This is a genomic window from Candidatus Binatus sp., assembly GCF_030646925.1.
GTDB lineage: Bacteria > Desulfobacterota > Binatia > Binatales > Binataceae > Binatus.
This window is the reverse complement of sequence record NZ_JAUSKL010000076.1, coordinates 1-57,540: the sequence shown is the minus strand read 5'-3', so window position 1 is coordinate 57,540 and position 57,540 is coordinate 1. Positions and strand designations below refer to the sequence as shown.

At 60.3% G+C, this 57,540-nt stretch carries 52 protein-coding genes (1 of these 52 only partly in view); 33 read left to right on the top strand and 19 right to left on the bottom strand.

The annotated features are described in order from the left end of the window. The 5 genes in view from Q7S58_RS13535 to hydA are tightly spaced (at most 42 nt apart) and all read left to right on the top strand, a layout consistent with a single transcriptional unit that may run on beyond the window. Positions 1-1,000: the 3' portion of an iron ABC transporter permease gene (locus Q7S58_RS13535; RefSeq protein WP_304826479.1), read on the top strand. Its footprint begins 68 nt before the window's first position; 1,000 of the gene's 1,068 nt are visible here — the last part of the coding sequence; the start codon falls outside the window, past its left edge; its stop codon occupies positions 998-1,000. Next, a complete protein-coding gene (locus Q7S58_RS13530) occupies positions 997-1,827 on the top strand; it encodes a heme ABC transporter ATP-binding protein (protein ID WP_304826476.1) in 831 nt (276 codons plus the stop codon). Before Q7S58_RS13535 ends, Q7S58_RS13530 begins: the two co-directional genes overlap by 4 nt. A 42-nt stretch (positions 1,828-1,869) precedes the next feature. Beyond that, positions 1,870-2,577: an HAD family hydrolase gene (locus Q7S58_RS13525; RefSeq protein ID WP_304826473.1), complete on the top strand. Its 708-nt coding sequence runs from the start codon at positions 1,870-1,872 to the stop codon at positions 2,575-2,577. A gap of 13 nt (positions 2,578-2,590) precedes the next feature. Next, positions 2,591-3,583 carry a metallophosphoesterase gene (locus Q7S58_RS13520; RefSeq protein ID WP_304826470.1) on the top strand — a complete coding sequence of 331 codons (993 nt, stop codon included), beginning with the start codon at positions 2,591-2,593 and terminating at the stop codon, positions 3,581-3,583. 15 nt (positions 3,584-3,598) lie between these two features. Beyond that, positions 3,599-4,993: a dihydropyrimidinase gene (gene hydA / locus Q7S58_RS13515; RefSeq protein WP_304826467.1), complete on the top strand. Its 1,395-nt coding sequence runs from the start codon at positions 3,599-3,601 to the stop codon at positions 4,991-4,993. A 240-nt stretch (positions 4,994-5,233) separates the two neighbouring features. Here the strand turns inward: hydA and Q7S58_RS22210 are convergent, their stop codons facing one another. The 3 genes from Q7S58_RS22210 to Q7S58_RS13505 all read right to left on the bottom strand — a co-directional run bounded on the left by Q7S58_RS22210 (position 5,234) and on the right by Q7S58_RS13505 (position 7,539). Next, on the bottom strand, positions 5,234-5,569 hold the full coding sequence (locus Q7S58_RS22210) for a GIY-YIG nuclease family protein (RefSeq protein WP_370655516.1): 336 nt from the start codon (positions 5,567-5,569) through the stop codon (positions 5,234-5,236). A 240-nt stretch (positions 5,570-5,809) separates the two neighbouring features. Beyond that, entirely contained in the window at positions 5,810-6,361 is a 552-nt protein-coding gene (gene folK / locus Q7S58_RS13510) for a 2-amino-4-hydroxy-6-hydroxymethyldihydropteridine diphosphokinase (protein ID WP_304826464.1), read from the bottom strand. 8 nt (positions 6,362-6,369) lie between these two features. Further along, positions 6,370-7,539, bottom strand: coding sequence for an LL-diaminopimelate aminotransferase (locus tag Q7S58_RS13505; protein ID WP_304826461.1), 1,170 nt, complete (start codon positions 7,537-7,539; stop codon positions 6,370-6,372). Between the two features lie 249 nt (positions 7,540-7,788). Between Q7S58_RS13505 and Q7S58_RS13500 the strand changes: the two genes are divergently transcribed. From Q7S58_RS13500 to Q7S58_RS13460, 9 genes are all read left to right on the top strand, one after another. Further along, positions 7,789-8,310, top strand: a complete 522-nt coding sequence (locus tag Q7S58_RS13500; protein WP_304826458.1) for a cytochrome c3 family protein — start codon at positions 7,789-7,791, stop codon at positions 8,308-8,310. Positions 8,311-8,318: 8 nt separating this feature from the next. Beyond that, a complete protein-coding gene (locus tag Q7S58_RS13495; protein ID WP_304826455.1) occupies positions 8,319-11,276 on the top strand; it encodes a molybdopterin-dependent oxidoreductase in 2,958 nt (985 codons plus the stop codon). Further along, positions 11,276-12,634 carry an NrfD/PsrC family molybdoenzyme membrane anchor subunit gene (nrfD, locus tag Q7S58_RS13490; protein ID WP_304826452.1) on the top strand — a complete coding sequence of 453 codons (1,359 nt, stop codon included), beginning with the start codon at positions 11,276-11,278 and terminating at the stop codon, positions 12,632-12,634. The genes Q7S58_RS13495 and nrfD overlap by 1 nt, the downstream gene beginning before the upstream one ends. Continuing rightward, a complete protein-coding gene (locus Q7S58_RS13485) occupies positions 12,631-13,140 on the top strand; it encodes a DUF3341 domain-containing protein (RefSeq protein ID WP_304826449.1) in 510 nt (169 codons plus the stop codon). Before nrfD ends, Q7S58_RS13485 begins: the two co-directional genes overlap by 4 nt. 39 nt (positions 13,141-13,179) lie before the next feature. Next, positions 13,180-14,415, top strand: a complete 1,236-nt coding sequence (locus Q7S58_RS13480) for a hypothetical protein (RefSeq protein ID WP_304826446.1) — start codon at positions 13,180-13,182, stop codon at positions 14,413-14,415. A gap of 77 nt (positions 14,416-14,492) precedes the next feature. Beyond that, entirely contained in the window at positions 14,493-15,422 is a 930-nt protein-coding gene (coxB, locus tag Q7S58_RS13475; RefSeq protein WP_304826443.1) for a cytochrome c oxidase subunit II, read from the top strand. A gap of 10 nt (positions 15,423-15,432) precedes the next feature. Then, positions 15,433-17,904, top strand: coding sequence for a cytochrome c oxidase subunit I (ctaD, locus tag Q7S58_RS13470; RefSeq protein WP_304826440.1), 2,472 nt, complete (start codon positions 15,433-15,435; stop codon positions 17,902-17,904). Further along, positions 17,901-18,299: a cytochrome C oxidase subunit IV family protein gene (locus Q7S58_RS13465; protein WP_304826437.1), complete on the top strand. Its 399-nt coding sequence runs from the start codon at positions 17,901-17,903 to the stop codon at positions 18,297-18,299. The genes ctaD and Q7S58_RS13465 overlap by 4 nt, the downstream gene beginning before the upstream one ends. Beyond that, a complete protein-coding gene (locus tag Q7S58_RS13460; protein ID WP_304826434.1) occupies positions 18,266-19,093 on the top strand; it encodes a cytochrome c oxidase assembly protein in 828 nt (275 codons plus the stop codon). Before Q7S58_RS13465 ends, Q7S58_RS13460 begins: the two co-directional genes overlap by 34 nt. Positions 19,094-19,124: 31 nt before the next feature. Here the strand turns inward: Q7S58_RS13460 and Q7S58_RS13455 are convergent, their stop codons facing one another. Beyond that, positions 19,125-19,766: a nitroreductase family protein gene (locus Q7S58_RS13455; protein WP_304826432.1), complete on the bottom strand. Its 642-nt coding sequence runs from the start codon at positions 19,764-19,766 to the stop codon at positions 19,125-19,127. Between the two features lie 121 nt (positions 19,767-19,887). On the opposite strand from Q7S58_RS13455, the gene Q7S58_RS13450 reads away from it, so the two are divergent. After that, positions 19,888-20,925, top strand: coding sequence for a hypothetical protein (locus Q7S58_RS13450; RefSeq protein ID WP_304826429.1), 1,038 nt, complete (start codon positions 19,888-19,890; stop codon positions 20,923-20,925). Between the two features lie 76 nt (positions 20,926-21,001). Here Q7S58_RS13450 and Q7S58_RS13445 read toward each other — a convergent pair whose 3' ends face one another. The 4 genes from Q7S58_RS13445 to Q7S58_RS13430 form a co-directional block, all read right to left on the bottom strand. Further along, positions 21,002-21,922, bottom strand: coding sequence for a methyltransferase (locus Q7S58_RS13445; RefSeq protein WP_304826426.1), 921 nt, complete (start codon positions 21,920-21,922; stop codon positions 21,002-21,004). Between the two features lie 171 nt (positions 21,923-22,093). Next, positions 22,094-22,891, bottom strand: coding sequence for a 4-hydroxy-tetrahydrodipicolinate reductase (dapB, locus tag Q7S58_RS13440; RefSeq protein WP_304826423.1), 798 nt, complete (start codon positions 22,889-22,891; stop codon positions 22,094-22,096). Between the two features lie 29 nt (positions 22,892-22,920). Further along, on the bottom strand, positions 22,921-23,169 hold the full coding sequence (locus Q7S58_RS13435; protein ID WP_304826420.1) for a hypothetical protein: 249 nt from the start codon (positions 23,167-23,169) through the stop codon (positions 22,921-22,923). A gap of 116 nt (positions 23,170-23,285) precedes the next feature. Next, positions 23,286-23,909, bottom strand: coding sequence for a DUF1054 family protein (locus Q7S58_RS13430; protein WP_304826417.1), 624 nt, complete (start codon positions 23,907-23,909; stop codon positions 23,286-23,288). Between the two features lie 163 nt (positions 23,910-24,072). Between Q7S58_RS13430 and arsS the strand changes: the two genes are divergently transcribed. After that, the gene (gene arsS, locus Q7S58_RS13425) at positions 24,073-25,062 is read left to right on the top strand and encodes an arsenosugar biosynthesis radical SAM (seleno)protein ArsS (RefSeq protein ID WP_304826413.1); all 990 of its coding nucleotides are present in this window, start codon (positions 24,073-24,075) and stop codon (positions 25,060-25,062) included. Between the two features lie 74 nt (positions 25,063-25,136). Further along, complete coding sequence (locus tag Q7S58_RS13420; protein WP_304826409.1) at positions 25,137-25,595, top strand: MaoC family dehydratase; 459 nt, start codon at positions 25,137-25,139, stop codon at positions 25,593-25,595. Here Q7S58_RS13420 and Q7S58_RS13415 read toward each other — a convergent pair. Both Q7S58_RS13415 and Q7S58_RS13410 read right to left on the bottom strand, forming a co-directional pair. Next, positions 25,585-26,685, bottom strand: coding sequence for a phosphotransferase family protein (locus tag Q7S58_RS13415; protein WP_304826405.1), 1,101 nt, complete (start codon positions 26,683-26,685; stop codon positions 25,585-25,587). The genes Q7S58_RS13420 and Q7S58_RS13415 overlap by 11 nt on opposite strands. A gap of 85 nt (positions 26,686-26,770) precedes the next feature. Then, complete coding sequence (locus Q7S58_RS13410) at positions 26,771-27,961, bottom strand: acyl-CoA dehydrogenase family protein (protein ID WP_304826402.1); 1,191 nt, start codon at positions 27,959-27,961, stop codon at positions 26,771-26,773. 219 nt (positions 27,962-28,180) lie between these two features. Between Q7S58_RS13410 and Q7S58_RS13405 the strand changes: the two genes are divergently transcribed. From Q7S58_RS13405 to Q7S58_RS13380, 6 genes are all read left to right on the top strand, one after another. Beyond that, positions 28,181-28,492 carry a BrnT family toxin gene (locus Q7S58_RS13405; RefSeq protein WP_304826399.1) on the top strand — a complete coding sequence of 104 codons (312 nt, stop codon included), beginning with the start codon at positions 28,181-28,183 and terminating at the stop codon, positions 28,490-28,492. Beyond that, the gene (locus tag Q7S58_RS13400; protein ID WP_304826396.1) at positions 28,489-28,794 is read left to right on the top strand and encodes a BrnA antitoxin family protein; all 306 of its coding nucleotides are present in this window, start codon (positions 28,489-28,491) and stop codon (positions 28,792-28,794) included. The genes Q7S58_RS13405 and Q7S58_RS13400 overlap by 4 nt, the downstream gene beginning before the upstream one ends. Before the next feature lie 109 nt (positions 28,795-28,903). Then, positions 28,904-29,254 carry a hypothetical protein gene (locus tag Q7S58_RS13395; RefSeq protein ID WP_304826393.1) on the top strand — a complete coding sequence of 117 codons (351 nt, stop codon included), beginning with the start codon at positions 28,904-28,906 and terminating at the stop codon, positions 29,252-29,254. A gap of 167 nt (positions 29,255-29,421) precedes the next feature. Next, complete coding sequence (locus Q7S58_RS13390) at positions 29,422-30,750, top strand: TolC family protein (RefSeq protein WP_304826389.1); 1,329 nt, start codon at positions 29,422-29,424, stop codon at positions 30,748-30,750. Further along, complete coding sequence (locus Q7S58_RS13385) at positions 30,747-32,258, top strand: FixH family protein (RefSeq protein ID WP_304826385.1); 1,512 nt, start codon at positions 30,747-30,749, stop codon at positions 32,256-32,258. The genes Q7S58_RS13390 and Q7S58_RS13385 overlap by 4 nt, the downstream gene beginning before the upstream one ends. A gap of 9 nt (positions 32,259-32,267) precedes the next feature. Next, on the top strand, positions 32,268-35,405 hold the full coding sequence (locus tag Q7S58_RS13380) for an efflux RND transporter permease subunit (RefSeq protein ID WP_304826382.1): 3,138 nt from the start codon (positions 32,268-32,270) through the stop codon (positions 35,403-35,405). 133 nt (positions 35,406-35,538) lie between these two features. Here the strand turns inward: Q7S58_RS13380 and Q7S58_RS13375 are convergent, their stop codons facing one another. Genes Q7S58_RS13375 through Q7S58_RS13365 form a run of 3 tightly spaced genes read right to left on the bottom strand, consistent with a single transcriptional unit; the run spans position 35,539 to position 37,335 of the window. After that, positions 35,539-36,138: a hypothetical protein gene (locus tag Q7S58_RS13375; protein WP_304826379.1), complete on the bottom strand. Its 600-nt coding sequence runs from the start codon at positions 36,136-36,138 to the stop codon at positions 35,539-35,541. Next, positions 36,135-36,527, bottom strand: coding sequence for a hypothetical protein (locus Q7S58_RS13370; RefSeq protein WP_304826376.1), 393 nt, complete (start codon positions 36,525-36,527; stop codon positions 36,135-36,137). The genes Q7S58_RS13375 and Q7S58_RS13370 overlap by 4 nt, the downstream gene beginning before the upstream one ends. Further along, positions 36,520-37,335 carry a TIGR04255 family protein gene (locus Q7S58_RS13365; RefSeq protein WP_304826373.1) on the bottom strand — a complete coding sequence of 272 codons (816 nt, stop codon included), beginning with the start codon at positions 37,333-37,335 and terminating at the stop codon, positions 36,520-36,522. The genes Q7S58_RS13370 and Q7S58_RS13365 overlap by 8 nt, the downstream gene beginning before the upstream one ends. 548 nt (positions 37,336-37,883) lie before the next feature. Here Q7S58_RS13365 and Q7S58_RS13360 point away from each other — a divergent pair. Beyond that, a complete protein-coding gene (locus Q7S58_RS13360; protein WP_304826369.1) occupies positions 37,884-40,478 on the top strand; it encodes a DUF3458 domain-containing protein in 2,595 nt (864 codons plus the stop codon). A gap of 10 nt (positions 40,479-40,488) precedes the next feature. Next, complete coding sequence (locus Q7S58_RS13355) at positions 40,489-41,343, top strand: polysaccharide deacetylase (protein WP_304826366.1); 855 nt, start codon at positions 40,489-40,491, stop codon at positions 41,341-41,343. Positions 41,344-41,842: 499 nt separating this feature from the next. On the opposite strand, the gene Q7S58_RS13350 is transcribed toward Q7S58_RS13355, so the two are convergent. Next, positions 41,843-42,100: a hypothetical protein gene (locus tag Q7S58_RS13350; protein ID WP_304826363.1), complete on the bottom strand. Its 258-nt coding sequence runs from the start codon at positions 42,098-42,100 to the stop codon at positions 41,843-41,845. Between Q7S58_RS13350 and Q7S58_RS22205 the strand changes: the two genes are divergently transcribed. After that, the gene (locus tag Q7S58_RS22205; RefSeq protein ID WP_370655517.1) at positions 42,011-44,200 is read left to right on the top strand and encodes a S8 family serine peptidase; all 2,190 of its coding nucleotides are present in this window, start codon (positions 42,011-42,013) and stop codon (positions 44,198-44,200) included. The genes Q7S58_RS13350 and Q7S58_RS22205 overlap by 90 nt on opposite strands. Before the next feature lie 124 nt (positions 44,201-44,324). Here the strand turns inward: Q7S58_RS22205 and glnA are convergent, their stop codons facing one another. Next, on the bottom strand, positions 44,325-45,752 hold the full coding sequence (glnA, locus tag Q7S58_RS13340; protein WP_304826356.1) for a type I glutamate--ammonia ligase: 1,428 nt from the start codon (positions 45,750-45,752) through the stop codon (positions 44,325-44,327). 487 nt (positions 45,753-46,239) lie between these two features. Then, complete coding sequence (locus Q7S58_RS13335) at positions 46,240-47,667, bottom strand: outer membrane beta-barrel protein (RefSeq protein ID WP_304826352.1); 1,428 nt, start codon at positions 47,665-47,667, stop codon at positions 46,240-46,242. A gap of 320 nt (positions 47,668-47,987) precedes the next feature. On the opposite strand from Q7S58_RS13335, the gene Q7S58_RS13330 reads away from it, so the two are divergent. From Q7S58_RS13330 to Q7S58_RS13300, 7 genes are all read left to right on the top strand, one after another. Continuing rightward, complete coding sequence (locus Q7S58_RS13330; protein WP_304826349.1) at positions 47,988-49,154, top strand: acyl-CoA dehydrogenase family protein; 1,167 nt, start codon at positions 47,988-47,990, stop codon at positions 49,152-49,154. An 18-nt stretch (positions 49,155-49,172) separates the two neighbouring features. Beyond that, complete coding sequence (locus tag Q7S58_RS13325; protein ID WP_304826346.1) at positions 49,173-49,526, top strand: FxLYD domain-containing protein; 354 nt, start codon at positions 49,173-49,175, stop codon at positions 49,524-49,526. Positions 49,527-49,787: 261 nt separating this feature from the next. Next, positions 49,788-50,213 carry a helix-turn-helix domain-containing protein gene (locus tag Q7S58_RS13320; RefSeq protein WP_304826343.1) on the top strand — a complete coding sequence of 142 codons (426 nt, stop codon included), beginning with the start codon at positions 49,788-49,790 and terminating at the stop codon, positions 50,211-50,213. 251 nt (positions 50,214-50,464) lie between these two features. After that, positions 50,465-51,757 carry an ACS family MFS transporter gene (locus Q7S58_RS13315; protein ID WP_304826339.1) on the top strand — a complete coding sequence of 431 codons (1,293 nt, stop codon included), beginning with the start codon at positions 50,465-50,467 and terminating at the stop codon, positions 51,755-51,757. A 334-nt stretch (positions 51,758-52,091) separates the two neighbouring features. After that, a complete protein-coding gene (locus Q7S58_RS13310; protein ID WP_304826336.1) occupies positions 52,092-53,348 on the top strand; it encodes a CynX/NimT family MFS transporter in 1,257 nt (418 codons plus the stop codon). Positions 53,349-53,506: 158 nt separating this feature from the next. After that, positions 53,507-54,469, top strand: coding sequence for a glycosyl hydrolase family 17 protein (locus Q7S58_RS13305; protein WP_304826333.1), 963 nt, complete (start codon positions 53,507-53,509; stop codon positions 54,467-54,469). A gap of 87 nt (positions 54,470-54,556) precedes the next feature. Beyond that, positions 54,557-54,940 carry an SgcJ/EcaC family oxidoreductase gene (locus tag Q7S58_RS13300; protein WP_304826330.1) on the top strand — a complete coding sequence of 128 codons (384 nt, stop codon included), beginning with the start codon at positions 54,557-54,559 and terminating at the stop codon, positions 54,938-54,940. 398 nt (positions 54,941-55,338) lie between these two features. Here Q7S58_RS13300 and Q7S58_RS13295 read toward each other — a convergent pair whose 3' ends face one another. The 3 genes from Q7S58_RS13295 to Q7S58_RS13285 all read right to left on the bottom strand — a co-directional run. Continuing rightward, entirely contained in the window at positions 55,339-55,782 is a 444-nt protein-coding gene (locus tag Q7S58_RS13295; protein ID WP_304826327.1) for a hypothetical protein, read from the bottom strand. A gap of 565 nt (positions 55,783-56,347) precedes the next feature. After that, entirely contained in the window at positions 56,348-56,872 is a 525-nt protein-coding gene (locus Q7S58_RS13290; RefSeq protein WP_304826324.1) for a hypothetical protein, read from the bottom strand. Positions 56,873-57,327: 455 nt separating this feature from the next. Beyond that, positions 57,328-57,540 (bottom strand): AI-2E family transporter (locus Q7S58_RS13285; protein ID WP_304826321.1); only part of this gene is annotated, 213 nt, incomplete at its 5' end.

The window sequence follows — 57,540 nt, the reverse complement described above, 5'->3', positions numbered from 1 at the left end:
TCTCACGCGCGCGCGCCTCGTATCGGTGCTCACCGCGCTCGCGATCCTGTTGATCGTATCCGCGCTGGTGGCGGTATCGTTCGGCAGCGCACATATCAGCTTGATTCGCGCGTTCGGCGATTCCGCTAGTCCCGATCACGCAATCTTCTACGGGGCACGCTTGCCGCGAGTGCTGATGGGAATCGCGGTCGGCGCGGTGCTCGCCGCGGTCGGCACGGCGCTGCAGGCGCTGGTGCGCAATCCGCTCGCCGAGGGCGGAATCCTCGGCATCTCGGGCGGCGGCGCACTTGGCGCGATCGTGGCGCTCGTGATGTTCGCGCAAATCGGTGGCGGCGAAGCGACGGTCCCGCTATGCGCATTCGGCGCCGCGCTGCTCTCGACCGTCGCGGTGTATCGGCTCGCGCTGGTCGATGGACAACTCGAGCCGTTCACGCTGCTGCTGGTCGGCGTGATCTTCAACGCCTTCTGGGGCGCCGCGATCATGCTGGTGAACAGCGTCGTCAATTTTTATTACGCGCACAGCATCCTGTTCTGGCTGATGGGCAGTCTCGAAGCGCCGACGTATCGCGAAGTCGAAATCGTCGCCGGCCTCGGCCTCGCCGGATTTGCGGTCTTGATGCTTCACGCGCGCGACCTGAACCTGCTGAGCCTCGGCGATGAATCGGCGGCGGAACTTGGCGTTGACGTCGATCGTTTGCGGCGCACGATTTTCATCGCGACCTCGGTGATGATCGGCGCGGCGGTGTCGGTCAGCGGAATCATCTCGTTTGTCGGACTGATCGTTCCACACATGCTGCGCCTCGCGTTCGGCGCGGACCATCGATTGTTATTGCCTGCTTCGCTGATCGGCGGCGCGGCGTTCATGGTTGCGGCCGATCTCGTCGCGCGCGTCGCAATCGCGCCGGCTGAAATTCCGGTCGGCGCGATCACCGCTCTGTGCGGCGGTCCATTTTTTATCTTCATGCTGCGGCGCGAAGGACGGCGCCCGCTCTCGCTATGAGCGCGCATTCCGATGCATCCGCAATCGCGCTGCAAGCCAGCGCGATTCATGCGGGATACCCAGCCGTGCCGGTGCTGCACGGAGTATCGCTGCAAGTTGCGATGGGCGAGATGCTCGCGATCGTCGGTCCCAACGGCGCGGGCAAATCAACGCTGCTCAAAGTGCTGAATGGCTCGATGCTTCCGGCCTCGGGCAGCGTCGAGCTGTTCGGCCGTCCGATCGCATCGATGAATCGCCGCGAACTGGCGCGCACGATCGCGTCGGTCGGCCAGGAAAATGCCGTCGCGTTCCGATTCACGGTGCTCGAGATTGTGCTGATGGGCCGCGCGCCGCATCTTGGCGCGTTCCATTTCGAGAGTCCGCGCGATCTTGAAATCGCAACCGCCGCGCTCGATAGCTTCGGCTTGGCGCATCTGGCCGGCCGCCACATCCAGGAACTCTCGGGTGGCGAACGCAAGCGTGCTTTTCTCGCGCGAGCGCTGGCGCAGCAGCCGCGCGTCGCGCTGCTCGACGAGCCGACCGCGTTTCTCGATCTCAAGCATGTCGCCGAAATTCTCACGCGCTTTCGCGAGCTGTGCGGCGAAGGCCGGATGGCGGTGGTCGCCACGATGCACGATCTGAACGCCGCGGCGCTCTATGCCGACCGCGTCTTGCTGCTGAAGGATGGCGCGACGGTCGCCTACGGCACGCCCGCCGAAGTTCTGACCGCCGATCATCTGCGGCGCGTTTACGAAACCGAGGTGTATGTCGGGCGCAATCCTTCGACCGGCGCGCTGATGATTCTGCCTGCCGCGATGGCCGCTACCGCGCGAAACCTCAGTGAGTAGTCAATTGCCCGCTCTGTGGCGGGCGCATATTCTAAAAGCCGAATGGTGCTTGTTGAACCGGGACAAACTCTGAATCTCATCTTTGACGCCGACGACACGCTCTGGGATTCGAATATTCATTTTCTCGAAGCGTTCGACGCGTTTTGCGATGCGCTCCGCGACAGCGGCCTGATCCTGGAGCGCGCAGAAATTCATGCGGCAGTCCGTACCGCCGAACTGAAGCGTATCCAGACTCACGGCTACGGGCGCAAACCCTACATGGTCGCCCTGCAGGACGCGGTTGCCGAGCTCGCTCCGCGCGGCCACCATCGCCTCCAGATAGCGCTCGACCGTATCGGCACTCATTTGATCGAGCGCCACTGTGAATTGCTGCCGGATGTCGGGCCGACTCTGCAGCAGCTCGCCGCGCGGCATCGCATCATGATGTTCACCAAGGGGCAGCGCGATGAGCAATTGCGAAAATTGCATCGCTCAGGACTCGCGCCGCTGTTCGAGCGGGTCGAGACGCCGCGCGAAAAGGACGTGGACGCCTATCTGCGGCTGGTGCGCGACGCCGAACTCGATTCGTCGGCGACGTTCATGATTGGCAACAGCCCGCGCTCGGACATCAATCCGGCGGTGCGGGCGGGCTTGCGCGCGGTCTTTATTCCGCACGCGCACACATGGGATCTCGAGGACGAGGAACTCCTCGACGCCAAGGATCGAATTATCGAGTTGCCCACCTTTCGCAGGCTCGTGGAAGTATTCTAGTATCAATGATCCGATGTCCACGGCCGAGTTAATCGAAATATCAAGCAACGACGCTCCGTTGCCAGAACTCGACCCGATCGCGCGCGCGAAGCCGCCATTTGCGCTTCGCCCACTCCATCGGATGTGGCGGCGAACCATCGACAATATTCTGGTCTCCGAAGTATCGCTGCCGGTGCGCGGATTGCCGACTGCGATGGCCGGCATGGTCGCGTGCCAGATCAGCGACTTCCACGTCGATCGCGACGAGGACCTCGAACGCCTCGGAGCCGCGGTCGATTGTATAAATCAGCAGCAGCCCGATTTCGTGTTCCTGACCGGCGACTATTTTTCCGGCCCCGACACGATGCATCGCTATCTCGGCGCATTCACTGACGCGCTGAAAGATCTCAGCCCGCAGCTTGGCGTGTACGCGATTCTCGGCAATCACGATCATTGGTCGTCGGCCGAGCGAATCACGATCGCGCTGAAGCGCGCCGGCGCCGACGTGCTTGCGAATGAAAGCCGCCGCCTGGCGCTGCGCGGTGAAAAAATCGTCGTCGTCGGCATCGACGATTTATGGTCGCGCCGCGCCGAACCCGCGCGCGCGTTCGCCGACGTAAGAACCGGCGATTGCTCGATCGTGCTCGCGCACAATCCCGATACGGCGCTCTACACGCGTCATCTGAAGCCGGGCGTGATGCTCTCGGGGCATACGCACGGCGGCGTTGTGCGGATTCCGTACTATGGCTCGCCGCTCAAATCGATACTGCGCATCGGCAAGCAGTTCTATTCGGGCCTCAACCGCTACGAAGATTTTTTCATCTACACGAATCGCGGACTGGGCACGTTCTGGGTGCGGATTCGAATCAACTGCCCGCCCGAAGTTTCGCGCTTTACGCTGGCGGCGCTCGGCGATCACGTTGAAGTCGAATCTCCGGCGCCAAGAAAGCTGCGCCCGCTGAAAGGCGTTCGCGGACGCCGCATCAAACGTCGCGCCGCCCCGCGCCTTCGTCGCAAACGTTCATAGCCTGGAGCTTCCACCATGCTCGATCTCGCGATCGTCGGCGCAACTGCGGTCACACCGTCGGGCGTAGGGCCGGCTGACGTCGGCGTCCGCGTCGGCAAAATCGCGCAGATAGCGCCGAGCGGAACGCTCGAGCCGGCGGCGCGCACGATCGATGCGCGCGGGATGCTGCTGCTGCCGGGCGCCGTCGATCCGCATACGCATCTCGACGCCGAGATGTTCAATACCAGCACGATCGATGATTTCGAGTCGGGAACTGTCGCCGCGGCGGCTGGTGGCGTCACCACGATCGTGGACTACGCATTTCAGGCGGCCGGCGGCACGCTCGAGCAGGCGGTCGAGAAATGGCGCGCGAAGGCATCAGGCAAGGCGATCATCGATTACGGATTTCATATTGCCCTGCTCGATCCCTCGCCCGAGGCGATCGCCGAAATACCGCGCGCGGTCGAACGCGGCGTCACCAGCTTCAAAATTTTCATGATGCAGGGATTCGAGGCTCGCGCGCGCGACTACCTGCGCGCGTTCAGGGTCGCCGGCGAAAGCGGGGCGCTGCTCGCGATCCATGCCGAGGACGAGCATCTGATTGGATTCTGCACCGAGCGCCTGCTCGCGGCTGGCAAAAGTGGCGTTGCGCATTTCGGTGCGAGCCGTCCGCCGCTCTCCGAGTCGGCCGCCGTGCGTCGCGCGCTCGCGATGACCGAACTGGCGAACGCGCCGGCCTACTTCGTTCACCTGTCGAGCGGCGACGCGATCGCCGACATCCGGCGCGCGCGCGCGAACGGCCAAGTTGTGCTCACGGAAACGCGACCGATCTATTTGTATTTGACCGAGGAGCGCTTCCTCGAACCCGAAGGCGCCAAGTATGTCGGCTATCCGCCGCTGCGCAACGCCGCGAATCGCGACGCGATTTGGACCGCGCTCGCCGACGGCAGCGTTGATGTCGTCGCGACCGATCATTGCAGTTGGAAGCTCGAGCGCAAACTCGCCGCGGATCGCTTCACGCGCATCGTGCCTGGCATGTCGAACCTGGAAACGCTGGTGCCGATGCTTTTTTCAGAGGGTGTGGTTAAAGGACGAATCACTCTCGCGCGCATGGTCGAGTTGGTCGCGACCAATCCCGCCAAAATCTTTGGGATGTATCCGCAGAAGGGGGCGATCGTCGAACAGGCCGATGCGGATTTGGTGATCTTCGATCCGAATCGCAAGGTCATCATCAAGAGCGGCGAGATGCATTCGCGATCCGACTACGATCCATTTGAAGGATTCGAAATCACAGGCTGGCCCACGATGACACTGTCGCGCGGCGAGACGATCGTCGTCGATCGCAAGGAGCAGGCGCGCCGCGGCCGCGGCAAATTCATGCATCGCGCACGCTTCTCGCCCGCCTGGCGCTCTTCGCCGAACCTCGCCTGATTCGGAACTGCTGATTCTGAGCCAGACATTGATCGAGAGCCGCGAAGGGTCCACGAACACCTCCGTGTCATCCCGAGCGAGCGAAGCGACGAGGGATCCCGGATCCGGGATTCCTCGCTGTGAAGACGTCGCTCGGAATGACACGGATATGCCGCGCGGGTGAACTGCGATCGAGGGTCACCTTCGCAATTCATTCCGCGGCGAGATCATCCCAATTCGGATTCATCGCCTCGAGCAGGTTTATCTTTTTCTCCCGCCGCCAGCTCTAATCTCCTTCTCGCGACTGATCGCACTCCCGGGGTCGGAGAACTCTTCGAAATACACCAAACGGCTGATGTTGTAGCGCGCCGTGAAGCCACGCACGGCTTTGTCCTTGTGTTCGAAGACTCGTCGCTCGAGACTATTGGTGACGCCGACGTAAAGCGTGCGGGACGGACTCGACAAAATGTACACGAAGTAACTTCTGGCGGCCTTCGACACTTGCGGAAACCGGACAAGTCGAAATTCAGTCGCGCAAGAATGCGGCGATTCCGATTTTGCGGCTGGTTCCGGTAACGATCGCGGTCTTTTCCGCATCGCGCTTTTTCATCGGAGCAACTTACTCTTTTCAGCGCGAGCACCCTCTGCGGCGCTCGATTGATGGATGCGCTGACGGCGGTCGTTCCGTGTCATCCCGAGTGAGCCTTGCGACGAGGGAACCCGGATCCGGGATTTCTCGCTGCGCTCGAAATGACGGAGATGGCCTGGCCGCAGACAGTGGGTGTCGATCGAATGCAACGCGCGAATCGGCTACCCCGACGCATCAATCCGATCCGATCACTTCACGGTTTCGCCGCGTTTGGGCTGCGGCCGCAGCAGATCCGCGCGCGCCAGCGTGACGCGGAATGGCGATTTCAGTCCCGCGAGCATCTCCGAAATCGACGCGTTCAGCTTCGGATGAATCAATGCGGGCGCGAGTTCGCTCATCGGCGCGAGCACGAAGCGCCGTTCGTGCAGCCGCGGATGCGGCACCTTGACGAGTCGCGTATCGATCGTTTCCTTGTTGAAGAACAGCAGGTCGAGATCGATTATACGGGGCCGGTACTTTGCGCGCGTAGGCTTGTTGCCCTTGACACGCTTGCGGCCCATGATTTTCTCGATCGCGAGCAGCCGCCGCATCATCGCCTCGGCCGGCAACTCGGTCTCGACTTCGATCACGCCGTTCAAGAACGCGCCCTTCAGATCGCCGACCGGTTCCGTTTCGTAGATCGAGGATTGGCGCACAACCCTCGTTTCCGGGATCGCTGCGATCCGGTGAATCGCCTCGCGGTAATTGGCGGCTCGATCGCCTAGGTTACTGCCTATTCCGATGAAAGCCCGATTGGGCATCCTCGCCGTTAAAACCGAAGCGCTGTTAGTCGGTCCACTGCCTCTCTCAAACGTTCGCTAGACACCGTCAGCGAGAAGCGAACGTATCCCTCACCACCCTTACCGAAACCGGAACCTGGCGTGATTGCGATGCCGGCTTCCTTCAACATGCGTTCAGTGAATGACACGGAGGTGTAGCCCTGGGGAACCCTGGTCCAGACGTAGAAGGTTGCGCGCGGCGAGTCGCACTCGAGCCCCAGCCTGCGCAGTGCGCCGACCAGCACGTCGCGCCGCTCCTTGTAGATCGCGCAATACTCCGCGAGTCTGTCGCCGTCGCCGCCCTCGAGGCCGGTGATTGCCGCTTCCTGCACCGCCTGGAACACGCCTGAATCGCAGTTGGTCTTGACCTTACCGAGCGCGCCGACCAGTTGCGCGTTGCCGATTGCGAACCCGACCCGCCATCCCGTCATCGAGAAGGTCTTCGACAACGAGTGGAACTCGATCGCGCATTCGCGCGAGCCTGCGGCCTGGAAGACACTCGGCGATCGATAACCGTCGTATGCGATCTCGGAATAGGCGCTGTCATGCGCGAGGATGATGTCGTTTTTCAAGCAAAATTTGACCGCATTCTCGAAGAACGATAACTCGGCCGTCGCCGCCGTCGGATTGTTCGGATAATTCAGCCAGAGCATCCGCGCGCGCCGCGCGACTTCCGGCGGAATCGAAGCCAGGTCGGGCATGAAACCGTTTTCCTTCTTCAGGGTGAGGAAATACGGCTCGCCCCCATTGAATACGCACCCCGAGTAGTAAACCGGATAGCCTGGGTCAGGGATCAGCACGATATCGCCCGGATTGACGATCGCGGTCGAAAAATTCGCGATGCCTTCCTTCGATCCGATCAGCGCGCACACTTCGCGTTGATGATCGAAGCTCACGCCGAAGCGGCGTCGGTACCAGTCGGCGGCAGCGTTGCGAAACTGCTCGAGACCTTCGTAGTCGGGATAGCGATGATTCTTCGGATCGTCGGCAGCGCGCTTGAGACTCGCAATAATGTGTTGCGGCGTCGGCAGGTCGGGGTCGCCGATTCCGAGGCTGATAACGTCGATCCCCCGTTGCGCGACCTCTTTTTTCAGGCGGTCGAGTTCCGCAAACAGGTACGGCGGCAGGAGGTCGAGCCGGGAGGCAGTTTTGATTTGCACCTTGTCGAAAGAGCCTCGATGGGTAATTCGCACTTACATAACATAATTTTAGACCGGTCGAAACCACCCGCCCTCGTGATTCTCTGCGAGCATGATTTCCGCTCTCGCTGGTCAAGCTTGAACTCAGGACCCCAAGTATTAAATTTGATTGAATCAGATCGATCGTATTGTTAGAAATTTTAACATGACCCGCGTGGCGCGCGGTCCTGTTTTGTATTAAGCGGCTCTGGATACCGGGGCGGATCTGTCATGAACCTCAACCGCATAATGCTGCCGCTCGCTCTGATGCTGATTGTCCTGGGCATCGCCTCGATCGGCGTTTCCGAGCGTCCGTGGTTGCCGCGCGCCGATGTCGTCCAGCCAATTCCGTTCAGTCATCGCGTCCACGCCGGCGTGAACAAAATCCCCTGCCAGTACTGCCATGCTTACGCAGGCCGTTCGTCGGAACCGGGTATCCCGGCGGTCGCGCGATGCGTCGGATGCCATGGCAGCGGAATCGCCGGCGGAGGAATCGAACCCGTCACGCGGCCATGGACCGACACCGCCGAGCCTCCGTTCGAGATTCGATGGAACCGCGTTTACACGCTTCCCGACTTTGTGCGATTCACGCATAGGCCTCATATCCACGCCGGCATCGAATGCCAAAGCTGTCACGGTCCGGTACAAACGATGGATCGCGTCGTGCCGGTGAAGGAAATCAACATGGGCTTCTGCGTCGATTGCCACACTGAAAGGAAAGCCACGCTCGATTGCGTCGCGTGTCATCACTGAGGGATTCAATGGCAGAGCGCGTATCGAGACGCAGTTTTCTGAAGCTTGCCGCGACGGCCAGCGCCGCCGCCGCGATCCCCGGATGCGAGCCCGCTGCACGCAAGCTGATCCCGTACGTTGTTCCCGACGAGAACGTGGTGCCGGGCGTGCCGAGCTTTTTCGCGACCACCTGCTCGGAGTGTCCGGCCGGATGCGGTGTCATCGCGCGCATTCGTGAAGGCCGCGTTATCAAGCTCGAAGGCAATCCCAGTGATCCGATCGGCCGGGGCTCGCTGTGCGCGCGCGGGCAGGCGGCGCTGCAGGGCCTGTACAATCCCGACCGGCTGGCGCATCCGCAGTTGCGCGGAGAACGCGGCGCGCTCGCGCAAATCTCGTGGCAGTCGGCTGAGCAACTTTTCGCGGCGAAGCTCGCGGCGGCGTCGAAGGCTGGCAAGGATCGCGTCGCATATTTCGGCGCTCCGGCAGGCCCGACGTTCAAAAAGATCGTGCTCGCGTGGCTCGGCGCGCACAATTCGTCGCGCGCGATCTTTTACGAAGCCATCAACAACGAACCCGCGCGCTTCGCTACGGAGTCCCTGTTCGGCCGCCGCGATCTGCCGGTTTATCGAATCGATCAAGCCGAGGTGCTGGTCTCGTTCGGCGCAGATTTTCTCGAGACTTGGGAATCGCCGGTCGAACTTGCGCGCCAGTACGCACTATTTCGCACGCCGAAAGAACGGCGCGGCGCACTCACGATCGGCCGCTCGATTTATGTCGGTCCGCGCCTCAGCATGACGGCATCCAAGTGCGACGAATGGATTCCGGTCGCGCCGAGCGCGATGACGGATGTCGCCTGGAGCGTGCTGCAGGCGATGCTGAAGCATCCGGCGCTCGCGCAAAATTCCGCGATCGACGTCGGCGCGGTTAAGAACCTCGCGGCCAACTACGATCCTGCCGCCGTGAGCGCTCGCACCAAAGTGCCGGCCGCGGCAATCGCGCAAATCGCCGACGCATTCGTCAAAGGCGAGGGTGCGCTCGCGATCGCCGGCAACGACGATCCCGCCGCGCATGTCGCGGTCGCGCTGATGAATTCGATCGCCGGCAGCTTCGGCAAAACCGTGATGTTTCTCGATGGCGCCCCGGCCGTCGATGCGAGCACTGCGGACGACGTCGATGCCGCAATCAATGCGATGCGCGAGGGACAAATTGACGTCGTGGTGATCGCCGGCAGCAATCCGGTCTTCACGATGCCGCCGGCGTTGCGCGTCGCCGCCGCGCTGCAGAAAGTGTCGTTCGTCGTGTGGGCGGGCGGCGTGCCGGATGAAACCGCCGCGATGGCGAGTCTGCTGCTGCCGGCGCATCATCCGCTCGAATCGTGGCGCGACTCCGCGCCGCGCGCAGGAATTCGCGGGCTCGGGCAGCCGGTGATGCAACCGGTGTTCGATAGCAAGCCGATCGGCGATATTTTGCTTGCGTCGGCGGCTGCCAATAACGCGAGTCTGCCGTGGAAAACTACTGCGGACGCGATCAAGGTCGAATGGCTCGCGATGGCTCCCAAAGCCAACGATGTATCATCCGAAGATTTCTGGGTGAAGGTGCGCCGCGAAGGTGGACTATTCGAAGACCAGCACGTATCGAACGTCAAGCCGAACCTTTTCGCGATTAAGCTCGCGACGCCGGCATCCGTGCAGCCGCAGCTTTCCGTTTTCGCCTATCCGCATATTTTTTTCTACGACGGGCGCGGCGCCGACAAGCCGTGGCTGCAGGAACTTCCCGAGCCGGTCACGCAAATCGTGTGGGATAGCTGGGCGGAGATTCATCCCGACACCGCGCGCCAGTTGGGCGTCGCGACCGACGACCTGATCGAAGTCAAGACCGGCCACGGCATCATCGAAGTGCCCGCGTTGATTCAGCGCACGGTGCATCCCGGCGTTATTGCGATTCCAATTGGGCAGGGCCACAGCGCATACGGCCGCTACGCCAAAGGCGTCGGCGCAAATGCGTGGGCGATTCTCCCCGCTCGCGCAAACAACGCCGAGTTGAGCGTCCACGTCACGGGCCGCAGCCGCAAGCTCGTCACTCCGCTCGGCAAGAGCGACATGATGGGCCGCTCGATCGTCGAAGCGATGAGTATCGAGCAGCTTGCCGCCGGAAAAACCCCGGAGAGCGAGGCCGAGCAAGTCACCGGCCCCTACGAAATGTACGAGCCGTGGAAATATCCGGGGCACAAATGGGGCATGACGATCGACGTCAACGCGTGCACCGGATGCAGCGCGTGCGTCACCGCCTGCTACGCGGAGAATAATGTGCCGGTCGTCGGCAAGGAGGGCGTCGATCGCGGGCGCATCATGTCGTGGATTCGCATCGAGCGCTATTTTCCGTCGGCGCAGCATGTGAACGCGAAGCCGACCTCGGGCCGCAGGGCCGAGTCGCTAGAAGATCAATTGAAAGCGCCGCAACTTTATCTCGCCCCGATGCTATGCCAGCAATGCGACCACGCGCCGTGCGAGCCGGTCTGTCCGGTGTTCGCGTCGTATCACACCGAAGAGGGCCTCAACGGGCAGATCTACAATCGATGCGTCGGTACGCGATACTGCGAAAATAACTGTCCTTACAAGGTGCGGCGCTTCAACTGGTTCGTGCCCGAATGGCCTGCGCCGCTGAACCTGCAGCTCAATCCCGACGTGACGGTGCGCGGCGCCGGAGTGATGGAGAAGTGCACTTTTTGCGTCCAGCGCATCCAGTTCGGCGAGCTCAACGCCAAAACCGAAGATCGACAACTGCGCGACGGTGAGATCGTGACGGCCTGCGCGCAGGCGTGTCCGACGCGAGCAATCACGTTCGGCGATATCAACGATCCCGCGAGCGCGATGATGCGCCGCCGCGACGACAACAAGCTGCGCAACTATCGCTCGCTCGACGAAATCAACACGCTCCCCGCCATCACATATCTGCGCGATCTGTATCGCGAGAAAGGAAATGCTTAATGGCCGCCGCGCTCAAGCAACCGGTCGCACCGAACTTCGGCGATATCGATCGCAGCGTGCTGCGCGTGATGGAAGCGGCCGGCCGCGCCTACTGGATATGGGTCGGCTTCTGCTTCACGCTGGTCGCGATCGCGGGCGCGATGTGGGCGCGCCAAATTTATTCGGGCCTCGGCGTGACCGGCCTGCGCCAGCCCGTGATGTGGGCGGTGTACATTACGAACTTTGTTTTCTGGGTCGGCATCGCGCACTCCGGCACGCTCATCTCGGCGATCCTGTTTTTGTTCCGCACCAAGTGGCGCACCGCCGTTTATCGCGCCGCCGAGACCATGACGATCTTCGCAGTCGCGACCGCGGGCCTGTTCCCGTTGATCCATTTGGGCCGCGTCTGGTTTTTCTACTGGCTGTTGCCCTACCCCAACGAGCGCTATCTGCAACCAGACTTCCGCTCGCCGCTGGTGTGGGACGCCTTTGCAGTCGGTACCTATCTAACGACCAGCACGCTCTTCTGGACAATGGGCTTGCTGCCCGATATCGCCAACGCGCGCGAGGCGGCGAGCGGATGGCGCAAGAAGTTTTACACCGCGCTCGCGATGGGATGGCAGGGGACCGACCGCCAGTGGCGTCATTACTCGATGGCCTACTTGCTACTCGCGGGATTAGCTACTCCATTAGTCATTTCGGTTCATTCAGTAGTGTCATGGGATTTTGCGATGGCGCAATTGCCCGGCTGGCACAGCACTATCTTCGCTCCCTATTTCGTCGCCGGCGCGATTTTCTCCGGCGTCGCGATGGTGTTAACGCTGCTGATTCCGATGCGAAAATGGCTCGGAATCGAGGATTTGCTGACTCCGTGGCATTTCGACAATCTCGCGAAAGTCGTACTGCTGACGTCGCTGGTGGTTTCCTACGCCTACGTCACCGAAGCATTCATGACCTGGTATGCGGGCGATCCGATCGAGCAAATGACATTTCACATGCGCTACTTCGGCGCGTGGGGATGGATGTACTGGGTAATGGTGCTTTGCAACTGCCTAATCCCGTTGTTGCTATTCTCGCCGCGCATCCGCGTTAACCTGACCGCGCTCTGGATAATCACTATCTTCGTCAATATCGGCATGTGGTTTGAGCGCTTCGTGATCATCGCGGGCTCGCTCACGGTCAATTTCGAACCGTCGCAATGGGCTGGCTATCATCCTTCGATCACCGAGATCGCGATCACGATCGGCAGCTTCGCGTGGTTCCTCGGCCTCTTCTCTCTATTCACGAAATTTCTGCCAATCGTCTCGATGACGGAACTCAAGGAAGGAATCATCTGGCTCCGCAAGGCGCTGCAGAGAGAAGTCGCGAAAGCCGCATGAGCACCGTTACTGTCATAGGATCGTTCACCGACGACGAGTTGTGCGCGCACGCGATCGAAGCGTTGCGCGATGCGAGTATCATGGACTTCAGCACCTTTTCGCCGATTCCGAGTCATCGTATCGAGCACGCGTTGGGACGTTCGCGCAGTCCCGTGCGATGGATCGCGCTGGCGGGCGGAATCTTAGGTGTTCTCGCCGGACTCGCGATCACGATCGGCACGACTTACGAATGGCGTCTCAACGCCGGCGGCCGACCGCTGCTCTCGTGGCCGCCGTTCATCGTCATTACGTTCGAGATGATGATTCTCCTGGGCGGCATTTTCAGCTTCTTCGGAGTGCTTTTCCTCGCGGGTCTGCCGGCGCTCGAGGCCAATCGCGGATATCGTGCGCGCTTTTCCGCGGATCGTTTCGGACTGGTGGTGCGATGCGACGACGGTCAATCGGCCCGCGTCGAATCGATGCTGAAAGAGGCCGGCGCGGAAGAGGTGTTGTGTGACGCCGCGTAGGAAACACGCCGCCGCGATGGCTCCAGGAGCGGCTCCGCGATGAGTGGCAGTCCGAAGGCGATTCGCGGTCGCCACTCGCGAACGGGGCCGCGTCCAATCGAAGCAGTCGCCGGCGCGACGACGATGGCTGTTGCCGCCGTGCTGATCGCGATCGGCGTGTTCGCGTTCGCCGTCGCACTCGCGCGCGGCGATGCCGGCGTTGCGTGGCAAGCCTACCTGGTTAATTTGCTCTTCTTCCTCGGTATCGCGCAGGGCGGCGTCGTCGCGTCGGCGTCGTTCTATCTCACGCAGGCAAAGTGGGGCGGCTCGACTCCGTATCGCCTCTGCGAGGCGTTCGCACCGTTTCTGGCGGTCGGAGTTGTTCTGTTTGTCGGGCTCTATTTCGGCCGCACGCTGATATTCCCATGGGTGCTGCATCCGATTCCGCAAAAATCGGCATGGTTGAACGTTCCGTTTCTTTTCGCGCGCGACGGAATCGCACTCGCGATCATGGCGATCGCCAGCTACGCCTTCATCCGAATGTCTCGCAGCGATCAGGCCCGCGCATGGTCCGTCGCCGTGAGCGATATCGAACTGCCGCCGCATTCGGTTCGCGTGCTCGCGCCGCTGCTTGGCGTGCTCTACGTGTTCATCTATTCGCTGCTCGCTTTCGACTTGATCATGTCGCTCGCGCCGGTCTGGCGCAGCACTCTGTTCGGATGGTTCTTCTTCGCAGGGTGCTTTCTCAGTGCGGTCACTGCGATGGCTTTGGTCGCGGCGATCCTGCGCGGACGCCTCGGTGAGCGCAATCTCTTCACTAACGAAACTATAATGCACGATTTGGGCAAGTTAGTATTCGCGTTTTCGGTGTTCTGGGTGTACTTGCTATTCGCCCAATATATAGTCATCTGGTACGGCGACCTGCCGGTCGAGACGTTCTTTATCGTCCAGCGGGTTCATCACATGCCGTGGCGCCCGCTTTCGATCGCCTGCCTGGTATTGATCTGGCTGATTCCGTTCATCGTTCTAATGAGCGTGCGCGCGAAGAAAAACCCGCTCGTGCTCGGCATCGTTTCGAGTCTCTTGCTGATCGGAATCTGGCTCGAGCGCTATGTATTGATCGTTCCGTCGCTTTCGCTCGATGCGATTCCGTTCGGCCTTGTTCAACTGCTCATATCGCTCGGATTTCTCGGCGCGTTCCTGCTCTGCAGTGTTCCGGGATTGAATCTTGTCGCGCAGGCAGCAACCTCCGGCGAGCCCGTAGGCGACGACGAAGAAGGCGCTGGCGAGGAATGATGCGAAGTCGTTCAACACTTCGATTTGCGGTTTTCGCAGCGTCCACGCTGGCCGGATGTGGCTCCGCCGACAAGCCGATGACGACGCTCGCGCCCAAGTCCGATCTCGCGGAATGGATCTATCGGCTGTTCATCCGGGTCACGCTGTGGGACGCCGCGATCCTCGCGATCGTCGTCGTCGCGTTCATCCTCGCGGTGTTCGTTTTTTCCAGCCGCGTTGGCGAAGCGGCGCCGTCCTCCACCGCATCATCGGATCTGTCGCTGGAGGTCGCATGGACGCTCGGGCCCGCGTTGATCCTGCTGATGATCTCGATTCCGACCGTGCGCACTATTTTTCGCTCGCAGACGGCGCGCGCGCCGGCCGACGCGCTCGCAATCAAAGTCATCGGACATCAATGGTGGTGGGATTTTCAGTATCCCGACGGAATCAAAACGGCGAACGAATTGCACATTCCGAGCGGACGCGCGGTGCGCCTGAAGCTTGAGTCCGACGACATCATTCACAGTTTCTGGGTGCCGCAATTGGGCGGCAAACGCGATCTGGTGCCGGGCCAGGTAAATGAGATCGCGCTGGTCGCCACGACGCCCGGGATGTATCCGGGTCAGTGCGCGGAGTTCTGCGGACTATCGCACGCGAACATGCGGTTTCGCGTCTTCGTCGATTCGCCCGCCGACTTTGCGAAGTGGCAGGCCGCCGAAATCGCGGGACCAGCCGCCGCGCCACCCGACGATCATCTCGCCGCCGACGGTGCGAAGGTTTTCGCCAACAGCCCATGCACGACTTGTCACACGATCCAGGGCGTGTCGAAGGGTTACCTCGGTCCCGAGCTGACGCATTTTGGTTCGCGCTCGACGCTTGCCGCCGGCGTTCTCGCGAACACTCCTGACAACGTCGCGAAATGGATCACCGATCCGCAGAGCATCAAGCCCGGAGCGAACATGCCGCCGCTGATCCTCGCCGGGCCGAAGCGCGACGCGCTCGTCGCTTACCTCGAAAGTCTGAAATAGGAAACTTCACATGGCCGCCCAGCCCAAACCATTGCCCACACTGCAACCGAGCTATCTCGAAGGCGGCGGCGTGCTCGGCTGGCTGATGACGATCGATCACAAGCGCGTCGCCGTGATGTATGCGGTCAGCGCGCTAGTCTTCATGGCGCTCGGCGGCCTCGAAGCGATGGCGATTCGCGCGCAACTTTGGAGCCCCGACAATCACGTGCTGTCCGCCGCGACCTACAACGCGTTTTTCACGATGCACGGCACCACGATGGTCTTCCTGGTCGTGATGCCGCTGCTGCTCGGCTTCATGGGCAACTTCCTGATCCCGCTGCAAATCGGCGCGCGCGACGTCGCCTTCCCGCGCCTCAATGCGCTCAGCTTCTGGATGGCTCTGGTAGCGGGCGTCCTGCTTCATCTCGGCTGGATTCGCGGCGGCCTGCCCGACGCCGGATGGTTCGGCTACGCGAACTTGACCGAGCGCTATTTCTCGCCAACGCTCTCGATCGATTGGTGGGTTATCGGCCTTTTGGTCTCCGGCACCTCGACCGTTCTGACCGGGCTTAATTTTTTCACGACGATCGTCGCGATGCGCGCGCCCGGCATGACCTACATGCGGATGCCCATGTTCGTCTGGGCGATGCTGGTCACTTCAATACTCATTCTGATCGCATTTCCGCCACTGACTATTGGACTGATATTTCTGCTTCTCGACCGTTTCTTCAATACGCATTTCTACATAGTCAGTGCTGGCGCGACTCCTATACTATGGCAGCATCTCTTCTGGCTATTCGGCCATCCCGAAGTGTATATCATGGCGCTGCCCGCCTTCGGGATTATTTCCGAAGTAGTGCCGACTCATTCGCGCAAGCCGCTGTTCGGCTACCCGATGATGGCCTACTCGATCGTGCTGATCGCGTTTCTCTCCTACGGCGTCTGGGGTCATCACATGTTCGCGACCGGCATGGGCCCGGTGGCGGATTCCGCGTTCGCGATCACCTCGATGCTCATCGCGATTCCGACCGGCGTCAAAATTTTTAGCTGGATCGCGACCATCTGGGGCGGTTCGCTCCGGATGACCACCGCATTTTACTTCGCGCTCGGCATGATTCTCGAATTTACCGTCGGCGGCTTGAGCGGCGTGATGCACGCGAGCGCGCCGATCGATTTGCAGCAGACCGATTCGTACTTCGTCGTTGCGCATTTTCACTACGTGCTGTTCGGCGGCGTGATGTTCGCGATCATGGCGGGCTTCTACTACTGGTGGCCGAAAATCACCGGCGCGATGCTCAGCGAAAAAATCGGCAAGTGGCAATTCTGGCTCACCGTGGTCGGCTTCAACGTCACGTTCTTTCCGATGCACTATCTCGGCATGTGGGGGATGCCGCGCCGCATCTACACTTACGGCGCCGACATGGGCTGGACGTATCTGAACCAGGTCGAAACCGTCGGCGCGTTCGTACTCGGGCTCGGCTTCCTGCTGATGTACATAAACATTTTCAGGAGCCTAGCGGTCGGCGAAAAGGCGCCGAGCGATCCGTGGGACGGGCGCAGTCTCGAGTGGTCGATGTTGTCGCCGCCGCCCGCCTACAACTTCGCGACGATTCCGCAAGTCCGCGGCCGCGACGCGTGGTGGATCGTCAAGTATGGCCGCGCCGGATCGCGCGGCGTCGCGGCCTTCATGGCGGCGCAATCGCCGCAGCCAGGAACCGAGCAATTCGCCGATACCTCGCGCATCCACATGCCCGCACCTTCGATCTTCCCGCTGGTGATGAGTCTCGCCATCGGCGTGATGGGCCTCGGCCTCATCATCGATTGGTATCGCGTCGTCGTGATCGGCGCGCTCGCTACGATCGTGTCGATCGTTGGCATGAGCTTCGAGTATCCCGGCTTCGGCGAGGAATTCCACGACCCTGAGCACGCGCCGTCGTCCGGCGGTATCGACGTGCGCAAGATCGGCGTGTGGTCCTTCATCGGTTCCGAGTGCGTATTTTTCGCGAGCCTGATCTCGACCTTCATCGTTTACAAATCGCGCAGTATCGGCGGCCCTGGCCCCGAAATTCTCAACATCCCGCTCACCTCCGTCAGTACATTCATCCTGCTGATGAGTTCACTCCTGATGGTGCTCGCACTCGCGGCGGCGCAGCGTGGTGATTCGCGCTGGGAAAAAATCTGGCTCGCGGGAACGGTGTCGTTCGGCCTGATTTTCCTCGGCGGCCAGGTTTACGAATTCTTAAGCTTCTACAATGAAGGGATGGGCCTCACGACCAACCTGTTCTCGCAATCATTTTTCGCGCTGGTCGGATTCCACGGCGCGCACGTCGCGATCGGAGTGCTGTGGCTGACCGTGCTGCTATGCGCCGCGATTGCGGGAAGGCTCGGAAAATCGCGTGCGCTCGCGCTCGAGCTTGCGGGCCTCTACTGGCATTTTGTCGATGTGGTCTGGATCATAATTTTTACGCTGGTGTACCTGATGCAAACGGTGAAGAACGCATGAGCGAAATCCTGCTGGCCCACGACGAACACGACCAGGCGCATCAGCCCGGCGCCGCGACCTATCTGATCATCGCGGCGTTCCTGCTCGTGCTGACTGCGATGGAGGTGACCGTCTTTTATGTGCATGCGCTCCGGCCGGTGCTGGTGCCCGTGCTGATCGTGCTCGCCGCGGCCAAGTTCGCGCTGGTCGCGATGTTCTACATGCACCTCAAGTACGACGGCTGGCTGCTGAGCGGCGTCTTCGTCTTCCCGCTGCTGATCGCCACCGTCTTGCTGCTCTCGCTGATCGGCCTGTTCGGATATTTGTCGCATCACGAATCGCCCCGCCTTGGGCTGAACTCATCGCGCACCGGTCCGGCGTCATGGAACTCTTCGAGCATCCAAGCGTACCGCTAGGCGTCGCCGCGCTGATCGCGCTCTACCTGGGCGCGTCGCGCGCAATGCGTCGCCGTCCGACTCGCCGGCAGGTGATGTGGTTCGCCGCCGCGATGGCCGCGATTCTCTACACGCACACCGAACTCGACGAACTCGCCGACGCGCGCATCTTCACGATGCACATGTTGCAGCATCTGATGCAGACCTTCGTGATCCCGCCGCTGCTGCTGCTCGGAACGCCGGGCTGGATGCTGCGTCCGATCGTGCTGGCGCGTCCGCTGAAACCGATCTTCGCACTGCTGACTCAGCCCGTGATCGCCTTCCTGCTATTCTCCGCGGTCTTCGTCACTGCGCACTTCCCCGTGATTTTCGAGCGGATGTGCCGCGACGAAAGTTTTCACATCGTTCTGCACCTCGTGTTCATGGCGGCGGGAGTGCTGATGTGGTGGCCGATCCTGAGCCCGATCCCCGAGATGCCTCGCCTCTCGTATCCCGCGCAAATTCTGTATCTGTTTCTGTTGATGATCCCGATGACCGCCGTCGCCGCGCCAATCACGCTCGCGAGCACGGTCATTTATCCTTGGTACACCGAAGGCGCGCACGGATGGGGCCTTGCGCCGATGGACGATCAGGTGCTCGGCGGCTTGCTGATGTGGATCGGGCAGGGCTCCTACCTGATGATCGTGTTCACGCTGATTTTCTTCAGATGGTCGAGGCTCGACGATCGCGACATCCCGGCGGTTTCTCTTTCCGCGCGTTCCGAGTTCCGCGTCGTCGCGTCGCAAACGCGGCCGGCACGCTCGATCCTTCACTGACAGCGCTTTGATCGCGCTGCGCGCGCCAAAACTATCGCCCCAGCATCGGCACGCCGAATCGCTCGGCGAAAACGATCTCCTCGACCGGACGCCGCTTGAGCTTTTTCGGAAATGGCTCCGCCGGATAGCCCACCGCGATATGCGCCGCCGTTAGAAAATCGGCCGGTATCGAGAGCAACTCCTTCACCTGCGGCTCGAATGCGCACAGCAAGGTAGTCAGCGCGGTGCCGAGGCCGAGATTGCGGCACGCCAGCAGAAAATTCTGCACGCACGGATAAATCGATGCGCCGCCTACCACGCTCGGCCGATCGAAGTCAGGATCGGTCACGTGCAGCGACGCGATATGCGCACAGACCACGACGATCGCCGGTACTTCGTCGAGATGATGCGCAAAATTGTCGGCCCGATCGAGCAGCCGCGACGATGCGCCAATATTGATCGCACCTTTGCGCGCGTTTGCGATGTACGCGGTCCACGGACCGAGGTACCACTCCTTCAGTTGCTTCTTGGTCTTCGGATCGCGCACCACCACCCATCGAATCGGCTGGCGATTGCCGCCCTGCGGACCGAAGCGCGCGGCGTCGAACGCTGCTTGCAGAACCGAATCGGGCACCGGGTCCGGCTTGTAGGACCGGCAAGTCGCGTTGCTCTCCATCACTTCGATCAAATCCATCGTCATATCTCCTGCGATTCCGCTGGCTCTCATCTCGTAGCAATTGCGCCATGCCCACGCCAAGACCGGATGCTTGCCCGCTTCTCGGCTTATGCGTTAGTTGTTGATCGCGGGAAACACGATGCGCCACGCCAGAACGCGGATCATCATGGACGGCGCGATCGCCGGCATCATCGGCGCGGTCGTGGTCGCACTCTGGTTCCTCATCTCGGATACGATTCGCGGCCATCCGCTCGAAACTCCATCGCTGCTCGCCGCGACGCTGCTCCACGGCGTGCGCACTCCCGAGGTGCATCGCGGTCTCGTTCAACTCGCGCTCGAGTATTCGCTGATCCATTTCTCCGCGTTTATCGCGTTCGGCATCGCCGGCGCGTTGCTGCTCGAGACCTGCGAGACCGAGCAGTCGCTGCTGTTCTCGCTGGTGATCTTTTTCGTCGCGTTCGAAGTATTTTTCATCGCGGTCGTGCTGTTCCTCGGCCCCAATGCGATGGCGCAACTGACATGGTGGGGCATCATCATCGGCAACCTGCTCGCGACCGCCGCGATGCTCTCATACTTTTTCTGGCAGCATCCGCGGCTCGCGCGAAACCTGCTCGGCGCGTGGATCAGCGTCGCGATGGAAGGCGTCAAGGCAGGCCTCATCGGCGCGACCGTCGTCGCCGTCTGGTTCCTCTGCTACGACTTCGCCTCGCGCGATCCATTTCACACGCCCGCCTTACTAGGCGCGATGGTGTTTCAGGATGCCAGCGTTGGCGATGGCATCCGCGCGACCCTGCCGCTCGTGCTCGGTTACACGATTCTGCATTTCTTCGCATTCGTCGCGTTCGGCCTGGTGCTGGCAGTGATGCTCGCCGCGTCGGAGTGGGAACCGTTGATGACGCTCGGCGCGCTGCTGCTGCTGGCCGTGTTCGAGGTCTTCTTTGTCGGCTTCGTCTCGTTGCTGGATCAATCGGCGCTGGAAGTGCTCGGCTGGTGGAAGATCATCGCGGGCAACATCCTCGCGCTGATCGCGATGATCGCATACTTCATGCGCGTGCATCGCGGACTGCATATCAAGCTGGTCGAACGGTGGGCGATGCTCGATAGCGAAGGCGAAGAGATGGGTGATGCGCCGACGCCGCCGCCAGTCGAGCGCCGCCCGGAACGCCTGCATTTCTAAGCCGGCTTGACCGAGATGCTGACACGAAAGATGTCGCGTGCGATCTTGGTCGAGACGATCACCCTGATTTTCGCTTCTATTTGATCCCGACGACCATCCAATCGCGCTCCGTGAGTTGCTCCACTTTGGTCTGGCTGAATCCCGCCTCGCGCATCCAGCCGCAGCAGTCAGCGCCGGTGTAATCGAAGCCGCCCTGGGTTTCTATTAGCATGGTCAGGCTCATCAGCAGACCCAGCAGGTTGCGACCGCGCTCGTCGTCGATAAGAAGTTCATAGACAATCAGCGCCCCGCCCTTGGGCAGCGCCTCATAGGCCTTGCGCAGCAGCGTCTGCTTTTCATCGAGATTCCAGTCGTGCAGGATCATTCCCATCACCAGCACATCGGCCGCGGGTAGAGGATCCTTGAAGAAGTCGCCCGGATAAAACGTCAGTCGTCGCTCCAGTCCGAACGAACTTACATAATGCTCGAAGAAGGGACGCACGACCGGAAGATCGAAGCCGCCGCCTGCAAGATGCGGATTAGCCGTCGCCACTGCAACCGGCAAAGCTCCCTGTGCCGTGCCCACGTCGACGAAGCTCCGGTAGTTCTGCCACGTGAACTTGCGTGCGATCGCGCTGGCGGCGACTCGGCTGTGTCCAGTCATGGACTGCAGAAACGCCCGCAGCCGCTCAGGTTGATTATAGATGGCGTCAAACAGATCCTCGCCGCCTTTAATCTCATTCTGCGGTTGACCGGTACGCAGCCCCTCGCTCAGCGACCCCCAGAATCGGTAAAGCCGCTGGTTGAACATTTCCAGCCAGCCGCCCATGTAAGTCGGCTTGCCGCGATCAAGAAAATAATCGGTCTCCGGCGTGTTCGCGTACTGGCTTTCGCGCCGCTCCAGCATCCCCAACGCGACCAGCGCGTCCAGGAAATCACGCGCCGAACGCCGATGGAGACCGAAGCGTTTGATGCATTCGTCGAGAGTAAGCGTTCCCTTGGCCAGCTCAGTGAACACGCCCAGCTCTCGACCGCGCTCAGCAGCGTCTTGGCCGCCATGAAGCCAAATGCGACCCGGACGATCTTTTCATCGCTTGGTTCCGCATCCATCGGAAATTGCCTCGTCAATTCGGTGCGGTCTCGATCACGTTCATCTCAGCCAGGAACTTTGTCGGCAGCCGAGGAAGCCCTAGATTCCGAGCACGTCGCGCATCGTGTAGAGCCCCGGCTTCTGAGCGACGACCCACGCCGCCGCGCGAATCGCGCCGCGCGCCAGGGAGTTTCGGCTCTGCGCGCGATGAATCAATTCGAGGCGCTCGCCCTGTCCGCCGAAAATCACCGTGTGATCGCCGACCGCGTCGCCAGCGCGCATCGCCAGCACCGCGATTTTTCCATCGGGACGCACGCCGGTAATGCCCTCGCGTCCGTACACCGCATTCTCGGCGAAGTCCGTTCCGCGCGCATTCGCGATCGCTTTGCCGAGCGCGATCGCAGTACCGCTTGGCGCATCGATCTTCGTCCGGTGATGTATCTCGATAACTTCGGCATCGAAGTCCGGCAGTATCGCCGCGACCTCCGCGACGATCTTCGCGAGCACGTTAACGCCGATACTCATGTTCGGCGCGATCACCGTGCGCGTCTGCTGTGCGAGCTTCTTCGCGCGCGCTTCAAGCTCCGGGGTGAAGCCGGTCGATCCGATCACGATCGCGGCGCCGGCTTTCGCCGCCACCTCGAGATGCTCCATCGAGGCCGCCGCGGTCGTAAAATCCATCGTCACTGTGTCGGGCCGCGCGATCGAGGCGTAGTCATCGACGATCTTCACGCCGAGCTTGCCGATGCCTGCGACTTCGCCCGCGTCGGCGCCGATCGTGGCGTTGCCGGCGGCTTCGAGCGCGCCGACGATCTTATGGGTCGCGTCTTTGGCGGACATCGCGATTAGCAGGCGCCCCATCCGGCCTGCCGCGCCAGCAATGATCAGGTTTGCCATCGACTCGGGCTCGCCGCGCTCGTTGATAGCTAGGCCGAGGGCGCCTCGGCCGGAGCGGGCGTTGGTGCAGCCGTTTTGCCGTGCTTGGTGTTGAAGTGTTCTTCGCAGAGACTGCTCGTGCGGAAGCGCTGCTTATGACACTTCTCGAACGTGCAGGTCTTGTAGCGCGCCTTGGGCATCTCGCCGGCTTTCCACAGCCGAAAATGCTGGCGGCAGTAGCCCTTGCCAACCGCCTCGCGCGCGCAATCCGTTGCTTTGCAGTTACCTTTATTCGCCATGCGTGAAATCCCTTCCTGGAAGCCGCGTGAGCGCGATTGGTGCGAACTTCGCGGCCGATCAATTCACCTACAATAGTTCTTGCGCCATCCGCTTCATAGAGGCGGATTCTTCACTTTCAACCGACGGATCGAATCACGCGATACAGCGGCGCCAATTCGCCGAACGCGTCGAGCACCTCGTCTCGATCGAGCCTCGGCGCCTGCGCCGCCTTCCATCCGAAGCCCACGTCGATTCCGCCGGTTTTCTGGATGAGCGCATCGCCGAGCCGCTCAAAGAAATCCTCGCTCGCTGCAATCTGTTTCGGCAGCGCGCGAAAGTCCCAACGTTTGTAATCCTGAATCCGCGCGCCGCGAAACGATTTCTCGAGCTGAGTCTTGTTCGATTTGATCAATCGCCCAATCTCCGGACGCAGGTCTGCTCCCGGCTTCACCACCGCGCGCGCCTGAATTCCCGCGCCCGAGATGCAGAGCGCGAGATAGCCGTACCGTTTGTATCCCTGTGGCGACGGCCCGAATGCGGTCCACGTTTCATCCGGCGGATTCGCGGTGCGGCGCATGTGTTTCGCGACGTGCGGGAAAAATTCCATGTCCAGTTTGCGCGATAGCTCCGGCGCCAATTCGTTCCCCAGCCGAATCAGCCGCGGCCGAATCAGTTCATAAATTTTCGCCATCCGGGCGCTGAATCCCTCGATCGAAAACACTTCGAAATCCGCGCGGAAAAATCCCAACGTCGCCAACAACGTTACCCACCGATGCGTGCTCGCGATGTCCTGAACAACGCCAGCGTATCGTCGAAAATCCGCCAACGCCAATCGCGGAAGATCTGCCAACGGCATCTGCGATTGGTCGCGCGTCCGCAAAAACTCCTTCCGCAGCAACGCCCGATGCGTGATACACTGCCGCATGGCCGCGACTCCCGACGCGCATCCAGAGCACAGCTTCGAGCACACGATCGCGCGCCATGGCGTTGCGGCCCTCCACCGCGATTCTCCCACCACTCTGCAAATCAACGTCGGCAAACTCTGCAACCAGGCTTGTCATCATTGCCATGTCGATGCGGGCCCGCGCCGGACCGAGTCGATGAGGCGCGCGACCGCCGCGCGCGTGATCGAGTTGCTGGCCGCGAGTCCGCGCGTGCATACGATGGATATCACCGGCGGCGCGCCCGAACTGAATCCGAATTTCGCGATGCTCGTCGAGCAGGCCCGCGCACTCGATCGCCGCGTGATCGTGCGATGCAATCTCACCGTCACGCTCGAACCCGGGATGCACTGGCTCGTCGATTTCTACCGCCGCAGCGAGGTCGAGCTCATCTGCTCGATGCCGTGCTACACCGCCGACAATGTCGATCGCCAGCGCGGCCGCGGCGTCTTCGCAAAAAGCATCGCGGCGCTTCGGAACCTCAACTCCGCCGGTTTCGGCCGCGGACTTCTTCGGCTCGATCTCGTTTACAATCCGGGCGGCTCGTCGCTGCCGCCGCCGCAAGCCGAACTCGAGGCGCGCTATCGCGACGAACTCGCGCGCAATTTCGGCATCGTCTTCGATCGCCTGCTCACGATCACCAACATGCCGATTGCGCGCTTCGCGCATCAACTGCACTCTGCCGGTGATTTCGCGGCCTACATGAGCCTGCTGGTGAACCACTTCAATCCCGCCACGCTTGAGAGCCTGATGTGCCGAACCCTCGTCAGCGTCGGATGGGACGGCCAAATTTACGATTGCGATTTCAACCAGATGCTCGAAATCCCCCTCGGCGCCAACCGCTTTCATCCGACGACTATCTGGGACTTCGATGATCTCGATCGCCTCGCGGGCTGCGCGATCGCGACCGCATCGCATTGTTTTGGATGCACCGCAGGCGCCGGTTCCAGTTGCACCGGCGCGATTGCCTGATCGCGAACGCTTGTCGCCGCAGTCGCGAACGCGCGATAAATGCTCGACGCTGAAATCAATCGGGAAGGTTAATTATGTCGGGACTATATTTCGAAGAGTTCGAAATTGGACGGGTCTTCAAGCACGCGATCACGCGCACCATCACCGAAACCGACAATCTGCTGTTCTGCGCGCTGACGCATAATCCGCAGCCGCTGCATCTCGACGCCGAATTTGCGAAGGGCACCGAGTTCGGCCAGCGCATCGTCAATAGCATCTTCACGCTCGGCCTGATGATCGGCGTGTCGGTCGGCGACACCACGCTCGGCACCACCATCGCCAACCTCGGGATGCCCGATACGCGCTTCGCTCACCCGGTTTTTATTGGCGATACGCTGCGCGCGGAGACCACCGTCGGCGAGAAGCGCGAAAGCCGTTCGCGCCCCGACGCGGGAATCGTGCTGTTCGAGCATCGATGCTTCAATCAGCGCGGTGAAGAAGTTGCGTACTGCAAACGCTCGGCGCTGATGCGCAAGCGTCCGGCTAATCCCTGAACCCGATCCGCGACGCGACTCGCGCCGCCGCAATCGCAAGCGCCGGGGCCATCGGGCCCATCAGCTCGAAGCGCGGATCGGTCGTCTGTCCGCGCACGAAGCGCACGTAGATCTGCTCGACGACGGTCGCGGTTTTCCAGTGCGCCCACGACCAGTAGAACGGGATCCGGCTCACGTCGCGGCCGGTGCGACTCGAGTATCGATGCAATAGTTCGTCGCGCGTTAGAAATCCCGGTCGCATCGTATGCGCCTCGCCCTGCGACGTCGCGAGCAATTCCTCGGGATCGGATTGCTCGCGCCAATAGTTCATCGAGGTGCCCAAATCGATCAGCGGATCGCCGATCGTCGCCATCTCCCAGTCGAACACGCCGACCACTTCGCCGGGATTATCCGCGCCCAGCATGATGTTGTGCAGGTAGAAGTCGTTGTGAATCAACGTTGGCGGCGGCGAGTCCGGCAGGTTGTCGAGGTACCATGCGCCAAGCTTTTCCATCAGTGGCACCTCGCGCGTTTTCGCTTTTTCCCAGCGCGCCATCCAGCCGGTGATCTGCCGCTTGACGAATCCGTCTGGCTTGCCGAGTCCGCCGAGTCCGATCGCCGCGTAATCGACGCTGTGCAGATCCGCAAGCGTATCGATGAAGCCCTCCGAGATCGCGCGGTATGTCTCGGGCTTGGTGCCGAGTTCCTCGGGCAACGGCTGACGCATCTTGATCACGAACCCGTTGCGCCGCTCCATCACGAAAAACGGTGCGCCAACGATTGACGGGTCGTCGCTGTAGAGCATCCCGCGCGGCGCCGGCTTGAACGCTTCCCACAGCCGCGAGAGCACCCGGTATTCGCGCCCCATGTCGTGCCCGCCCACCGGCAGCGGTCCGAACGGTGGCCGGCGCATCACCCACTCGCGATCGCGAAAGCGCAGCAGGTAGGTCAGGTTCGACGATCCGCCGCGAAACTGCTTGACCGTCATCGGCGTGTCGGCGCCGGGGATTTTGTCGCGCAGATAATTCGCGAGCTTGTCCCAGTCCAGCACTTCTTCTTCGCGGACGTCGCCGAACTCTGGAACGATTTCTACTTGGGTTACTTCAGCCATGCGCCCGATTATACGACGAGTCGTGAATTTCGCGATAATCGCGCAAGCGCCCGCACCGGCACGAGCGCCCGCGTGATTGGTTCGACTAGCGATACTTGCGCAGTTCGCGGCGCGCGATCGTCATCCGATGCACTTCGTCGGGGCCGTCCGCGATTCTGAGCGCGCGGCTGTCGCGCCACATCCGCGCCATCGGGAAATCGTCGCTGACGCCGGCCGCGCCGTGGACCTGGATTGAGCGATCCAGTACGCGCATCACCATGTTCGCGCACATCACCTTGATCTCCGCGATTTCGTTGCGCGCGTTGCGCTTGCCCTCGGTGTCCATTTTCCACGCCGCGTTCATCACCATCAGGCGGCACGAATCGATCTCGATGCGCGAGTCCGCGATCCATTCCTGGATGTTCGCCTTGTCCGCGAGCAGGCTGCCGTGCGTGAAGCGCGTGTTCGCCCGCTTGCACATCAGTTCCATCGCGCGCTCCGCGATTCCGATGGTGCGCATGCAATGATGGATGCGTCCCGGGCCGAGCCGCGCCTGCGAAATCGCGAAACCGCCGCCCTCTTCGCCGAGCAGGTTCGTCACCGGCACCCGGCAGTCCTTATAGATGACTTCGCAATGGCCGCCGCCGCCCGTATGTCCCATCACCGACACCGGCCGAATCAGGTTGAAGCCCGGCGCGTCGATCGGGACGATTATCTGGCTGGCGCGGCGATGCGGTTCCGCGTCGGGATCGGTCACCACCATCGCGATCGCGAAGCTGGCGCCGATCGCGTTCGAGGTGAACCACTTGTGCCCGTTGATTACGTAGTTGTCGCCGTCGCGCACCGCGCGCGTCTTCAGCATCGTCGGATCCGATCCCGGAGTGTCGGGCTCCGTCATCGAGAAGCAGGTGCGAATTTCGCCGTCGAGACACGGCTGTAGCCACTGCTTTTTCTGCTCGGGCGTGCCGAACTCGGTCAGGATTTCCATGTTGCCGGTATCGGGCGCCATGCAGTTGAACGCGCGCGCGCCGATGGCGCTTTTGCCCATCAATTCGCACAGCGGAGCGTATTCGTGGTTCGACAGGCCGCCGCCGAATTTTTCGTCCGGCAGGAAAAGATTCCACAATCCCTCGGCCTTGGCCTTCTTGCGGACGTCTTTCAGGACTTGCGGTTCCGTATTTCCGCTCTCGCCCATCGCGAGTTGCACTTCCTTCTCGATAGGCATCACGTTTTGGTCCATGAAATCGGCGACGCGTTTCTGCAATTTTTGTACTTTCGGGCTGAGCGAAAAGTCCATTTCGATCCTCGCGAGTTCTGATGATGTGTATGGCAACACGTAACCCACTTCGCCAACAAATGGAAGCCGCGCGCCACACCAGTCTGGCTGCAAGATTGGCTGAAGCGCACGGTACCGGGCTCCATTCGTCCTGCCAAGGCTCCGCGGAACCGGTTGCATCCGTCGATCAGGCGGGTGCCTAACCAGCGGTGTTTCCAAGTATGGACGAATCTGTATACAATGGTTCAATACAAGCCAATGGAGCGAATCGCAGGCTGCGCAGGGTTTCAATGGGACGACGGCAATTCGGCGAAGATTTCGGAACGACACGGTGTTTCGCCCGCAGAATGCGAACAAGCGTTCTTCAACAGCCCTTTGATCGTTGCCGATGACAACAAGCATTCCGCAAACGAGGCTCGCTTTTACGCGCTCGGCCAATCAGACTCGGGCCGGCTATTGTTTGTTGCCTTCACAGTGCGAGAGAAACTCATTCGCGTAATTTCGGCGCGGGACATGAGCCGCAGGGAAAGGAAGATTTACCTTTCATCATGAATCGAAAAATTCCAAAGTTCAAAAGCGAAGCCGAGGAACGCAAGTTTTGGTCGAGCCACGATTCAGTCGATTACATCGATTGGCGACGCGGTAAACGTGCGGTTCTGAGTGACTTACGGCCGTCGGCCCACGCCATATCGATTCGTCTGCCACAGGCGATGATCGACGAACTCAAGCTAATTGCCAATAAACGCGACGTTCCGTATCAGTCGCTGCTTAAGATTTTTATTGCCGAACGCTTGCAGCAGGAGCGTCAGTCGCAGCATGCGCTGAAGGAGACAGCCTTTCGTTATCGCAAATAGGTAATCGTTTGTGCCGACCGCAAGCTGGAGGCTCCGAGTAGGTGCGGATTCCGCCATCCGATTTCCGCAGTTGCCATGCGCGATTCGCCCGCGTAGCCTTGAGGGCCAAGTGAAGCGACTCGTGACATTGGTGCTGGCATTCCTGCTCGTCGCCGGCGGATGGAACGCGATCAAGTGTTCGCCTGCCGACGCCGCGTCGCCGGATTGCTGCGATTCGTCATGCCCGCCGCCGTCGCGCATCGACGTATCGCAATGCTGCACGATTTCCGCCCGCGGCGAATCCGTCGAAGTTGCTCCTCGCACCGCGACCGCATCGCAACTCGAGCGGCCCGCGTCGTTCTCGTCGATGCTCGCGATTCAACCGCTCCTCGCGTCGCATCGGATTGCTAATATTCTCGCGCCCGACCGTTCGCCTCCGTCCGCAGTCCCGCTCTCGCGTCTCTGCTCGTTGCAAATCTGATCGCGCCCCTTCGATTTCGCCTGCGCGAATCGCAGCCTTGGTGCGCCCAATGTTGGCGTTCATCTAGCCGCGATTCGTACGCCGCCGATGCGCCCAAAAATCGCATCGGAACAGAAATGCCGCGCTGAACTTGCGGCACTGGATCCCAATTTTGGATAGGTACGGAAATGTCGCGGAAATTCTATTCTCGACGATCGCTGGCCGCGATCATGCTCGTGCTATACACGATCGCGATCGCAAAAGAGGTCTCGGCGCGCGCTGCCGATAGCAATTCATCGGACGTCGATACGGCGCCCGTCGCCGTTCGCGCCGGCACTGACGATATCGAAGCATTGGTCGCCGAGGCGATGCGCCAAAGCCCGCTCGTCGCAGCGGCAAGAAGCCATTGGCGCGCGCTAGAGAAGGCGCCGATCCAGGTCTCGACGCTGCCCGATCCGGAAATCGCGTTGCAACATTTCACCGTCGGCAGTCCGCAGCCGTTCTCGGGTTACGAAACCAGCGACTTCTACTACACCGGCTTCGGCGCGACGCAGGAAATCCCGGGCCCGGGCAAGCTCAGCCTCCGCGCGAAGCAGGCGCACAAGGATGCCGACTATGCGCGCGCCGCCTTCGAAGCAGCGCAGCGTTCAGTGGCCGAGAAAGTGCGCGAGAGTTGCTTTAATCTCTTCTACCTCGCCAAGACCTCGGCGGTGTTGCGCGAGAATCGCGCCCTGCTGCAACGGATCGAACGCATAGTCGAAGAAGGTTACCGCGTCGGCGGCGGTATCCAGCAGGATGTCACCAAGGCGCAGCTTCACATGACCGCGCTGCTCCGCGAAATTGAAATGAATCGTTTTCAAATCGACCAGCAGCAAGCCGAGCTGAAGGCGATTCTTGGACGCGAAATCGATTCGCACGAAATCCGGATCGGCGACCTCAAGCCCTCGCGCTTCGATCTCGATGCGCCGCGGATTCGGAGCCTAGTCGCGGCGGAGTCGCCCGAATTGCGGATGGCGATTGCGATGTCGGCGCGCTCCAGCGATTCGCTCGAACTCGCGCGCCGCGACTACTGGCCCGATTTTTCGCTCGGCTACATGTACCAGAAAGCCGGCCCCGGCCTGCGCGACTACTACATGCTCTCAGTCGGCGCCAAGGTGCCGCTTTATTTCTGGCGCAAGCAGGCGCCCGCCGTCGAACAGGCCGCGCTCGAAAAACAAGCCGCGACCGACCAGGTGCGCGCCGCGCGTCTCGAAGCCGATTCCGGGGTCGAGCGCCAGATCGTCGCGATTCGCACCGCCGATCGCATCGTCGCGCTCTACCGCGATGGCCTGATTCCGCAATCGACCGCGACTCGTGCCGCCGCCTTCAGTGCGTACAGCGCAGGCAAAGTCGATTTTCAGACGCTGCTCTCGGCCGTGATCGATGTGCATAGTCTCACCCAGGAGTACTACCGCGCGATCGCGGATCACGAAACAGCGATCGCCAAACTCAAGCAAATCATCGGTGAGCAATCATGATTGCCCGCGTATTTCATCGCATGGTTAACCCTGCTGTGATCGCGGCTCTCGCTGCGATGCTCGCGATCTTTTCTCTCGATTCGGCGAGAGCGCAACCGCCCGGCCCCGTGCCCGCGACGCTCGCGCCGATTCAACTCACGCCCGAACGCCGCCAGTTGATCGGGGTGAAATTCGCGACCGTCGAGCGCCGCGACGTCTCGGAGCATCTCGAGACCACCGGCTCGATCGAGCCCGACGAGAAATTGCAAAGCTACGTGCAGACCCGTTTTTCAGGATGGATTCAGAAAGTATTCGCGAATCAAACCTGGCAATCAGTGCGCAAGGGCCAGCCGCTGTTTACGATCTACAGCCCCGACCTGGTCAGCACTGAGCATGAATATCTGCTCGCGCTGAAAGAGCAGAGCCGCGTGCAGTCGAGCGATATCGAAGATGTGGCCGACGGCGCGAATTCGCTGGTCGAGTCCGCCGCCGAGCGCCTCCGCCAGTGGAACGTCGCGCCGAGCGAGATTGCGCGTCTGAAGCGCGAGCGCACCGTCGGCGGCGCAGTCGCGATCGACTCGCCGATGACCGGCGTCATCTCCGATCGCGCAGCTCAGCCCAACATGTACGTCCAGCCCGAGACCCGCCTCTTCACCATCATCGATCTCTCCCGCGTCTGGATTTACGCCGCCGTGTTCCAGGATCAGATCGGCAAGCTTCGCATCGGCGATCCCGCGATCGTCACCGTGGACGCATACCCCGGCGAGAAATTCGAAGGCCGCGTGGATTTCATTCAGCCGCAGATCGATCCGATGACGCGCACCGCTAAAGTTCGCTGCGAATTTGTCAATCGCAAGGGGATGCTGATGCCCGGGATGTTCGCGAGGGTCGCGATTCATCTGCCGCTCGGGGTTCAGGTGGTCATCCCCGAAAGCGGCGTGATTCGCACCGGGCTGCGTAATGTCGCATTCGTCGATCGCGGCGACGGCTACCTGACGCCGACCGAAGTTGAACTGGGGCCGCGCGTCGGCGCCGATCAAATCGTGCTGAAGGGACTCAAGCCCGGCGATCGCATCGTCGGCTCCGCAAATTTCCTGATCGATTCGGAGAGCCAGTTGCAAGCCGCCGCGGGCGCGTATGTTCCGCCGCCGCCGGGCATCGCCGCGAATTCTGAATCGCCGGTGGCTGCGGAAAATCAGAGCGCTGCGAAAGTCGAAATGACCACCGATCCATCGCCACCCAAGCGCGGCTCGAACAAACTTCGCATCGCGCTCCACGACGCCTCCGGAAAGCCGATCGCGAACGCCAAAGTGTCGATCACCTTTTTCATGGCTGCGATGCCCGCGATGGGGATGGCGGCGATGCGCGCGCAAGTTGCCGCATCCGATCAAGGTGATGGCGCGTACTCGGTGTCGCTCGATCTGCCGAGTGGCGGCACCTGGCAGGTGACGATCGTGGCGACCAAGGAAGGCCGCGCGATCGCGACCAATCAATTCAACGTGTCGGTCACCGGCCCGATGTCGATGTGAGGTCGCGCGATGATTGAACGAACTATCGCATGGTGCAGCCGTAATCGCTTTCTCGTTTTGCTCGCGACCGCCGCGCTGGCATTCGCCGGACTCTGGTCGCTCAGGCGAATCCCGCTCGACGCGCTGCCGGACATCTCCGACGTGCAAGTGATCGTGCATACGCAGTGGATGGGTCAGCCGCCCAGCCTGATCGAGGACCAGGTGACCTATCCAATTGTCACCACGATGCTCGCGGCGCCGCATGTCAAAGCCGTTCGCGCGCAAACGATGCCCAACGATTCGTACGTGTTCGTCGTGTTCGAGGACGGCACCGACATCTATTGGGCGCGCAGCCGCGTGCTCGAGTACCTGCAGCAAATCGCCGGCAAACTGCCAGTCGGCGTGAATCCCGCGATCGGCCCCGACGCCACCGGCGCCGGCTGGGTTTACGAATACGTCATCCTTGATCGCCGCCACAATCTGAGCCTCGCCGATTTGCGCAGCCTGCAGGATTGGAACATCCGCTACGCGCTCGAAACCGTGCCGGGCGTGGCCGAAGTCGCGACTATCGGCGGCTTCGTCAAGCAGTACCAGGTCAAGCTCGATCCCAACCGTTTGCTCGCGCTCAAGGTTCCACTGAAAACCGTCATCGAAAAAATCCAGGACAGCAATTCCGAAGTCGGCGGGCGCGTGCTCGAGATGTCGGGCGCGGATTACATGGTGCGCGGCCTCGGCTACGTCAAGTCGCTCGCCGACCTCGAGCAGATCGCCGTCGCCAGCGAGGGCGGCACGCCGGTGCTAATCAAGGATCTCGGCGTCGTGAGCTTCGGACCCGATCTGCGCGAGGGCGTCGCGGAATGGAACGGCGAGGGCGAGGCCGTCGGCGGCATCGTCGTGATGCGCTACGGCCAGAACGCCTTGAACGTTATCGACGGCGTTAAGCGGAAGATCGCCGAGGTTCGCAAAACGTTGCCGCCGGGCGTCGAAATCGTCGCCGGCTACGATCGCGCAGGACTAATCGAAGGCTCGATCGGCACGCTCCAGCGCGACCTGATTGCCGAAGCGATCATCGTGAGCCTCGTCATCATCATATTCCTGTTTCACGTGCGCTCCGCCCTGATTCCGATCCTCACGCTGCCGCTCGCCGTCCTCGCAACCTTCATCCCGATGTATTTCCTGCAAGTCAGCTCGAACATCATGTCGCTCGGCGGACTCGCGCTCGCAGTCGGCGTGCTGGTGGACGCATCGATCGTGATGGTCGAGAACGGCTATCGCCATCTCTCGGAACGGATGCGCGATGCCGACGCTCAGGGCACTTCCATCTCCGAGCCTGAGCGCCATCGCATTCTGTTTGCCGCCGCGAATCAGGTCGGACGCCCGATTTTTTTCTCGCTGATGATTATCGTCGTGTCTTTCCTGCCTGTCTTTATGCTCGAGTCGCAGGAAGGACGGATGTTCCGTCCGCTCGCCTACACCAAGACTTTTGCGATCACATTTTCATCGGTGCTGGCGATCACGATCGTCCCCATTTTGATGGTGCTGCTGATTCGCGGCCGTCTGCGTCCCGAAGAGGATAATCCGCTCTCGCGATTTTTTCAGAACTTGTATCGGCCGGTGATCCGCTGGTGCCTCGATCATCGCGCGCTCACGATCGCCGCGAATCTCATTTTCCTCGCCTTGACCGTGCCGCTGATGTTCCGCATCGGCAGCCAGTTCATGCCGCCGCTGTACGAGGAAGCGAGTCTCTATATGCCGACCGCGCTGCCCGGCATCTCGATTGCCTCGGCGTCGGCGCTGCTGCAAAAGCAGGACGCGATCATTCGCTCGTTCCCCGAAGTCGAAACCGTGTTCGGCACCGTTGGACGTTCCGATAGCGCCACCGACAACGCCCCGATGGACATGTTCGACACCACCATCATGCTGAAGCCGCGCAGCCTCTGGCGCGCCGGCATGACCTACGAAAAACTGGTCGCCGAGATGGACGCGCGCCTCCATTTCCCCGGCCTTTCCAACTCGTGGACGATGCCGGTCGAGAATCGTCTCGACATGGAACTCACCGGCATCAAGACCCCGGTCGGAATAAAGATTCAGGGCCCCGATCTCACCGTGATTCAAAAGATCGGTTCCGAGATCGAGGAAATCCTCACCGGCGTCGAGGGCACTCGCGGCGTGTTCGCCGAACGCGTGTCGCAAGGATTTTACATCGACGTCAACGTCGATCGCGCCGAGGCCGCGCGCTACGGTCTCACCGTCGGCGACGTGCAACTCGCCGTGAAATCCGGCATCGGCGGCGAAAATATCGCGACCACCGTGCAGGGACGCGAGCGCTATCCGATCAACGTCCGCTATCTCGCCGACTATCGCGACAATCTCGACAAGCTGCGCCGCGTGCTGCTGATGACCCCGTCGGGCGCGCAAATTCCGCTCGGCGAAGTCGCGCGCATCGCGCTGGGCTCGGGGCCCACCATGATTCGCGATGAAGACGCGCTTCTGACCGGCTACGTTTATATCGATCTCGCCAGCACCGATTACGGCACTTACGTCGCCCGCGCACAGCGCACGCTCGCGCGCGATCTGCATTTGCCCACTGGCTATTCGCTCAAATGGTCCGGCGAGTACGAGTTTCAACTCCGCGCGCGGAGCCGCCTGCTGCTAATCGTGCCGATCGTCTTCGGCGTAATCTTCATCTTGCTGTACATCCTGTTCGAGTCGGCAGCCGAAGCCGCGGTGCTGATTCTTCCGTGCCTCTACGCGATGTCCGGCGGACTGGTGCTGCAATATTTCATGGGCTTCAACTTCAGCGTCGCGGTCTGGGTCGGATATATCGCGCTGTTCGGAATCGCGGTCGAAACCGGCGTCGTGATGGTCATTTATCTGCACGAAGCGCTCGATCGACGCATCGCCGAAGGCCCGATCGACAAGTCCGCGATCGCCGACGCCGCCGTCGAGGGCGCCGTGCAGCGCCTCCGGCCGAAGCTGATGACGGTCGCCGTCGTGATGCTCAGTCTCGCGCCGATCCTGTTCGAAAGTGGCGTCGGCTCCGATGTGATGAAACCGATCGCCGCGCCGATCGTCGGCGGCATGGTCACTTCAACTATCCACGTGCTGATTCTAGTGCCGGTGTTCTTCGCGATCATGAAAGAACGCGCCTTGCGCCTACGCCACTAGCAGATACACAAAGCGGAAGAGGATTTCCGAAACCTCACGCAGGTTTCGGGCTTCCCGTTGTGAAAGGATGCGGGCTCCGCCCTGCTAGTAGATGAGACGATCCAGAATCGTCACCAGCACTTTGCAGATCGGCCTACGATAGGTTTGATATCTGCACGTCTTGCGGCAAACCAACTCTCATGAAAAACCGCGCAAACGCTTGAGATAAATGCTCTCTGTATGGAGGTAGCACGCGCAATCGTTCATTTCCCGATTTCCTAATCCAAGCCTCCAAGAAATCGCGGGGAAGACTGAGGACCTCGTGAAAATCGACGATTTGAAGCGGAGTCTGAACATTGCCTTCGAAACGACTCTGAATCAGTGCGAGATTCCACTTGTGGCCATTTTTGACGTCGTTTAGAAACCTTCTCCAAGTTTCTGAGTTCGACTTCTGCCCATTCCTGTCTTGCACTTCTTTCCATTGGGAGTGGTACGTTGCCTCGATGTAGGCAGGACAAAGGATTACGTTTCGTACTTTATTTTGCTCGAGGTCGCAGGCTTGCGTCATCACGATAACGCGATCCGTCTCGACCGCGATAGACTCTTTCAACCTTTCCGCGTACTCGTCGTCGTTTTGGATCTCCGCCAAGTTGGAAATGGTGTCGAAAACTAAGACCGGGCAGGACTCGATTATGTCGCCCTGCGTCAACGGGGCGGTCACTGAAACTTCCTCGTACCAGGGATATTCGTTCACTCGTCATCATCCGCGGGAGCGGAGGCAACGATGAAGGGTCGCCGGGGTCCAATTACACGAATCGAAACATCTTTCATCGCAAACAGAACCGGTCGCTTTCTCGAAATCACAAACACATCTGACTCCGCCGACTCCTCAGACTCAGCCGAACCGAAAATGACGTCACGATTCGAAATCGCAACTTGCGTCTTGAACTCGTAGTTGCGGAATTCCTCGGCGAAGGGAGGCAACGTAGCGATCGCGATCGCCAGAGCGACCTTGCTCCAGGGCCTTAGCCTGAAGGGTCTTTCGATATCACCATCTTCACCAATCCGCACGCTGCCGGCGCTCTGAGCGAAGACTTCCGCCCCGTTGGCCGGTTCGACGGTTCGGTTAGAAACTTCAGTCATGATCTCGCCCCCAGATAGTATGCGCGTTCAGAGATGTCATCTCGGTGAAGGTCAGCACCGCACATTCGTGAGCAACCGCAAACCAATCCTTCAAGTCCGACCAGTCCGCCTTGGCTGGGCCCCTTGCCGTTAAATCAATCACAGCGACGCCTGCACCGTCCGTTGTGCGCGTGCCATGGCTGATGGAGACGTAAAGCGCTCCCTTCGACTCTGGCAAAGCGTACTTGACCCGAGAGACTACCGTCTCTAAGACCGATGGCAATTTCTCCTCTTGCGTTATCCACGAAAACATCGGAAGAAATTCCGCGAGCGCTAACGGGAAAGTTCCGGCGCTTCCAGTGACGTGGTTGATGTAAGACAGTTCGTATTGATTCGCCGATGGCGTCCCTATTCCTGAGGCGCTGAGGAACTCCAAAAAATTCCTCCAACCTTTGAGAAACCTTTCCTGAGCAGCCCCAAACCGAGGATACTCGTCGCTTTCCTTCTGCTTGCGCCAGTTGGACAGAAATCGTGACGGCTGAACCTGTAGAAGAAAGTTGCCCGTTCGGTCCTTGTAGAACACCCGCGGCAATGGAAGTTTCTCAAGCATTTGGGCGGCCGGCTTTAGCATCGACGGCGGCGTCCCCTCAAAAACCTCCATCAATGGCGGTTGGTCCTCGATTTCTGGATACTCTCCCTTTACAACATCCCAGAACTCGCCGAAGTGAACAGCCGAGAATTTTGCCAGCGAACCGAATTGTATCCCACAAACAGTCTCGACCAACGGCGGTCGGGTATAGTGCGCCAAGTGTCGATCTGGTTCGCTCATAACCTCAATCTTACGAATGGGAAATGATTTTTACCACCTGCACGATGAAAAAAACACCGCTCGGGGTTGATTTCTTCGTCCGTTAGGTCCACAGGCCGAGTCGATGACCCGCATTTGTATGTCGCCGGACGCGACAAAGTCGAAGAACCCCTGATCCATCCTCGCCGGCGGGAGTGGGAACCTGGTTTCCGAACACACGCCAGCATCCACTGAATGAGAATGACGAATCTGCGCGCGTTTACCGCTCTTCATATCGCTGCTTCTCGGGCGTGGTTCGAGCAGAGCATTGGTGCCTTTCCTCGAAACATAATGGGCCGTTCGAAATCACGCTAGGCACTAGATCGCGGCGGCCTCACGTCCAACTTCTTCGGTTCCTCTTTTTGTCCCACTCCCACTACTAACAGGGCGGAGCCCGCATCCTTTCGCCACGGGAAGCTCGAAACCTCGTGAGGTTTCGATTTTTCTTCTTCTCTCTTTTCTCGATGCCGCCGGCTTGCGCATCGCGCGAGCGTTTGCGTACCTGCGGCCCGGTTCGTAGGATCGCGGCCATGCACAAGCCGCGTTTATTCGATCAACTCGCATCCGAAATCGGCGACCGCGACGCATTCACGATCGCCTTCGCGCGCGGGCGCCGCGCGTTTCAGCCCGATCAGGTCGAACAGAAATGGGCGCGCGATCGCGCCGCCAACATCAAGCATATCAAGCTCGAAGTCGCGCTCGATTTTGCCGACAAACGAATCGCCGGCACCGCGACGCATCGATTGTCCGCGATCGTAGGCGGCGTCGACAAGCTCGAATTCGACGCACTCGAAATGCAAATCGATGCGGTGCGCGTCGCGAACGAACCCGCTTCGTTCGAGCACGCCGATGGCACGCTGCAAATTGCGCTGCCCCGCGCGCTCGCGGCCGGCGATGAAATCGAAATCGCGATCGATTATTCAGCGCGCCCGCGCCGCGGACTTTATTTCGTCGGTCCCGACGACGGCTATCCGCACAAACCCGTGCAGGCGTGGACGCAGGGCGAGGATGAAGATTCGCGCTACTGGTTTCCGTGCTACGACTACCCGAACAATCGCACCACCAGCGAAGTTATCGCGACCGTGCCGGAAAAATTCACCGCGATCTCGAACGGCGCGCTCGTCGAAACGACCTCGAATCGCGCCGCGAAGACGCGCACCTTTCATTGGCGCCACGAGGTGCCGCATTCCACGTATCTGATCACGCTGGCGGCCGGTGAGTTCGTTGTGATTGAAGAACGCGCAGGTGACACGCCGGTGACGTATTACGTCGCGCCGGGACGCGAGGACGACGCGCGCCGCGCCTTTGGCAACACGCCGAAGATGATTCAATTCTTCGAGCGCAAAATCGGCGTGCCCTATCCTTACGCCAAATATGCGCAGGTCGCCGTCAGCGATTTCATTTTCGGCGGGATGGAAAATTCCTCGGCGACGACCCAGACCGCCGACACGATGCACGACGCGCGCGCTCATCTCGATTTCAAGAGCGATCCGCTGGTTGCACACGAACTGGCGCATCAATGGTGGGGCGATTTGCTGACTTGCCGTGATTGGGCGCATGCGTGGCTGAACGAAGGATTTGCGACTTACTTCGAGGCGCTCTGGTGCGAGGAGAATCTCGGCGCCGACGAGTTCGCATGGAACGTCCGCCAGGATCGCGAGGGCTACCTCGACGAGGATTCGCATCGCTACCGCCGGCCGATTGTGTGCCATCGCTATCGCACGCCAATCGATCTTTTCGATCGTCATCTGTATGAGAAAGGCAGTCTCGTGCTGCACATGCTGCGGCGCACGGTTGGCGACGATCTATTCTTCAGCTCGCTGAATCTCTATTGCACGCGTCATCGCGGCGCCAACGTGATCACGCAGGATTTGCAGCGCGCCTTCGAGGACGCCACCGGACGCAATCTCGACAGGTTCTTCGACCAATGGGTGTACAAGGAAGGGCATCCGGAAATCGAAGTCTCGAGTTCCTTCGACGACAAGCGAAAGCTGCTCAGCGTCACTGTCAAGCAAACGCATAAGACCAGCGAGATGACGCCGGTGTTCAAGTTCCCCGTGACGATCGCGCTGATGGACGCCGACGGAAACGAGATTCGCCATCGCGTGGACATCAAGGAACGCGAGCAGGTGTTCAATTTCATCTGCGAGAAGGCGCCCAAAGCGGTGCGCTTCGATCCTGAGCACGACATCGTGAAAACGCTCAAGCATAAGCGGAGCCGCGAGGCGCTCGACGTCGAGTTGCGCCACGCCCCCGAGGCGATTGGTCGTGCGGCGGCCGCGCGCGAACTTGGCAATGAGGGAAGTCCCGACGCCACCGCGGCGCTGCGAACCGCGATGCTCGGTGACAAGTTCTGGGGCGTGCAGGCCGACGCGGCCAATGCGCTCGGCACGATTCGCACCGATGCAGCGCGCGACGCGCTGCTCGAAGGCCTTACGTTGCCGCATCCCAAGGCGCGGCGCGCGGTGGTGCGAGCGCTGGGAAATTTCCGCGGCGATAGCCGCGCGGCTGCGGCGCTCTCCGACGTGCTGGGGAAGGGCGACGAGAGCTACTTCGTCGAAGCCGAGGCTGCCCACGCGCTCGGCAAGACTCGCGACGCGCGCGCATTCGAGCATCTGAACGATGCGCTCACGCGCGAATCGTATCTCGACGTGATTCGTGCGCACGCGCTGGGCGGTCTTGCTGAAGCGCGCGACGACCGCGCGATCGATATCGCGCGCGACTGGACGAAGTATGGACAGCCGCCGCGCGCCCGCGTCGCCGCGATCGGTGCTCTGGCGCGATTCGCAGCGCTTAAGGAAAATCGGCGACTCGAAATTCTCGATTGGCTCACGCCGCTCTGCGACGACCGCGAGTTCATGGTCCGGATGCGAATTTCGGGCGCTCTGGCTGAGATTGGAGACGCGCGCGCTTTGCCTTTCTTGCAACGCCTGGCCAATCGCGATTTGGATGGCAGAGTGCAGCGCCATGCAAACGACGCGATCGCGTCGATCAACGAAGGCCGCACGCGCGTCGAAGAAGGACAGCGGCTTCGCGAGGATATCGACAAAATGCGCGACGACAACAAAAAGCTGCAGATGCGGCTCGATAAGTTGGAGGCGCTCGCGCGCGACAAACAATCCTGAGGCGACGGCGATGGAAAAGAAAATTTCAGTCTGCCTGACATTCGACTTCGACGCGATCTCGCTCTGGCTCGGCGGCTTTCACGCGACTTCACTGAGCGCCATTTCCCGCGGCGAGTTCGGCCGCGTAGGCGCCGAGCGGCTGATCGCGATGCTCCGCGAATGGGGCATCAAATCGACCTGGTTCGTCCCCGGCCACAGCGCCGAAACCTATCCGCATATCATCGAGGCGCTGATGACCGACGGCCACGAAATCGGCAATCATGGCTACCTTCACACGCGCCCCAAGGACGCTGAAGACGAAGCCGAGATTCTCGATCGCGGCAATGAAGTGCTGACGCGGATGACCGGGCATCGTCCGCTGGGGCATCGATCGCCGGGCGCCGGTCTCAGTTACAACATGGTCGATCTGCTCCACGACCGCGGCTTTCTCTACGACTCGAGTCTGATGGGCGACGATTTTTCGCCCTACTATTTGCGCTCCGGCGACAACCCCTCGAATGACGGCCCGTACATCTTCGGCAAGGATATCGACGTCGTTGAGATTCCGTTCACCTGGGGCCTCGATGATTTTCCAGCGTTCGAATACTTCTCGAGCCGCAACGGAATCCAGCAGGGCCTGTCGTCCCCCAACGCGGTCTACGACATCTGGGCCGGCGATTTCGACTATCTCCACGATCGACTTGGCGAAGGCGTGTACACGCTCACGATGCATCCGCAGGTGATTGGCCGTGGGCATCGATTGCTGATGCTCGAGCGGCTGGTCCGCCATATCGGGAGCCATCGCGGAATCGAGTTCACGACGATGGCCAATGTCGCGCGAAGCTGGAAGGAATCTCACCCGCTTTCATCGCGAGACGCGAACTGACCAAGCCTGCTCGATCGACGAACAAACCGCAGTTACCTATACGAAGCGTAGCTTATCTACGCTCCGGCCATCAATTTCATGAGTTTAAGACGCATCGTGCGTTGTATGAGGTTATTCTATGTTGTATTACTTTCCTGACTAAAATCGCGGGTCGGCGCTGATGGCTCAGCAATGATGTTTGCCCGACGCAGAGGAAGTCCCGATGGCCTCTCCCGAATCAGTAGTAGAACTTTCACGCAATCCGAGCCACGGCCATTCCGGAAAGTATCAAAGCGTCTGTCGCGCCGCCCGGCTGTGGCTTTTAGTCGCAGCTGTAGTTGTCATCACTGCTCCCGTGCTAAGAGCCGAACCCCTCAGCAAAAATGCGATCGCGCAGATTGAGGCGATCATGGCCGCGAAAGAGGCGCGCACTCCAGCGCAACGGAAAATTGATTCCAGACTCTTGGATGCAGCGCGGCAGCACAAGGGCATCGCGCCCGCGCCTGGTGTGCCGGAAATGCTAACTGGTGTGCAGGTCGAAAATGACGGCACGACAATCGTCGACATCAAGGCGAAGGTCACCGCTGCCGTACTGGCCAAAATCAGTGCGGTTGGCGGGACCGTGATCAACAGCTTTCCTCAGTACAACGCGATGCGCGCTTCTATACCGATCAACGCACTGGAAGATATGGCCGCGATGCCGGACGTCAAGTTCATCAAGCCCGCCGAGGAATTTGGCACTAATAAGGACGACACCAGCGAAGGCGACATCACTCATCGCGCCAACACCGCCCGGTCGACCTTCAGCATTAACGGTTCGGGGATCAAGGTTGGAGTCCTGTCTGACGGAGTGGACCCGTTGAGCACAGTACAGGCTACCGGGGATCTGCCGCCTAACTGCCCGGCTGGTCCGCCGTGCTTGCAGGTTCTGCCGGGAAAAGCTGGCAGCGGATCAGAGGGCAGCGCGATGCTGGAGATCGTCTTTGATCTTGCACCCGGTGCGAATCTGGCATTTGCCACTGCCAATGGAGGCCAAGCGGCCTTTGCGACTAACATCACATCGCTCCAGACGGCCGGAGCGAAGGTGATTGTGGACGATGTATTTTACTTCGCTGAGCCGGTTTTTCAGGACGGCATCATCGCTCAAGCGATCAGCGCAGCGGTCGCAAACGGAACAATTTACTTCTCTTCCTCAGGCAACGGCGGTAGCAAGAAGAAGGGGACGTCAGGCACCTGGGAAGGCAACTACGTTGCCACTACCTTGCCGGCGCCTTTCGATTCCGCCGTATACAAATCGGCACTCGATTTCGGCGGAGGACAGAACACCAATCCCATCACCAAAAATCCCCCCTTCGGAGCCGTGGTCTTACAATGGTCTGACCTATTTGGTGGCTCGAGCAACGACTACGATCTTTTCTTGCTTAACCCTGCCGGAACAAGCGTGGTCCTGTCGAGCACCAACTCTCAAAACGGAACCCAGGATCCTATCGAGCAACTGGGTTTCAGTGGGAATGCAACGGGCTTTCGTCTCGCGATAGTGCTTTTTCAGGGTTCGCCCCGATTCCTTCACCTGGATACCTTGCGTGGCCAGATTCAGTTCAACACCAATGGCAACACCGGTGGCCATTCCGCGGGCAAAAACACACTCGGCGTCGCCGCGGTGGATGTGGCTACGACAGGGTGTCCTTCGTGTGCGCCTTTCGTTGGCGGTGCGACCAACCCGGTAGAGGACTTCAGCTCCGATGGCCCGCGCAGGATTTTCTATAACCCCGACGGGACGGCGATCACTCCGGGGAATTTTCTTGCGAGCGGTGGCCTGCTTTTGCCTAAACCTGACATCACGGCTGCCGACGGGGTTACGACCGCGACTCCCGGGTTCGCCCCGTTCTTTGGCACCTCGGCGGCGGCGCCACATGCCGCCGCAATCGCGGCGCTGATGCTCTCACGTGCGTCAACCCTCACGCCCACACAGGTCAAGAGTATTTTGAGTTCCACCGCGCTCGACAACGAGGGTACGGGTGTCGATGTCAATTCCGGGGCAGGAATCGTCGATGCGCGGAACGCGGTAGCCGCCTCCACGAAAAGCGCGACTGCCACGCGGACTCCGACTGCTACGGCGACGGTAACCAGGACTGCAACCCGCACCGCAACTCGGACGGCCACCCGGACTCCGACCAGGACCGCCACCAAGACTGCAACCAGAACGCCGACCAGGACGGCAACCCGCACCGCGACTCGGACGGCTACCCGGACCCCGACCAAGACCGCAACCCGCACGGCAACTCGGACCCCGACCAGGACCGCCACCAAGACCGCAACTAGGACCGCCACGAGAACGCCGACCAAGACTGCAACCAAGACGGCCAGCAGGACTTCGACGAGAACCGCCACCAGAACCGCGACCCGTACTGCGACTCGAACTGCGAGTCGCACACCTACTGCTACGTTATCCAGGACGGCCACCCGGACTCCGACAGCTACCCGAACCCCAACTCGGACAGCGACCAGAACTGCAACTCGTACGGCAACGCGAACTCCTACCTCGACCGCAACGAGAACCGGGACCAAGACCGCAACTCGAACCGCGACTAAGACTTCGACGAGGACCGCCACCAGGACGGCTACGCGGACTCCCACCTCGACCGCGACCAGAACTGCTACGAGAACGGCGACCCGGACAGCCTCGCGAACTCCGACTTCGACGCTGACCGCGACGAAGACTTCTACCAAGACCGCAACCCGAACACCGACCGCCACCACGACGGTATCTAAGACCGCAACCAAAACTCCGACCCAGACTAAGACTGCAACCAGAACCGCAACAAGAACGGCTACCAGAACCGCGACTAGAACTCCAACCGCAACACCGACCACCTGAGTAGCGAGAACTCGCGAGGGCTAAGTCCAGAAGCAGCCTGCGAACAGTAAGCAAAAAGAAAGGCGCCCCGCCGGATGACGGAGCGCCTTTGTGTTAATAAGTAATTAGCAGCTAACCGCGTCGCTTACGCGTCGTAGTACAGGTGGAATTCGTACGGATGCGGGCGGAGCCGAATCGCGCTCACTTCCTTCGCCATTTTGTAGTCAATCCACGTCTCGATCAGGTCCTCGGTGAATACATCACCCTTCAACAGGAACTCGTGATCCCGCTTCAGGTTGCCGAGCGATTCCTCGAGCGACGCCGGCATGCTGGGCACTTCCGCCAGCTCGGCCGGCGTGAGCGCATAGATGTCCTTGTCGAGTGGCTGGCCCGGGTCGAGCCGGCGCTGGATTCCGTCGAGCCCCGCCATCAGCATCGCGGAGAATGCGAGGTAGGGATTAGCGGTAGGATCGGGGAACCGCACCTCGATTCGCTTGGCCTTGGGCGACGGCGAGTACATCGGGATTCGCACCGATGCCGACCGGTTCCGCGATGAGTATGCGAGGTTGATCGGCGCCTCGAAGCCCGGCACTAGCCGGCGATACGAATTGGTCCCCGGATTGGTGAAGGCAGCCAGCGAAGGCGCGTGATGCAGGATGCCCGCGATGTAGTGCATCGCCATTTCCGACATCCCCGCGTAGCCATTGCCGGCAAAGAGCGGCGTATCGCCCTTCCAGAGGCTCTGATGAGTATGCATCCCGGTGCCGTTATCGCCGAAAATAGGCTTGGGCATGAACGTCGCCGTCATCCCGTGGCGCGCCGCGACGTTCTTCACGATGTACTTGTACCACGTCAGCCAGTCCGCCATCTTGGTGAGCGTCTGGAAGCGCATGTCGATTTCCGCCTGACCCGCGGTCGCTACCTCGTGATGCTGCTTCTCGACACGGATGCCGACTCGTTCCATCTCGAGCACCATCTCGGTGCGGATGTCCTGCAGCGTATCGACCGGCGGTACTGGAAAGTAACCTTCCTTATTCTTGACCTTGTAGCCGCTATTCAGCCCGCCTTTGACATTGGTTTCACGGCCGCTATTCCAGTTACCTTCGTTCGATTCGATATAGTAGTAGCTCGAGTTCTGCGTCGTGTCGTAGCGTAGTCCGTCGAAGATGAAGAACTCCGGCTCGGGTCCGAAGAAACTAGCATCACCGACACCCGTGGACTTCAGGTAAGCCTCGGCCTTCTTCGAGATGTTGCGCGGATCGCGCGAGTAGTCGGCGCGGGTGATCGGATCCGAGATGTTCGCGATCAGCGACAGCGTCGGATCCTTCATGAAAGGATCCATCACCGCCGTATCCGGATCCGGCACCACCAGCATGTCGCTGGCATCGATTGCCTGCCATCCGCGAATCGAGGAACCGTCAAAGCCGAGCCCTTCTTCAAAGGGCGCTTCGTCCTTGAACTCGGAGACCGGCGCAGAGAAGTGCTGCCAGGTGCCAAGCAGGTCGATGAATTTAATATCGACCATCACTACGCCCTTGTCCTTGATCATTTGGAGAACTTGTTTAGGCGTCATCGAACGCGTATCCCTCCTCGCCGCTTGAATGGGGCGGCGGTCCCATGATTGTGGATTGAATGAAATTCAAGCCGCGAAATTCGCCTCGGCCGACAATTGGCAGATTTTGGAATCGATCCCGACAGCGGCCGGCAAGCCTCGCGCAGCAATCGAAACATCGCAGCCGACACCGTTTTTTGTCACGAAACCCATCCAAACGCAATGCTCATGAAATAAGCATCTGACGCGCCAGTGAACAGCACATCCGGCGCGCGATCGCGTCGCCCGTCGGATTTCACCCTGTTAGCCTTGTATTTTTTCTCAATGCTTAGGCTATCAGCCGAGCGCTTTGATCACAGCAAAATGGATGCCCGGCCCGCTACGGTCAATCTTGATGACGGCTTTGGCCGTGGGCTCCCCACCGATCCCAAGCGCATCAAAAAAGGCGGGCCCCCGTGGACCCGCCGGCTAAGCGCGCATCGCTGCGCGAGTTAAACTCCTCTCCCGATTAGAAGGCGTAGATCATGTTAGCGCTCACCGTGTCCTGTCCGCGCCACAAATGTTGTACGCCGGTCACCGGGTCGACGAAGTTATTGTTAGTGAATACGTTCTGGCTGGAGTTGTCGTGACGATATTCCAACCGTCCCAGAAGTCCCGTCACTTGCGGTATCTTGTAGCTAAGAGTCTGGGTTACTTCCCACAGCGTCTGGGCAGTGCCGGTGCGCGACCCGTCCTTGTCCTGGAACATTTCACCGCGTGTGGCTGTCTCGAACTGATCGGTCCAATCATACACGACATAGCCCGACACGCCCGTCCAGCTTCCGCTATGCCCATTGATGACCGGTCCGCTCTGCGTCCCGTACACGTACTCAGATTGCAGCGTCAGCTTGGGGAGGAACCACGGTTTCCAGGTCGCGACCGGGTCGATAGCGCCCAGATTGGAGTTGGACTTGCCGACCAGGTTTGGTCCCCAGATACCGTTGATCAGAAGACTGACCGTTTTCTCCTTGTTATTGAGCGCCAACTCGCCCTCGTAGTTAGGTCCTCCATTGTTGAATGCGGCGGGATCGTCCCATCCGTTGTTCACACCGCCGATGAAGGAAACGTAATCGTTGAACGTGTATGCGCCCCGAACTCCGGTGTGCGTGAAGGGGATCCCGAAACCGAAAATGATGCCCTTCGACTCGTTGAAATTCAGATTGTTGTACGTATTGATCGTTTCCGCTCCGAGCAGCGTGACGAAGCGTCCGGCCGAAAAGTTGATGCCTGATCCAATTGGCGCCGTGTAGGTCAGATACAACTGCGTCGGATCAAACCATTGGTTACCGACGGGAAAAGCGTTCGAGTAACGAGTGGCGAATGACAACGTGTTGGCAACTTGCCCGAAATTCAGATCAGTGACGAAGCCCACTCCTCCCTCAACGGTCCGATCGATGTGAATATTACCCTGCGTGAGCTGGAATCCGTCTTGGTCGAAGACGCGAATCACGTTGGTGTTGTGATTGGGCTGGTTGAAGTTGTGTTCGTAGCCCGCGTCGACCAGGCCGTGAACGTGGATCCCCAGATTGTTCGCCAGATCGGTTTTGAGATCGCCGAAGCTCTTTTCCAGCACGCCGACGTGCTCGCCGACCGTCTGCGGCTTCGCATCAGCCTGCGCCGGCGGCGCCACCGTGATCGCCTGCTCGATCTTTTTCACCTCGCTGACCGTGTCGTCGCTCTGCTTTTGCAGGTTGGTCATCTGGCCGGCCAGCGCGTTGAGGCGCTGCTGCTCGGACGTGCTCGCGACGACTGTTGACGTGGTTGTAGTGACGCTGGTCCGCTTATGCTTCTTCGTGGTTTCTGCCCAGGCGCTGGCGTTACACAGCATCGAAATCAGTGCGACGCCGGCGATAAGGCTAGTCCTGGTCGCGGCCCGGGCCGTTCTCCGTCTGTTCACTCTCTCCTCCTCCAGGTTTGAGCTGTTTCGAAACGCGGCTTCTTGAGCCCGCACCTAGCGGGCTGTGGAATAGAACCGGATGGCGTGGTTTCAAGATTCATACCGGCGTAATAGTTGTCTATCGTCCGCGATCTTTGAGTCGGACCGTGATTGATTCCATTTTGCAAAGAAACCCTGACGCCTGTATGAGACGCATCTGCCTTTTCGTTAATCACTCACCTATCACTCACTCGGCGTGCTCGATCGCTCGTATGCACAAGCCGGAGCGGCTATAACCACGATCGCAGCGCTGTGCACTTAACCTTCAGAGGAATCACACCATGGATTTTGATTTGACGCCGTCGCAGGAAGAGATTGTTCGTCAGGTCCGAGCGCTATGCGCGGATTTTCCCGACGAATACTGGCGCGACCACGATCGCCGCGCCGAGTTCCCCCACGAGTTTTTCAACGCCGTCGCCAAGGCTGGATACCTCGGCGTCGCGATTCCCGAGCAATACGGCGGCAGCGGCCTCGGAATCACCGAAGCAGCCCTCGTGATGCGCGAAGTCGCAGCGTCGGGCGGCGCGATGGCGGCGGCGAGCTCGATCCATCTCTCGATCTTCGGCGTCAGTCCGCTAGTCTTTCACGGCACCGAGGAGCAGAAGCACCGCTACCTCCCAAAAGTGATCAGCGGTGAGATGCACGTCGCCTTTGCGGTGACGGAGCCCGATGCCGGCAATGACATCACCCATATCAAGACCGCGGCGCGGCGCGTGGGCGATGATTACGTGATCAATGGCCGCAAGGTATTCACCACCAAGGCGCGCGAGGCCACTAAGATGCTCCTGCTCACGCGCACCACGCCCTTCGAGCAGGTCAAGAAAAAGACCGACGGCATGAGCCTCTTCTTTGCCGATCTCGACCCGGCCGCGGTCGAAGTTCGCGAACTCGAAAAACTCGGGCGCGCCGCGGTCGATACCAACATGGTGTTCATCGACAACCTGAAAGCGTCGGCTTCAGATCTGATCGGCGGCGAAGGACGCGGCTTTCACTGCCTGCTCGACGGTCTCAATCCGGAGCGCATCCTCGTCGCCGCCGAAGCAATCGGAATCGGACGCGCCGCGATCGCCAAGGCCGTCAAGTATGCGAAAGAGCGCGTCGTGTTCGGCCGTCCGATCGGACAAAACCAGGCGATCGCGCATCCGCTCGCCGATTCGTACTCGAAGCTCGAGGCCGCCGATCTCATGATGCTCAAAGCGGCATGGCTGTTCGACAGTCGAAAACCGTGCGGCCCCGAGGCCAACACCGCGAAGTTGCGCGCCGCCGACGCCGGCTTCGAGGCCTGCGATCGCGCGGTGCAGACGCTCGGCGGCTACGGCTATATCCGCGACTACGACGTCGAGCGCTATTTCCGCGAATGCCGCCTGATGAAGATCGCGCCGGTGTCACAGGAGATGGTGCTGAACTCGATTTCCGAGCACGTCCTCGGATTGCCGCGCTCGTACTGACGGCGCTTTCGCCTCGCGATGCGTAAAGGCGCGCTCCTCGTCCTCCTCAGCGCGCTCGTTTTCGCCGGATACGTGTTTTATTCGCTCCTCGGCGTGGAACCGGTGAAGGTCGAGCAGAGCCGGATGGTGCGCAGCGGCGACCGGATATTGGTCGAGGGCGAGTTGCGCAACACCGGCGAGGATATCGGCGCAATCGACGTCGAGGTGCGCTACTTCGATCGCAGCGGCCATTCGATTGCGCGGGATAACGTCGCGATCAGTTCCCTCAAACATGGCGATACCGCGAAGTTCAGGAGCGTCCCGCGCCGCCTCGAAGGCGCGGCCGAATTTTCGATCTACCTGAACCACGGCCGTAACCCCTACGGAAACTAGCCGTAGTAGCATCGGTGAAACAAATTGGCGCCGCGGAACGTCCCTCGGCCGGTTGAATTTTTTTGATGGCGAAAAGTCTATACACACTGTAGGATGCGGCGCGCGATGACATACGGCGATGCGTGAAGCGTTGCGTGATTTTGCGTTTGCCTTTGTGACGCTTTGCTGATACTTACTGTAAGTGTCGAATAACATCTGTTTGGTAGGAAGCGGGCATGTGGCTGGCCCAGAGCGAAGTTTCTAAATAAGGGGAGTGCATTGATGGCACGCAAGGACAGGGATTTCGGACAGGTCATTCGCGATCGCAGGCGGCAACTCGACCTCACTCAGGAAGAGGTCGCCAAGCGAATCAAAACTTCAACGCCCTACGTCGGGCACCTCGAATCGGGCAAGCGGCATCCGTCTGACAAGATCGTCACCCGGTTCGCCGAGGTGCTGGGACTCGACCGCCGCGATTTGTTTTTTCTCGCGAATCCGCGCGCGCAGGCTCTGCTCACGCCCGAGGCCGATAGCGCGCCCAATTCCGCGTGGCAGGAATTCCACAACAACGAGCAACTGCGGCGCATCCACAATATCTCCAACGACGAGATGGAGATGTTGTCGCGGGTCGCGCTGCTCGGCGACGTCCGCTCGCCGCGCGATTTCATTTACATCCTGAACACCGTTCGTCACGCGGTCGGGCGTTAGCGGTCAGCAACTTTCGCATCTGGATTGTCGAAGGCACGGAACAAAATTCCGTGCCTTTTTTTTCTTTCCCTCGCCCCTTTTCTGATACCTCGCCCGCTTGGCTGCGGGAGAGGTCGCCGAAGCCGAACAGAGTGAGGATTCGGCGGGTGAGGGTGCAGTCGTCGCGAGCAGAAAATCGCGGTGAACCGACGCAGTGGCCTCCGCGACCGCTGGCGATTGATCCCCAACGCAGATAAAGCTTCTCTGCAATCATGGCTCAGCCTTCAATCGCGCGCGTCGCCGCGGTTCGCAGCATCGGATGGCCGCAGCGCTATACCGTCGTCGGATTATTTTTTCTCGGCACGGCGCTCTGTTACATCGATCGCATCAGCATCTCGGTTGCGATAATCCCGCTCGCGCGCGAGTTCGGTTACGATTCCGCCGCCAAAGGACTCGTGCTCTCCGCCGTGTTCTGGGGCTACATATGGACGCAACTGCTCGGCGGATGGATGGCGGATCGATTCGGCGGGCATCGCGTGCTCGCCGCCGGCGTCGCGATCTGGTCGCTTGCGACGTTTGTCACCCCAATCGCCGCCGCCGCGACGTTTCCAGCTCTGCTCGCGGCGCGAGTGCTCCTCGGTCTCGGCGAAGGCGTCAATTTCCCCTCGATTCACAGCCTGACTTCGCGCTGGACGCTGCCAGCCGAGCGCGCCCGCGCCCTCTCATTCAACTACAGCGGGATGTACGTCGGCACCGTGCTCGCGCTGAGCGCGAGTCCGCTCATCATCGGATGGCTCGGATGGCCCGCGCTGTTCTACATCTCGGGCGCACTCGGCGGCGTGTGGGTCGCGTTCTGGATGATATTCGCGTCGGATCGCCCGGAGAACTCGAAGCGCATCTCCCCCGATGAACTCGAGCTGATCACCTCGTCGCGCACCGCCGAGCCGCTCGCGATCAACGTGCCGTGGGCCGCAATCGCGCGCGAGAAAGCCGTGTGGGCGATCGTCGTCGCGCACTTCTGCAGCAACTTCGGCTACAACATCCTGCTGCTCTGGATGCCGACTTATCTGAATCACACCTTTCACGTACCGCTGGCGCGCGTCGGCGTCTATTCGATCATTCCATGGATCGCGACCTTCTTCACGGTCAGCGCCGCCGGCTGGCTCTCCGATCTGCTGATTGCTCGCGGCGTCGAAGTCGGCAGTGTGCGCAAGTCGATGCAGGCCGCCGCCTTCGCGATCGGCGCGATCCCGCTATGCCTCGTGCCATTCGCGTGGTCACCCGCCACCGCCGTCGCATTGCTCACCGTGGCCGCCTCCGCCAACGGTATCAGCTCCGCCGCGTTCGGCGTCAATCACCTCGACGTCGCGCCGACCTATGCCGGCATCCTGATGGGGATCTCGAACACCGTCGCGACCATCCCGGGAATCATCGGCGTCGCCGCGACCGGCCTGATCGTGCAGGCCACCAAATCCTTCAGCGCTGTCTTCTATCTGATCGCCGCCGTGTACTGCGCGGGGATGTTCTTCTACCTGCGATGGGCCAGCGGCGAGCAACGTCTCTGATCTGAGTGTCAGCGCAGGCGCCTCACCCCCCGTGTCATTTCGAACGCAGTGAGAAATCCCGGATCCGGGTTCCCTCGTCGCAAGGCTCACTCGGGACGACACGGAACATCTGCGCCACCTCCGTCATCCTGCGCGGAGGCTGCCGCTCTTTCCCTCGCCCGTTATGTTACGGGAGAGGGAGCCGAAGTTGCGGAACGCGACGAGGCTGGTGAGGGTGATTCGCACGCGCGCGCACTCCGCGCGCGCGTGCGCAATGCCATCGCACGATCCGCATTCTCCTGTAGCAATTTCCCCGCGCCGCTGATTATATCGGGATCGCCATAAGGAGCCGCAGATGCCGATGGATCGAAGCACGTTGTCGCCGTACCGATGGGTGATCGAGGTCCTCATTTTTCTAGCCCTCCTCGGCCAGGTCGTTACCTGGCTCGCGCCCGCGCCGATTCTCGAGCCGATCATCCAGGATCTTCACATCTCGCTAGGCACCGCCGGGCTGATCATCTCGATCATCGCGCTATGCATCTCGATCTTCTCGCTGCTGGGCGCGCTGATTTCCGAACGCCTCGGCGCACTGCGCGCGTTTCTCGTCGGCATCTGGCTGCTCGCGATCGGGCAGATCCTCAGCGGCTTCTGCACTTCGTTCGGCCCGTTGCTCGCGTGCCGCGTGATCGAGGGCGTCGGTTTCGGCGTGATGATTGCTCCCCCCGGCACGCTCACGATGCAATGGTTCGGCGAGGGTGAGTGGCCCTACATCAACATGATCAACGCGCTCTGCTCGTATATCGGCATGACCGCGGTGTTCTCGATCACTGCGCCGCTCTACCTGGCGCTCGGATCATCGTGGCAACGGGTCGTGCTCAGATACGGAATCGCGGTTGCCGTCGTCGCACTGGCGTGGACGATACTCGGGCGCGAGCGTCACGCGATCGCGGCCGTCGATCCGGCGCCGGGCCAGGAAGAGAGCCGCTCAAATCTCGGCGAAGTGATCCGGATGCGCGACGTGCGCCTGATCGCGATTGGCCTCTTCGGCGGCATGTGGGTCTTCCAGCTATATACCGCGTTTCTCCCTCAGTATTTTCACGTCGTCCGCGGCATGAACCTCTCCGATGCCTCTTCGATGACGGCGGTGCTGCCGCTCACCGGAATCTTCGCCTCGGTCGGCGGCGGTCTCGGCACCGGCATGACGGGACTGCGCAAACCATTCTTATGGCCGGTTGCGATTTTCACACTGGTCGGATGCGCCGGCGCAATCCTGATCAAGGAACCGATCATGATTCGCCTGTCGCTGGTGCTGGTCGGAATCGGCGCCGCGGGATCGCTCGCCGCGATCGTCACGATGCTGATGGAACTGCCGGGCATGACGCCCGCCCGCATGGGCACCGGTCTCGCCTTCGTATGGTCGGTCGGCTACGCGGGCGCGTTCGTCGCGCCATTCCTCGGCGGCGCGATCGCCGCGGCAATCGGACTGCGAGCCGTGATGCTGGGATTTCTGGTGTTGCAGTTCCTGCCGATCGGCGCGATGTACCTGCTGCCTGAAACCGGTCCCGGCCGTCGTCGTCGCGAAATCGAAGCGGCCGCCGCCGCTGCTTCGTAGATAGCTTCCGATTGATCCAGGCGAATCGGAAGGCGATTTTCTGGAGACTACTTACTTAGTCCTTCTGAGCAAATTTTCTTCACACACAGGGAATATTGAATATTCAATGAGTAATTGTCGGCGAGAAGTAAGAACCTGCCGCGGAAGGAGACGCTCAATTGAGGATTACTGTAAAGATGCGCTCGGTCCCTGGCCTGTTAGCCGGCTTAATGCTCCTCTTGACCTCGGGCTCCGCATTCGCGGGACCGTACCTCGGAATCAACTACGGACCGTTTCATGAGAGCGGCCAGCACCCGGGCACTCCTATCACTGATAGCCAGTTCCTCTCGGACCTGGGGATCATTTCCGAGAAGTTCACCTATATTAAGACCTATGGCGACGATGCGGATTCGCGCCTCGACCAGGTGGTTCCTCTGGCCAAGACCCATTTCCCGAAGCTCAAAATCTACCAGGGCATCTTCGAGAACAGCGACTACAACAGCTCCGCCGACACTACCTATCTCGATACGGCGATTAGCCTTGCCAACAACTACCCGCAGACCGTAATTGCCGTTGTGGTCGGTAACGAATGCCTCGACACGGATGTCAATTCGAAGCCGATTTCCGTAGCCCAGCTAATCGCCGATTTGCAGTATGTCCGCACCAGGCTTAAAAACAAGGGCAACGTGCAGGTCACTACCTCGCTCGGCTATCAGGCCGCCGTGTCCTACGGCGCTCAACTGAAGCCCCACGTTGACTCGATGATGATCAACATCTACCCCTTTTATGGGAAGGTGCCGATCGGTGGCGCGATAGCAAACCTGATCGGCGCTTATGCCATGTTCAACAAGCTGTTCAACGGCAAGCAGGTTATAATCGGTGAGACCGGATGGCCCAGTGCGGGCGCCACCAATGGCTCGTCGGTCCCGAGCGTCGCCAATGAGGCCACCTTTACTAAGGCGATCTTCGCGAACGCGAATAAGCTCGGCTCCACTTTTGTGTTTATAGCACTCGATCAGCCCTGGCTCAGCGTGCAAGACTCGTGGGGAGCGCACTGGGGCTTGTGGAATTCGAGTGGCAACCTCAAGTTTCCCTTCACCGTAACCAAGCAGGCAAAAGGTGCAACGGGACCGGTTCACTAGCCCTGAGCTTAGTCAAGAGTTCCACGCCGTTTCGCAACGTGCGCACCCGGAATGGATGAGTGCCAAAGAACCTGGAGGCCTAAACTTATGCCAGCGCAAACTCCCGAACAGTGCGATGAGCTCTTCGGCGCCTACGCCAATACTCGCGACCTCGACCAACTGATCGCGCTCTACGAACCGCAAGCAAGTCTCGTGAACGAAGACGGCATAGCCGTTCAAGGAACCGCGGCTATCCGCGAGACGCTGCAAGGACTGTTTGCCGCATTGTCGGAATCGAAAGTCACGATGAACGTAGTGCGAGTCGTTCCAGCCGGCGATGACCTCGCGGTGCTCTACAACGATTGGAGCATGCTCGGAAAGTCCACGGATGGCTCGCCCGTCTCAATCAAGCATCACGCGTTGGAGGTTGTGCGTCGTCAGCCCGACGGCGCCTGGCGCTTCGTGCTGGACGATCCCTACGCCCGCGGCTAAGGCCCTCTGGTCGCCTTCGCTCGGGCTGACGGAAAAGAAAGACTGGAAAAAGAGAGCGGCGATTCTTACGCTGCGCTCACACCATCTCGCTTCGGCTGGCTGAATACGACTTCTGATATACGCGCACCAGCGCCGCGAACACCGCCAATAAGCGAATTACGTTACAGCGCAGAAAACCTCACGCAGGTGGAGTTACCCTGAAGGTTCGGTCGAAGGGAACTTCCCGTCGCGATCGGATGCGCGCTCGTAGAAAAAATGATCTGGGAAAATGCTGCGCGCGACCTTTGCTCTATTCGGCGCAGCCCCGATGATAAACCCATCATCGGACCCTTTCCGGCTGGCGACTTGATCAGAGTCCAACGGCGCGCATACAGGCGGCAGCGATGCGGAAATGATAACTAAGGGCTCGTGGGAGGCGGTCCGAAAATGATTTGAAGAGGGATCCTTGCCACTTCTTCCCAACGACCCTGCTCTTCGAGTGAAACGCGGAACTCGTGCACGCCGGGACCGCGGATGGCGAGACCATTGAGCCGCGCGCGGCTCCGCAGCCGTGCATGCTTTGTGAGATCCACCGCGATTTCCGAGACATGCAGTTCATCACCACCGGCATTGACGATGCGTATACGCGCCCTACTCTGTTCAGGCACGTCGCCCGACCGAGTCCAAAGCGTTACGAGTTCTGAGTTCAAAGGGACAGAAATTTTGTCGGTCTGCGAAAGGGCAGCTTGGCCCGGAGGAGCGGTGACAGCAAGTTGCTCTAGAACTTCGAGCAGACTTATGTTGTTCGACTCGTTGTCGATAATGCTACGCGCGCAAAGCACGCTCCAGACGTGACGAATCATATTGTGACCGAGTCGGAGTGCGTAGAGAAAAGCTGTGTACCGGAGGAATCCGCCCTCGCGTCTGAGTGCAATGATCCCGGCTGCTCTGTGAACAACGGACCACCCAAAATTGAGGTCAAAGGAAACAGCCTCTCCGGGGCATCATTCCGGGCACTGACGTAGGCGTCCCCAGTCGTCACTTGCCCTGCTGTAGAGCCAGCTTGGCTCTCTCCTCCGAATAAAATCTGGCGAGCCATCCCTTTCGCCCACCAATAACGTGGAAGTTCCCACACCGTCTGTGCTCCAACTCTCGCCAGAGCTTTTTTCTTCGCTGCCAAAAGCCACAAGTAGATAGCGACGGCTACGTCGCTCGGATTCTCGTATCTAAGGTCGGTTTTCTGCTGTGACAGGTCCAGCAGGCGACTTAGCACTGTCGTGTACCGACTCTCATCGGACATCTCCCGCCAACATTCTTGAACTGCTTCCTGCCGTTCAGCGATGCTGAAGAACGTCCTCGCGTCGCTTGCTAAATTGAGGCGGGCCGAGAACCTCGGACTCTCGATTTCGTGGATACATTGCCAGAAATTCAAAGAAGCCTCCTGTCCGTCCAGAACTCTGCCGGCCGTCCGTAGTCCGGCGGAATCTGATCGAGCATGTGAGCGTACTCTCCGTGTCCGCCCCATTTGCTCAATACCTTTAAAAGCCTATGTCGTCCGCCTCGGTCAACCAGTCCTTGCTTTAGCTCGACAATGACACCGACATGTGAGCGTTTGTCGTTGGGACCATGGTACACGACAATGTCTCCAACTTCCGCATCGGCCTCGCTGTTGAGTCGGGCGTATTCGTCGTCCTGAAAAATCAGGTCGATATCGCGAATATCAATATTCGTGCGACGCGAAGCGAAGGCCATTCCCATGCAATTGTACTTGGCAGTAATGCTTCTAAGCTCGGCTCCAGGGCAAAGGCTCCGATCTAGGGCTATGACCGCCTTCAACTGCTCAGGAGCCATTTCTTCTCTGAGACTATTTGGGATATGACGTTTTCGTCGCGTCTCGAGTTTGAGGGCGTTTAAATCTCTCTCTCCAAATTCTCCGAAAATGATCGCGGACATAGACCCAGCTAATAATCTAGTCACTGCGGACCGTCGGCGAAAGCGAAAGGTCGGCGAAGAAGAGTATTTTGCCCGGCGGAGATCGCGTATTTCCTTCGCTTCGCTCACGCGGGATGACACGGAGCGTCGTCCTCGCCCCACTCTGTGATCTTTGTATGTGCGCGAGAGATGGGTAACGGGTGTGCGAGGACATGGGTAACACCTAACCCCAGCAGGTGGTCGCCGTCATCGACCTCGATCTACCTGCTCATCAATAATCTAAAATGTGTTACCTATCTCCCCGCACGTTCCGTTACCTATCTCCCAAGTCCATACAATCTTGAGCGGAGGCTGCCGGAGTCAAAAGATCTCTTCTCCTAAACCGCCGGCTGGATTGCAGGAGAAAGGCGCCCCTGAACTTTCTACAGCGCGACCATCCGCGTCGAGATATCTTCGCCTGCGAAAGTCGCGGGCGCTCACACCATCTCGCTTCGGCTGCCTGAATACGACTTCTGATATACGCGCACCAGCGCCGCGAACACCGCCATTATTGCGGGCCCCGCGAACAGTCCGAGCGGGCCGTAAACTTCGAGTCCGCCGAGAATTCCGAGAAACAGCGCGAGCGTCGGCAGTCCGGTGCCATGGCGCATCGCGAGCGGCTTGATAAAATTGTCGATGACGGCGAGCGC

Coding starts and splice junctions, on each gene's coding strand:
- Q7S58_RS13385 (WP_304826385.1), top strand. CDS start 30,747: ATGATTGCCCGCGTATTTCATCGCATGGTTAACCCTGCTGTGATCGCG.
- Q7S58_RS13300 (WP_304826330.1), top strand. CDS start 54,557: ATGCCAGCGCAAACTCCCGAACAGTGCGATGAGCTCTTCGGCGCCTAC.
- nrfD (WP_304826452.1), top strand. CDS start 11,276: ATGGCCGCCGCGCTCAAGCAACCGGTCGCACCGAACTTCGGCGATATC.
- Q7S58_RS13330 (WP_304826349.1), top strand. CDS start 47,988: ATGGATTTTGATTTGACGCCGTCGCAGGAAGAGATTGTTCGTCAGGTC.
- Q7S58_RS13380 (WP_304826382.1), top strand. CDS start 32,268: ATGATTGAACGAACTATCGCATGGTGCAGCCGTAATCGCTTTCTCGTT.
- Q7S58_RS13295 (WP_304826327.1), bottom strand. CDS start 55,782: ATGATTCGTCACGTCTGGAGCGTGCTTTGCGCGCGTAGCATTATCGAC.
- Q7S58_RS13325 (WP_304826346.1), top strand. CDS start 49,173: ATGCGTAAAGGCGCGCTCCTCGTCCTCCTCAGCGCGCTCGTTTTCGCC.
- coxB (WP_304826443.1), top strand. CDS start 14,493: ATGACGACGCTCGCGCCCAAGTCCGATCTCGCGGAATGGATCTATCGG.
- Q7S58_RS13450 (WP_304826429.1), top strand. CDS start 19,888: ATGCGCCACGCCAGAACGCGGATCATCATGGACGGCGCGATCGCCGGC.
- ctaD (WP_304826440.1), top strand. CDS start 15,433: ATGGCCGCCCAGCCCAAACCATTGCCCACACTGCAACCGAGCTATCTC.
- Q7S58_RS13485 (WP_304826449.1), top strand. CDS start 12,631: ATGAGCACCGTTACTGTCATAGGATCGTTCACCGACGACGAGTTGTGC.
- Q7S58_RS13495 (WP_304826455.1), top strand. CDS start 8,319: ATGGCAGAGCGCGTATCGAGACGCAGTTTTCTGAAGCTTGCCGCGACG.
- folK (WP_304826464.1), bottom strand. CDS start 6,361: ATGCCCAATCGGGCTTTCATCGGAATAGGCAGTAACCTAGGCGATCGA.
- Q7S58_RS13355 (WP_304826366.1), top strand. CDS start 40,489: ATGGAAAAGAAAATTTCAGTCTGCCTGACATTCGACTTCGACGCGATC.
- Q7S58_RS13320 (WP_304826343.1), top strand. CDS start 49,788: ATGGCACGCAAGGACAGGGATTTCGGACAGGTCATTCGCGATCGCAGG.
- dapB (WP_304826423.1), bottom strand. CDS start 22,891: ATGGCAAACCTGATCATTGCTGGCGCGGCAGGCCGGATGGGGCGCCTG.
- hydA (WP_304826467.1), top strand. CDS start 3,599: ATGCTCGATCTCGCGATCGTCGGCGCAACTGCGGTCACACCGTCGGGC.
- Q7S58_RS13400 (WP_304826396.1), top strand. CDS start 28,489: ATGAATCGAAAAATTCCAAAGTTCAAAAGCGAAGCCGAGGAACGCAAG.
- Q7S58_RS13350 (WP_304826363.1), bottom strand. CDS start 42,100: ATGAGTGATGTCGCCTTCGCTGGTGTCGTCCTTATTAGTGCCAAATTC.
- Q7S58_RS13465 (WP_304826437.1), top strand. CDS start 17,901: ATGAGCGAAATCCTGCTGGCCCACGACGAACACGACCAGGCGCATCAG.
- Q7S58_RS13290 (WP_304826324.1), bottom strand. CDS start 56,872: ATGTCCGCGATCATTTTCGGAGAATTTGGAGAGAGAGATTTAAACGCC.
- Q7S58_RS13525 (WP_304826473.1), top strand. CDS start 1,870: ATGGTGCTTGTTGAACCGGGACAAACTCTGAATCTCATCTTTGACGCC.
- Q7S58_RS13310 (WP_304826336.1), top strand. CDS start 52,092: ATGCCGATGGATCGAAGCACGTTGTCGCCGTACCGATGGGTGATCGAG.
- Q7S58_RS13315 (WP_304826339.1), top strand. CDS start 50,465: ATGGCTCAGCCTTCAATCGCGCGCGTCGCCGCGGTTCGCAGCATCGGA.
- Q7S58_RS13520 (WP_304826470.1), top strand. CDS start 2,591: ATGTCCACGGCCGAGTTAATCGAAATATCAAGCAACGACGCTCCGTTG.
- Q7S58_RS13480 (WP_304826446.1), top strand. CDS start 13,180: ATGAGTGGCAGTCCGAAGGCGATTCGCGGTCGCCACTCGCGAACGGGG.
- Q7S58_RS13530 (WP_304826476.1), top strand. CDS start 997: ATGAGCGCGCATTCCGATGCATCCGCAATCGCGCTGCAAGCCAGCGCG.
- Q7S58_RS13365 (WP_304826373.1), bottom strand. CDS start 37,335: ATGAGCGAACCAGATCGACACTTGGCGCACTATACCCGACCGCCGTTG.
- Q7S58_RS22205 (WP_370655517.1), top strand. CDS start 42,011: ATGGCCGCGATGCCGGACGTCAAGTTCATCAAGCCCGCCGAGGAATTT.
- Q7S58_RS13360 (WP_304826369.1), top strand. CDS start 37,884: ATGCACAAGCCGCGTTTATTCGATCAACTCGCATCCGAAATCGGCGAC.
- Q7S58_RS13415 (WP_304826405.1), bottom strand. CDS start 26,685: ATGGCTGAAGTAACCCAAGTAGAAATCGTTCCAGAGTTCGGCGACGTC.
- Q7S58_RS13370 (WP_304826376.1), bottom strand. CDS start 36,527: ATGACTGAAGTTTCTAACCGAACCGTCGAACCGGCCAACGGGGCGGAA.
- Q7S58_RS13390 (WP_304826389.1), top strand. CDS start 29,422: ATGTCGCGGAAATTCTATTCTCGACGATCGCTGGCCGCGATCATGCTC.
- Q7S58_RS13455 (WP_304826432.1), bottom strand. CDS start 19,766: ATGGATTTGATCGAAGTGATGGAGAGCAACGCGACTTGCCGGTCCTAC.
- arsS (WP_304826413.1), top strand. CDS start 24,073: ATGGCCGCGACTCCCGACGCGCATCCAGAGCACAGCTTCGAGCACACG.
- Q7S58_RS13405 (WP_304826399.1), top strand. CDS start 28,181: ATGGTTCAATACAAGCCAATGGAGCGAATCGCAGGCTGCGCAGGGTTT.
- Q7S58_RS13420 (WP_304826409.1), top strand. CDS start 25,137: ATGTCGGGACTATATTTCGAAGAGTTCGAAATTGGACGGGTCTTCAAG.
- Q7S58_RS13410 (WP_304826402.1), bottom strand. CDS start 27,961: ATGGACTTTTCGCTCAGCCCGAAAGTACAAAAATTGCAGAAACGCGTC.
- Q7S58_RS22210 (WP_370655516.1), bottom strand. CDS start 5,569: ATGCGGAAAAGACCGCGATCGTTACCGGAACCAGCCGCAAAATCGGAA.
- glnA (WP_304826356.1), bottom strand. CDS start 45,752: ATGACGCCTAAACAAGTTCTCCAAATGATCAAGGACAAGGGCGTAGTG.
- Q7S58_RS13435 (WP_304826420.1), bottom strand. CDS start 23,169: ATGGCGAATAAAGGTAACTGCAAAGCAACGGATTGCGCGCGCGAGGCG.
- Q7S58_RS13460 (WP_304826434.1), top strand. CDS start 18,266: ATGGAACTCTTCGAGCATCCAAGCGTACCGCTAGGCGTCGCCGCGCTG.
- Q7S58_RS13500 (WP_304826458.1), top strand. CDS start 7,789: ATGAACCTCAACCGCATAATGCTGCCGCTCGCTCTGATGCTGATTGTC.